This window comes from Paenalkalicoccus suaedae (genome assembly GCF_006965545.2).
Classification (GTDB): domain Bacteria; phylum Bacillota; class Bacilli; order Bacillales; family Salisediminibacteriaceae; genus Paenalkalicoccus; species Paenalkalicoccus suaedae.
In genome coordinates this window covers 2,638,985-2,696,655 of record NZ_CP041372.2, presented here as the reverse complement: position 1 = coordinate 2,696,655, position 57,671 = coordinate 2,638,985, and the positions used below count along the sequence as shown (strand labels likewise).

Here is a 57,671-nt window from a genome sequence, read left to right as displayed (position 1 = left end):
GATTTCTTTGCAACGTATTTAAATCATAAGAAAATTGAAGATTTTACGTGGACAAAGAATAAAATGAAGCGCCAGCTACGTCAGTTTGCTAAGCAACATAAGCACCTTAGCCGTAAAACATCTGATCAGCAGCTAGCTAAGTTAGGATAGGTAACGGTAAGGTGGATGCACGGTAACGGTAATTAAATAATGTAGAGAAGGTGCCAATGCGATCATATTGGTGCCTTTTTTTGTCGTGAGGAATGCGGGCGAGGGAAGGGGAAATGCACGCGGAGTGGAGCAGAATGCAGACAGCTAAGGTGGAAATGCACACGACGAGGTGGGAAATGCACGCGGTGCAAAAGAATGACACCCTGAAAGGTAACATGCACGCGCCATAAGACAACGTACACGACGCTCCACTATAAATAGCGTCTCTCCGACACCATCATCCTACAAAAAGCAGCGAGACAGCCACACGAATAATGACTTAGCCCTTTTTTCTGTCAAAAAAAGCTAGCATCATACTTGCGTCAGCGTTGAAAAGTGGTATCGTTGTAGAGAGGAAAGGGGTAATGGTGATGAAGCAGAAACTTTTATTTATTGGAGCTGGCCGAATGGCGGAAGCGATTATTGCGGGTATTGTGAAAACAAACCCTGAGGCGATTGGCTCTATCACAGTAGCGAACCAAACAAATCAAGACACCTTACATAGATTAGAAGAAACGTATGGCGTAGCAACAACAACAGTATGGATGAGCGAGGTCGAAAGTCATGATGCGATTATTCTCGCAACGCCTCCTCACACGCATGATGCGATCCTAAGAGACTTAGCTCGTGTGATTGATCACAAACTTGTTTTGACCGTTGCGGCGGGGATTGATCCAGCGTACATGGAGGAGCGTTTGCCTAGTGGGACTCCGACTGCATGGATTATGCCGAATACGGCAGCGCAGGTTGGGGAATCGATGTCTACTTATACATGCGGAGAGTATGTCACAGCCAAGCATCGCGAATTGATTCAAGCAATATTAGATGCTATCGGCTATTCCGAAGAGTTTCCTCCACAGCTCGTTCATGATCTAACGGCAATTACAGGGAGCGCTCCGGCCTTTTTGTATCATATTGCGGATGCGTTAGAAAAAGCGGCAGAGTCGTACGATATTTCGCAAGAACAGGCACGAGAGCTTGTCATTAAAATGATGAAAGGCTCCATTGCGATGCTAGAAGAAGGGCATGAGCCGAAGGATTTAATTGCGCAGGTGGCCTCACCTGGAGGTTCAACAGCGCAAGGGTTACTCGTTCTAAAAGAAAGACAGGTGCAAGAGGCATTTAAAGAGGCAGTTATAGCTACGAATAAGCATGCGAGAGGAGCGGAATAATGGTTACAAAGCTAAAGCTCTCAACAAATAGTCGGGATGAAATGGTGGATATAACGAAGCAAGTAGCAGAAGTGATTCGTGATCACGGTGTGCAAAATGGCGTGGTGCATGTTTACTGTGCGCATACAACAGCAGGAATTACGATTAATGAGAATGCCGATCCCGATGTGAAAACCGATATGTTACGAAGGTTTGATGAAGTGTACCCATGGGATCATCATCTCGATAAGCATGCGGAAGGCAATACAGCTGCGCATATGAAAGCCTCTACAGTAGGTTCTTCTCAAGCAGTTATTATTCATGAATCAGAAATGATTCTTGGCACGTGGCAAGGCATTTATTTTTGTGAATTTGATGGTCCAAGACAGCGCTCCGTTTTTGTTAAAATTATAGAATCTTAAGTAGGGGACAAGACTCATGTCAGAACAACAGCTTATTAGAGGGACGATGATTTTGAGTATGGGAATTTTTATTACAAAAATTCTTGGACTTATTTACGTGTTCCCATTTACAGCATTAGTCGGTCAGCAAGGACTGGCCTTATATACGTATGGGTACACGCCTTATACCGTGCTTTTAAGTGTGGCAACATTAGGCGTTCCTCTTGCCGTATCCAAATTTGTATCAAAATATAATGCGCTTGGAGACTATCACACTGGTCAACGTTTGCTTAAGTCGGGTCTAATTTTTATGTCGATAAGCGGGTTTATTGCATTCCTTCTTCTATTTTCCCTAGCAGAGCCGATAGCGAATCGTGTTTTAGACGCGGATGATTTAAGTGGGAATACAATCTCCGACGCTGTGTTTGTTATTCGTATGGTGAGTGCCGCTCTGATTGTCGTTCCTGTCATGGCGATTATTCGAGGCTACTTTCAAGGGCATAATTCGATGGGACCGACCGCAGTTTCACAAGTCATCGAGCAGGTCATTCGCATCGCATTTATTCTTCTCTTAACATGGATTATTTTGTATCAGTTTGAGGGCTCACTAGGCACAGCAGTTGGATTCGCCACATTCGGCGCATTTGTTGGAGCGATTGGCGGACTCGTCGTACTCTTATATTATTATAAGAAACGAATGCCGTCGCTGCAGGAGCAGGTAAAAGAGAGTGCGGTGGATCATAAGCTACCGCTATCCACGATGTATAAAGAGCTTATTCGGTACGCGCTACCTTTATCGTTTGTTGGTCTCGCGATTCCGCTTTATCAAATGGTCGATTTATTTACGTTCAACCATGCGATGATCACACGAGCAGGGTTTGAAGCAGTCGAGGCAGAGAGATATTTTGGTGCTTTCCAGCAGGCTTCTCATAAATTAATTATGATTCCTGTATCCATCGCAACAGCGATGTCCTTGACGATTTTACCAACAGTTACAAAAGCACATACGATGAATGATACAGATCGGTTGCAACGAACGGTCACGCAAACGTATCAGATTATTGTCTTTTTAACTGTGCCAGCGGCGATTGGTCTCATGCTTGTTGCGACTCCAGCTTATGCGGCGCTGTTTGGATTTGACGGGTTACAAATTGGGGCAGAGGTGCTTCGTGCATATGCTCCAGCGGCGATTCTTTTCTCCGTGTTTGCTGTTACAGCCTCCTTATTACAAGGAATCAATAAGCAGTATTATGCGATTTTAGCTTTAGTTGCAGGACTTGCGTTTAAACTGTTAACGAACAGTTTATTTATTGGCTGGTTTGGTCCGGAAGGTGCCATCTTAGCTACAACGATCGGCTATGCTGTCGCTGTATTCGTAAATGCTTATGCGATCGGCAAATTTACGAACTACAACTACAAGCAAATCGGTAAACGATTCGTCGTGGTCGCAGCATTTACCCTATTGATGGGCGCAGTTGTAGCATTTTTAACCTATGGATTAACAGAAACATTAACGTTAGATACGCGTATGAACGCGTTTATCGTCTTATTACTTGCTGTCGGAGCTGGAGGAATTGTGTATATGAATTTAGCAATTCGCTCAGGTCTTGCAGGAATTGTATTAGGGGAACGATTTGCGGTATTAAAAAAGCGTTAAAAAAAGGATGTCCGGAGTTGTTGCTCCAGACATCCTTTTTACGTTACTCGTGCTCTTGGTGCATCCATGATTCTGCCCATGATTGAATTTCGTCTAAGGCAGGCTTTAACGCGCGACCTTTGTCCGTTAACGCATATTCAATACGTACAGGTGTCTCAGGATAAACGCTGCGCTCTACAACGCCTACTTCTTCAAGCTGTTTTAGTCGTTCTACGAGCATTTTATCGCTCATACTTGGAATATTTGTTGAAATATCACGAAAGCGTACCGGGCCATTTAAAAGCACGCGAATAATTAAACCGTTCCATCGTTTACCTAATAGCTGAAATGCAGACTCAAACTTAGGGCACATTGCTAATTGTTCCATCTCTCTCACCCCTTTGATGACTTCCTGTAAATTAGTATAACACAGGTACGAACGATAAGTAAGTGTTCGGCTCAGAGAGTTCTTACCCCTTTTTCTTAAGAAAAGAGAGTAAGGAAGTTGCAGCATATTTACCTGCTCGGAGCGCCCCCTCCATATGATGTGCGAATTCCTTTGTTAATTCGCTACTAGCAAACACGGTCCGTGCATATGGCTCACGTAGCAGTTCATATGGGGCGATCATCGATCCATAACGGACAGCAGCTCCGTATCCGCCTCCGCACAGTGGATCGTTGACCCACGTGCTTACGTGTCTACGGGAATAAGTAAATGCACGTTCACCAACAGCTTCTTTAAGCCACTCTTCTGCTATTCTGACTACATCGTCTTCCTTTTTAGTTGCTAATTCTTCTGCGAGATCTGCGCCGATAAACATCGTGAGTCGATTATTTATCCCTCTAGCAGACGTATCCTGCACCGATATTCCTTGAGGAGTCGTGAAGGTTGCCTCCGCCATGTGAATAACCTCATCACGTCCTTTTAGCTCTTCCCAAAACGGGGTCTCGTATTCCCATGTGATTTTAATAATAGAGCCGTTAATATAGCTATCCAATGCTTGCTTGAAGTGTGACACTAAGTTGGATGAATACGTAAGCTTACTCGCTACTGCAGGAGGAACGGCTATGACAACGCCATCTGCCTGATATTCTTGCTTATCTGTCTGGACCGTTACCCCTTTTTCGTCTGAAAAAATGGAACGGGCGGGCTCAGAAAAATGAACAGTAGGAAGTTGCTTGAGTAAATGGCCGACTAAATGAGATAGAGGACCTGCTACCTGGTGCGTTGTGTCATCCTGCATAGAAGCAAACCGTTTATGGATCGATAAAAATCCTGCAGCACTAACAAGCTGAGGGTTCACATTTATTAATTCGCCGTACATACTAGAGATAAGTTGCTGTTCGTCCTTTGTAATATCTAAACGATTATACAGAGAGGAAAGGGGGATGTCTTCCTCTTTCCGTGTAATCACGATGTCATCTAGTTCATCTTCATGATCAAAGAGTTCGTCGCTTATAGGTGCTTGCTCGGGAGCTGCTATACTAATACCGTCAGGCTTGCTACCCGTTTGAACAATAGATAACCCTGCAGATGTTGCAAGCTTGACCATCTGCGTCATGTCGGTATTAATAAACTGTGCGCCTTCCTCTATATACGTGTCATCCTTCTCACTGATCCATGATTTCACTTTACCTCCAGCTTGAGGTGCAGCTTCTAACATGGTGAGGTGGCAGTTTGCGTTCTTTAATGCCGTTGCGGCAGATAATCCGGCTAGACCGGCGCCTATTACGATGATAGATTGTGTCATCTAGAGTTCCTCCTTTACATATCTACCTGTTTCATACCCGTTTTACGTCTATTTTCGACCACAAAAATCATCTAAAACATGAAAGCGCTCTTAACAAAATACATAATGAAATAGGGTTTAACCATCGAATGTCACTTTCTTTCAGAATCATGCTAGTGCTATAATATACGAGTATGACTGTAGGAGGTGAGCGCATTGGAAGCGGAAAAGAGAAAGCTGTACATAGATTGGTATTTAATTACGGTAATCGCCATATTAACAGCTTTTGGGCTTGTGATGGTGTATAGCGCTAGTTTTGTAGAAGGCTATCAGGATCATGATAATATGCGCTACTTTTTTAATAGACAGCTTCAATTTCTACTAATTGGCTCAGTCATGTTTACATTTTTAATGTTTTTCCCATATCGTCACTATCAAAAGCTAATAATACCTATTTTATTTTTATGCTTTGCTCTATTGATTGCAGTTTTAATTCCTGGAGTAGGTAATACCGTAAATGGAGCGACAAGATGGATTCAGATTGGGCCGTTTGGGTTACAAGCATCCGAATTCGTGAAGCTTGGAGCAATCATCTATTTATCGTATATTTATTCAAGAAAACAGGCGTACATAAATAGCTTTTTAGGAGGATTCATGCCACCGCTTATTATTGTAGGTGGATTCTTCTTCTTAATCATGATGCAGCCTGATTTAGGTACAGGAATGTCGATTGTACTAGTTGCTATTTTAATTGCGTTCTTTTCTGGCGCAAGATATCTACATCTCTTTGCGATTGGGTCTGTCGCAGCTGGTGTCATGTACTGGTATGCGAATTCCGAGCAGTATCGACTTGACCGTCTTATTGGTTTCCGTACACCGTTTGAGTTAGAGCAAACACAAGGCTTCCAGCTTGTGCAGTCGTATATCGCGATCGCTCACGGTGGCTTAACAGGTGCGGGACTTGGTAACAGTGTGCAAAAGCTATTTTATTTACCTGAGGCTCATACGGACTTTATCCTCGCCATTGTTAGTGAGGAACTGGGGTTTTTAGGTATCGTTTTTCTTTTCAGTGCGATTTTATTCTTAATCGGGCGAGGTGTCCTTATTGGCGCTAGGTGTAAGGATGCATTTGGAAGCCTGTTAGCATTTGGAATCGTATTTCAGCTAAGTATACAAATTATTTTAAACGCAGGTGCAGTGAGTGGCATGCTTCCTATCACTGGTATCCCATTTCCTTTCGTCAGCTATGGGGGGTCCTCCTTATTAGTTACAATGATGTCGATGGGAGTACTTGCAAACGTATCACGACGTACGGAAAAAGATCGTCAAGAAAAGCGTGGAATTCCGGAACAAGCGAAAGAAGAACCAGCGGTTTCAGCTTCGGCGCGCACATCTTATTCGTATAGTAAATAGAGTTTAAGAAGTAGGTGGAGGTATATGCAAGAGCGTAAAAGTCCAATCCAACAGCTGGACTTCACGTTATTATTCTTTTTATTTTGTTTAATGTGTATAAGTTTAGTTGCGATATATAGCGCTGCATCAACGGAACAGTATGCGGTGCCTGCAAGTCACTTCGTGCAACGACAAATTATTTGGTTTGTTATCGGGACAGTTCTCATGGTCTTTGCCATGATTATTGACTACGAGTTCTTTAAGAATTTTAGTATTCCTTTATATATTGGTAGTATGGTGTTACTATTAGCAGTTAGTTTTACTCCGTTGGGTATCGAACGAAACGGAGCGCAACGCTGGTTGGGAGTCGAAGACCTTATCGCCTTTCAACCCTCTGAATTCGTTAAAGTATTTTTAGTTATTATTCTCGCCCATCTTCTTTACACAATTATGAAGAAACCACGAGAAAAGTCATTTAAATCAGACGTAGTTGTCGTTGGTAAAATATTAGCCGTTGGATTACCACCATTTGCTCTTATTTTACAACAGCCTGACTTAGGTACAGCACTTGTCATTTTAGCCATGATTGCGATTATGATCTTAATGGCTGGAGTAACATTTAGAATGCTTGGTTTATTGGTGTCACTAGGTGCGGGATTCATTGCTGTTTTAGTATGGATGCACAATAATATGTTTGAAGTCTTTAATCGTATTATTCGAGACCACCAATTAAGCCGTATATACGCATGGCTTGATCCGAATGCCAATATTGGCGGAGAAGGCTACCAGCTCTATCACGCTATTCAAGGAATTGGAGCAGGAAGACTATATGGATCTGGTCTTGGAGAAGGTGTAAAAACAGCAAGTGGAACAATCCCTGAAATTCATACAGACTTTATCTTTACTGTTATAGGGGAAGAGTTTGGCTTTATAGGAGCAACCGTATTACTAATTGTTTACTTCCTCTTGCTTTATCGCATGATTATTATTGCATTTACGTGTAATAATTCTTTTGGTACGTTTATCGTAGCAGGTGTTGTTGGTCTTATCGTCTTCCAAGTTTTCCAAAACATCGGTATGACGATTGGTCTTGTCCCTATCACAGGTCTTGCGCTACCGTTTGTTAGCTATGGAGGTAGTGCACTGGTTACCAACATGCTCGCCATAGGGCTCGTGCTCAATGTGAATATACGGACGAAGCACTACATGTTTGGGGAGGAGGAGTAAGATGCGCGCAGATAAATTACTCTCCCACCTTGGATATGGAAGCCGTAAAGATGTGAAGCGTCTGTTAAAGGAAGGCGCGCTTGTCGCGAATGGCTTGACGGTGAAAGACGGCAAGGTGAAGGTCGATCCTGACAAGGACGAGCTCATGCTTTACGGAGAGCCAGTGGAGTATCGCGAATTCATTTACATCATGCTTCATAAACCTGCTGGGACAGTCTCAGCAACAGAAGACACGAGGGACCAAACAGTCATTGATTTACTCGGACCTGATGAAGTACTGTTTGAGCCATTCCCAGTTGGCAGGCTCGACAAAGATACTACAGGCCTCTTATTATTAACAAACGACGGTAAGCTCGGGCACCGCTTAACCTCACCAAAACACAAAGTCGATAAAGAGTACCGCGTTCACTCAAAGCTTCCTTTGACCGAAAACGATGTGGAGGTGCTTGAGAGCGGAGTGAAATTGGACGATGGGTATGAGACAAAGCCCGCTAAAGTTCGTTTTGAAGGGGAAAAGCGAGACGTGTTTTGGCTAACAATTCAAGAAGGAAAGTTTCATCAAGTTAAACGCATGCTTGAAGCAGTCGATAATAAAGTGACAGCTCTAAAAAGAGAGCGTCACGGTAGCCTACTTTTAGATGAAACGTTAAAGCCAGGGCAATATCGTGAGCTAACGGAAGAAGAGCTACAGCTACTCATGGATGCAGATTAATACGTATAATTGATCGAGCCACTCTTAAAGAGGGGCTCGAGTTTTTGAGAGAGGTGAGAGGAAGGCTATATAGGTGATCTTCGGCACGAAGTCCATAATTTTTAAATGGGGGAGATAAAATGTGAATGCGGAACATAAATCCAGAATGAGGCACATAACTAGGGTGATCCTCCACACGAAGTCCATATCTCTTAAATGCGGAACATAAACCCAACACGAGGCACATAACCTTATTAAAGTACTTCCATTAACCCTGCACTACATAGCAAACCTTATTAACCAACCATTAACTAGCGCGAAAACGTCAATCATTCTTATGATATGATGGCACTTCGCGCATAAGGCACGATTCGCAATCATCTTAAGCACTCCGCTCCAAGGCATTCCTTTTTTAAAAACAAACAAAAAAGATGATCCTGCATGAGGATCATCTTGCGTTATATGGGATTATGATACCTTTGTCTTTTTCTTCGTCGTTGTCCATACACCGCGTTCATGACTGATAACAAGATCGTTGTATTCAAGCACATTAAGATCTCGCTGAATCGTACGTTCGGTACAACCGAACTCCTCAACCAGCTCCTTGGTGGAGACACTACCATTCTTTTTGATGTAAAGGTAGATTGCTTTAATTCGAGTCAACATACGGTCGGTTGAAGGCTTCAAAAAACCACTCCTTATTGTTGTCGTCACCCTACATATTCTTTAAAAGGGCGATAAAACGAAATTCGCGAATGAGGTATTACGCTTTCCAGTCAATCTGCTTGCCCGCATATGGATGTGGGGCAGGCGAAGTCTCATTCATCTTATCAAGCATATGAATACTTGCGGCAGCTTGAGTTTGCAGGGAGCTTTGTAAAATACTAAGGCTCACGGTGTGCTGTAGCTGTTGCGTTTGTGCATTCATCATAGCACTGATCGTCAAGAGAACTCCCTCCTTTGCATCTATTCTACCCTAAAACATAATTAAGAGTAAAGTATTCTCTCTGTAAATTATTTTAATTCCCTGTAAAAATGCATGAATATGAAGTAAAAACCGAACATTAGAATAGCAAAAAGTACTAATTGTACTGGAAATAGGGGTAGAAAGACGTTTTTGCATCATTTACTCACTTGCGTAATAAGTATATTCCCTTTATTTCAAATAAATGAACATCATTATAGTGAACGTGTGTAAAATTTATAAATAGATTATAGCGCGAAATTAAAAATCCAGCGGCATCAATGCCACTGGATCTTAAAAGATTACCCTTCAAATTGAAATAAGTCAGTTGACAGGTAGCGTTCTCCTGTATCACAGGCGATACATACAACGACATCATCTTTTGTTAACCTTGATGCTACTTGCAGAGCAGCGTAGCAGGCGGCGCCGGAGGAAGGGCCAACTAAAATACCTTCTTCACGAGCGAGTCTACGTGTTACCTCATATGCATCCTCATCCGAGATTTGAAAAATTTCTCCATATACCTCTTCGTTTAAAATTGGTGGTACAAATCCTGGAGACGTACCAACAAGCTTATGGGGACCTGGTTTTCCACCTGATAAAACAGGTGAGCCTTTTGGCTCTACTACGTGCACTGTTAAATCTTTATATACCTTTTTGAGCTCTTCTCCTGTACCAGTAATCGTCCCTCCAGTGCCAGAAGTCGCGACAAACGCGGAAAGATCCTTCCCGATTTGCTTCATGCCATCGATGATTTCAAGAGCTGTTGAACCACGGTGTGCGTCAGGGTTAGCGTGGTTTTCGAACTGCATCGGAATGAATGCGTTAGGAATCTCTTTAGCAAGCTCCTTTGCGCGCTCAATTGCACCAGGCATTTTTTTGTCTCCAGGGGTTAATTCTACTTTAGCTCCGTAAGCTTTTAGCAGGTTAATACGCTCCTGAGACATCGTATCCGGCATCGTTAAGATGGCCTTATAGCCCTTAGCGGCAGCCGTCATGGCAAGTCCAATGCCAGTGTTGCCGGACGTCGGTTCAATGATAACGGAGTCCTTTGTTAAAAGACCGTCCTTCTCTGCTTGTTCAATCATATTCGATGCTGCGCGATCCTTTACACTTCCGCTCGGATTCATAAACTCTAGCTTTAAATATACCGTAGCGTGATTTGCTCCTGTTAGATGACGTAGCTTAACAAGAGGTGTATCACCTATTAGTTCATTCATATTCGTCACTACTTTAGCCACTGCGGTCATCCTCTCTTTATACACTTCTCTATTATCGCTTATAATTGTATCATAGCGATTTTAAGCGTTAAAGCAGGGAGGACTATTCAGATGCATCACTTTATCGGTATTTCAGCAACACCAGAGGTTGCGTCAGCGGGTGTTGCAGCAAGACTTGACATGATTCACCAGTATAATGTGTTACCGGACCCACGTGATATGCATATTACATTACTGTTTCTTGGTGGTTTTGAATTCGCAAAAGTGGAGGAGTTATGGGATAGAATCGCTACCATACCAAGTCCTAGCTTTCCCCTCACATTTTCTAAGCGAGCGAGCTTTGGACTTGCGACACGTCCTCGCGTGCTATTTTTAGCGCCAGAGCATTCCAACGCCCTCCTAGATCTCCAAGCTATGGTCAGAAAATCGGGTGATGACGTATCATTTGAAGGAGACAGAAGACCCTATCATCCGCATATGACAATTGCTAAAAAGTGGAGAGGAGTGGAAAGGACCGCTCCACTTGACGATATAAAGATTAAGCCCGTCACGATGACAGTTGCGGAGATCCATCTCTATGAGATCCGAATTGGAGAAGTGCCGAGATACGAGAGAATACAAACAAAGAGGCTAGAATAGGGGGACACACATGGCGCAACTATTGAAACTATCAGATTACGTGTCACGTTATGAAATAGATATGTATCGCTACCCAAGTCGCTACGTACGACTTAAAAAGGAGCGGTGGACGAGACTTAAACAAGATTTTGATGCAACCCGTAAAGGGCTTGATTCTCTCCCTTTATATCATCAATACGAGGAAGAGGACTCCTTATTTAAAAAGGCGATCAATCGCTTTAGGAAGAAAAAAACAGAGGATAATATTCCGCTCCCAACAAATGAAAATCTGAGACATAAAACGCTCGATGAGCTCAAGCTCTCGTTTAAAGAGGAGCTCTTTCAATTTCAGTTAAACTGGGCAAGCTCTACTGTCTCTGAAATTTCGCCAATTAAACGCGCCTACGAATTTGATACTTTACTGCAATTTTTAGTGAAAGAACTACCTGATACATTTTTTATCATGTACGAGCCGGTGCTGTACGCAAGAAAAGCGCCTGTTGAGATGGATATTTTGATCATCTCACCTACTGATATATGGCTCCTTGTCCCATTAAAAGGATCCAAAGACGCGATCTTTACGATCGAGTCCGACCGATATTGGACGAAGCAGGAGAATGGAGTAGTAGAAAAGTTTTTACACCCATCTATTCGGTTAAAGCGAATGAGGACAGTGCTAGAACAGATTTTAGAGGATGTCGACCATACGTTAACGATTCGTCAAGGTATCATCGCTAAAGACAGCTTTATTGATTTGCCCCAAGCTAGTCAACGCGTGCAACTCATCGATAAACGCACGATCCAACGTTTCCGCCAAACGCTCTTAAAAAATCAAAGTCCTATCAAAAACGCGCAGCTCAAAGTCTCCGATAAACTACTTATGCACAGCATGACAGTCTCCCAAAGTCGACTTCAGGAAGAAATAGGGGAAGATACGGTTGAAAATGAAGGAGACATTAGGTAATATAGGAAAGGTGCTAAAATTAGAGACGTATAAAAGAGGGGCGAATTGTAAGTGACAGAACGAGATACATTACACCTTTCTATTCGTCGAGTGTTTGACTGGAGAGGAAGTACAGGAATAGAAATTCAGCCACAGCAAACGGATTTACTCGTATATGCTGGAACGATTCGAGAAGCGCTGGCTGACCTAGAGCAACTAATGGACGAGCGTCAGCAAGACGCATTCATTCGCGCCTACAAGCAATATCATATTGAACCACCGATGTCTGTCGAAGAAAAATGGCATATAGACGAATCCTTGCAGACATGGGTAGCAGAAAATAAAGGGAGCTAACACTCTCTTTCTACAAACTAAAAAGCAGTAAACGCTGGATGAGTAGCGTTTACTGCTTTTTTTACTTTTAAGGAGAAAATCGAGTAGTGGAGTCAGGCATTCTTTTTGACCGTGTGCATTAAATTTGACCTTGTGCATTTCACGGTCCGCGGCGTGCATTTTCACCTTGTCCCTGTGCATTCTTTATCGCGTTGTCTGCAATTCACCCTGTTCTATGTGCATTAATTTTGACCGTCTGCATTACGTGGTCCGCGACGTGCATTTCCACTATGCTAGTGTGCAAATAAGGTCGCGCTGTCTGCAATTTACCTTCGATCGTGTGCATTAAATTTGACCGTGTGCATTCCGTGGTTCGCGACGTGCATTTCCACTATGCTAGTGTGCAAATAAGGTCGCGCTGTCTGCAATTTACCCTCGATCGTGTGCATTAAATTTGACCGTGTGCATTTCGCACTCCGCGACGTGCATTCCACTATGCTGGTGTGCAAAAAGGTCGCGACACGCGCCTCTTCAACCAAAACAAAAAAGCCCTCCCTTATAAAAGGAAAGGCTCACTAACTCTTATAAATACTCTCTTACTGCTGCGACTGGATCTTCCAGATCTCAGACGCATACTCGTGGATCGTACGATCACTTGAAAACTTACCAGAATACGCAATGTTCGTGACACTCATTCGCGACCACTGTCTCTGATAACGATAGCTTCTCTCAATTAATTCATGCGACTCAATATACGGATCAAAGTCCTTCAGCACAAAGTACGGATCATTATTCGTTAAGATATGATAGTAAATGTCTTTAAACTCAATCTCTTGAGAACCGAAACGACCGTGCTTTAACTGATCCAACACAAGTCTTATGCGGTCATCCGTGCGATATAAATCGTTGGCATTGTATCCACCGTATTTATAGTAATCCAACACCTCATCAGACGTGAGACCAAAGATAAAGATATTATCATTACCAACAAGATCTTTTATCTCGATGTTAGCTCCATCAAGCGTTCCTACAGTAAGGGCGCCGTTCATCATCATCTTCATATTACCTGTACCAGAAGCCTCTTTACTAGCTGTCGAGATTTGTTCCGATATTTCAGCAGCAGGAATAATCTTTTCCGCCAAACTAACGTTATAATTCTCGAGGAAAATCACTTTAATCTTATCGCCAATATCCTTATCGTAGTTAACGACAGAAGCAACGTGATGAATCAGCTTAATAACTTCCTTCGCCATATAGTAGCCAGGCGCCGCCTTAGCAGCAAAAATAAACGTTCGAGGCACGATATCTAATGAAGGATTCTCTTTAATCTCATTATAAAGATAAATGACGTGAAAGATATTAAGTAACTGGCGTTTATATTCATGCAGGCGTTTAATTTGTACATCAAAAATCGAATCTTCATTTACGATGACGCCAGTACGATCCTTAATCACCTTCGCAAGGTCCTGCTTATTCGCTCGCTTTACTTCCTCAATTTTATCAAGGAACGGCAGATCGTTCGAATATCTCATTAGACCAATTAATTTGTTAGGCTGTGAAATCCACTGGGGACCAATAGCGTCTGTAATAACAGACGATAGACGAGGATTCACCTGAAGGAGCCAGCGTCTATGCGTGATGCCGTTCGTTTTATTGTTAAACTTAGAAGGATAGAGTGAATAAAAATTCTTCATCTCCTGCTTCTTTAATATCTCTGTATGAAGCTTCGCTACTCCATTGACACTAAAGCTACCAACAATCGCGAGTCTCGCCATATGCACTTGATCTTCCGCAATGACAGCAAGCTCCGGAATCGTTTCGCGCAACTCTGGGTGATCAAACCAAATACCTTTACAGAAGCGCTCGTTAATCTCATCGATAATCATATAAATGCGTGGAAGAAGAGATTTAATCATATCCGTCGGCCATTTTTCTAACGCTTCACTCAGCGTCGTATGATTCGTGTACGCGATTGTGTTGCGCGTGATCTCCCATGCTTCATCCCAGCTGAATCCTTCTTGATCCATTAATATTCTCATGAGCTCAGGTACTGCTAAGCTTGGGTGCGTATCATTGATTTGGATCGCTACTTTTTTATGAAAATCGGAGAGAGGCGTCTCCATATATCGTTTGTATTTACGAACAATATTTTGGATTGTTGCAGAGACTAGGAAGTACTGTTGCTTTAATCGTAGCTCTTTCCCCTCATAATTAGAATCGTCTGGATATAAAAAGCCGGAAATTTGTTCAACAGAGCGCATATGGTCAAGGTGATGATAGTATTTATTTTCAGCATTTGGCTCATAGCTTTCATGCTGGGGAGGAAGCTCTGCACTCCAAAGTCTTAAGGAGTTTACCGTGTTATTTTGATAGCCGACAACGGGTACATCATAAGGAACTGCTACAACGACATCCGCACCTTCATAAGAGAATTCGAGCGTATCATCCTGCTTTTTATGCATATGAACGTGCCCACCAAACTGAACGTTAAGGGCATCATCACTTTTACGTATTTCCCACGGATACTCTTCTTTTAGCCAATAGTCAGGGAGCTCTACTTGGTTCCCGTGAATAATGCGTTGTTCAAATAGTCCATATCTATATCTAATTCCACTGCCATGACCAGGGTATTTTAACGATGCCATAGAGTCTAAGAAGCATGCAGCAAGTCTACCTAAACCACCGTTACCAAGGCCTGCATCATGCTCGTGTTTATAGACATCATCAGGCGAGCGTCCTAAGTCCTCTAAGAGTTCATTACATATAGTTAGCATGCCACAGTTTTGTAGGTTACTCTCAATTAATCGTCCAATAAGAAACTCCATCGAGAGATAATAAACCTGTCTTGTTTGGTTGTCCTTTAGTGCTTGATCAGTAGCAAGCCAGTTTGGCGTAATCTCGTCAGTAACAACGGCTGCAATGGCATAATAAAGATCTTGGTCGCTTGCGTTATCCATAGTTTTACGACGATTTCGCTGGAGCTTTTCTTCAACTAGCTTTTGGAAGCTTTCTTTTGTATGAGTAGACATCTTGTTTCCTCCCTTTAGATGAGTGACCGGTAAATATCAGCATAGGAGCTAGCGGAATCTTTCCAGCTAAACTGACTCTTATTAACGTTCTTTAAAAGTTGCTTCCATTGTTTACTATCATGATAAATCGATAGGGCATAGTGCATCGTATGAAGGAGCTCATGAGCATTATAGTTTGCAAAGCTAAATCCGTTACCTTCTCCCGTATCCTGATTGAATGGAGTAACAGTATCTTTTAGGCCACCAGTCTCTCTGACGATAGGGACAGTCTTATATTGAAGAGAGATGAGCTGTGATAAGCCACACGGTTCAAACTTAGATGGCATGAGGAAGAAATCGGCACTCGCATAAAGCTTTCTTGCCATTGCTTCACTAAATCGCAGGATCGTTGCCATTTTACGTGGGTATTTTCCGGCGAAATAGGAAAAGGAGTGCTCAAAAGCTTGGTCGCCTGTACCTAAAATGATCACTTGGACATCCTCTTGCAAAAAGTCCTCCATAATATGCTCAAGTAAATGGAATCCCTTTTGCTCAACTAGACGAGATATAGCAACGAATAGTGGTTTGTCCGCGTCAACATCAAGACCTAGTTCTTCTTGTAAAAGTGTTTTATTCTCCTGTTTTTTCTTGCGAGAAGTCTTAAACGGAACTTCAATATGAGGGTCCTTCATCGGATTATACTCATTTGTGTCAATTCCGTTGATGACACCAACAATATCCGCATCACGTTCATGTAAAATAGGGTGAAGGCCTTCGCTATAGTAAGGTTGCTTAATTTCTTCGGCATAGCTTGGACTTACTGTCGTGATTTTATCCGCATGAAATAAACCTGCCTTCATGCAATTGATCATCCCTTGCCATTCAAAGCCCGGGAAATGCTCAATAGGAATACTAATCAAATCACCAAATGCGGTGTGAGGCATATACCCTTGATATTGAATATTATGAATCGTAAAGACTGTCTGTAAATTAGGTGTTGGCGGAATTGTTTTTGCAAATGCAACCGCAAGACCTGTTTGCCAATCGTGACAGTGGAGGATGTCTACAGCCACTTCTAAATAAGGAAAGGCTTCTATAATAGCTCTACTAAAGAAAATAAAGCGTTCGCCATCATCATGGTAGCCGTATGTACCACCACGGGCAAAATAGTAGTCGTTCGCAATGAAATAATACGTAATTGCATCGTGCTCAAGCTTGAGCAAGTGAGCCTGCTGGTTTCTCCAACCGACAGGAACTTGGAAAGTGGCTACATGAGAAAGCTCTTTTTTATACTCCTCTGGAATAGCCTCGTAAAGCGGCAAAATCACCTGAACGTGAGCGTGATTGCCTGCCTTAAGTGCTTGAGGAAGTGACCCAATGACATCAGCTAGTCCACCTGTCTTAATAAAGGGGGTGCATTCAGAAGCCGCAAATAACACATTTTTCATCGTATCTTATCTCCTTTATCAGTAAAAAGTCTCTCAACATCAGAATGTCCCAAACCGTCAGTGGTGGGACATTCTTTGGGTGATGATCATTAGATTGTCTTTCTCTTCGCAACTACGTAAGGCATTTCCTTTGATCCCATTAACGTTTGTCCACTTGTGACAACGACATCCTTATCAAGGATGACATTTTCTAAATGAACGCCCTCTTCGATCGTACATCGTTGCATGATGATAGAATTTTTTATGGTAGCTCCATTTTTAACCTTAACGCCTCTAAATAGCAAGCTATTTTCTACATTCCCTTCTACAACGCATCCGTTTGCGAGTAAAGAGCCTGTGACTTCAGCGCTCTCGCGGTATTTCACTGGGGGCTCGTTGCTGATTTTTGTATGAACAAAGGAGTTTTGGAAAAAGAGACCCTTATAGGTAGTAGGCTTAAGTAGATTCATATTATGTCTAAAGAAGCTTTCTACAGAGTTAACAAAAATAGAGTATCCTTCGTACTTGAAGTATTGCACCTTTAAAGAATCTAAATTACTATTCACACCATTTAAGAAGAAATGATCCTTATGATAGGCGATACATTCGTCAATGAGCTTCATTAATACCTCTTTTTTAATAATGTATACGCCAGTAAACACATGCTGGTTTTGAAGATCATTCGTAAGCTTTTGAATCCAGCCATCCGAACTAGCCTCAATGCGTAGCTGAGAGGCGTGCTCAGGTAAGCACTCGTTTACGCCAACGGATATACACGTAACATCGGCATCTCTTTCAAGGTGATACGCAAAAGCCGCATCGTAATCTGTGTTTGCAATAAATTGACTACCAGAAATTAAGACGTGCTCTGCTTTTGAGCGGTGGAAATAATCACGGTTATTATGGAAATGCTTTAAGTCTCCGCGAGAAATATCAGTTGGATCATTCCAGTCTGGAGGGAGGATGAAGAGACCACCGTGTCTGCGTGCTAAATCCCAGTCTGCTCCTGTACCAAGATGGTCCATCAAAGAACGATATTTATTTGAGGTGAAAATAGCTACCTCTTCTATGGAGGTTTTTGTCATGTTAGATAGGGTGAAATCAATCAATCGGTAACGTCCGCCAAAAGGCGTTGCTGCTCCGCATCGGAAATATGTTAGTTCGTTTAAAAAGTCATGTTCATGCTCCAAGTTAATTAAGCCCATTAATTTTGCCATGATTGATTCCTCCTCTAGTTGTTTATCAGCTGTGAGACATAGTTTGCATCAATAACGATTGGTTCTTCCTCTTTTTCGCCATCGATGACTGTCCCGTCAGGAATAACTACGTGCTCCATAATAATCGCTCGCTTAATCGTACAGTTTTGTCCAACTTTCACTTCAGGATGCAAGATCGATTCCGTTACAAATGACTTGGAGCCAACTTCGATTCCTTCAAAGAGAATAGAATTTTTAATGTGGCCACTAATCCATGAGCCTGAGTTAATTAAGGAGTTTTCCACGATTGCTTGCTCATCAATAAATTGAGGAGGGTAGTTCGTATCCTGTGAATAGGTGCGCCATTCTTTATTATTTAACGAAACAGATAGATCTTCTTCTAAAAGGTCCATGTTTGCTTCCCAATAGCTTTGGATTGTTCCTACATCCTTCCAATAGCCTTGGAAGCGATACGCGTACATTCTCTTCCCATCATTTAGCATCGCAGGAATAATGTCTTTTCCGAAGTCGTGATCGCTGTTTTCGATCGTTGCATCGTTTACTAAGTAAGAGCGAAGGGCCTTCCAGTTAAAAATATAAATGCCCATGGATGCTAAATTACTTTTAGGGTTAGCGGGCTTCTCGTCAAATTCGTAAATCTCAAGATCGTCGTTTGTATTTAAAATCCCGAAACGAGATGCTTCTTCCCATGGCACTTCAATAACCGAGATCGTTGCATCTGAGTCATTTTCTTTGTGATGATCTAATAGGTCATCATAATCCATTTGATAAATATGGTCGCCTGAGATTACAAGAATATATTCTGGATCATACTGATCAATGTAATGGATGTTTTGGTAAATAGCATCGGCAGTTCCTGTATACCAAGACCCACCTTCTTTTGCCGTATAAGGGGAGAGGATTGCGACTCCGTCCTGCTGACGGTCTAAATCCCAAGGTTTACCGATCCCAATATGCTTGTTTAAGATAAGTGGAGAATACTGCGTCAACACCCCGACAGTATGGATTCCTGAATTCGAACAGTTTGATAGGGTAAAGTCAATAATGCGGTACTTCCCTCCAAATGGCACGGCTGGCTTTGCTAAGCTTTTTGTTAGTAGTCCTAAACGCTTTCCTTCTCCTCCAGCTAAGAGCATACCTACGATTTCCTTCTTCATGCTAATTCCTCCTCGTTGTTAGTCATTTCTTCTGGTCGCTTTTGTAGAACAGTTAGTGCAAAAGGTGGAACTTTTATTTTGATATGCTGATCAAGCCCATGCCATTTCTGGGGGAAACTAAAGTGTTCATCTGAATTAAGTTGATGAGACCCTCCGAACCTATCTGTATCAGAGTTAAAAATCTCCTGATACGTTCCTGGACTAGGAACTCCGACTTTATAATCGTAGTACACGTTTGGTGTGAAATTACAAAGAATAATGAGTGTATCTTGATCGGTTTCGCCCTTCCTCATGAAGGCCACAATACTTTGATCTTTATTATCTGGATCTATCCATTCAAAGCCTTTAGGATCATGATCATAAACATAAAGCGCGGGCGAATCTTTATAAAAATGATTTAGCTCTTTTACATAAGTCTTCATGGCATCGTGCAACGGATATTTAAGAAGGTGCCAGTCTAAATCTTCCTGATCCTTCCACTCTATATACTGCGCGAATTCACCACCCATAAAGAGAAGTTTCTTTCCTGGGTGTGCCATCATGTATCCATACAAGAGACGAAGCTGAGCAAATTGTTGCCATTGGTCTCCAGGCATCTTATTCACTAACGACTTCTTGCCGTGGACAACCTCGTCGTGCGATAGTGGCAAAACAAAATTCTCACTGTACGTATACATGTAGGAAAATGTTAAGAGGTGGTGATTCCATTTACGGTGAATTGGATCCATTTCCATGTATTTGAGCATGTCATTCATCCAACCCATATTCCATTTAAAGTTAAAACCTAGCCCGCCTACATAGGTGGGAGAAGTAATGAGTGGAACGTCGGAGCTATCTTCTGCCATCATTAAAATATGTTCGTCAAATGCAAATACCGCTTCATTTAACTTTTTTAAAAAGGCAATTGCTTCTAAGTTTTCTTCTTCACCATACGTATTTTTTATTTCAGGATCATCATCTAGGCGATCAAAATTTAAATAGATCATGCTCGCAACGGCATCCACGCGAATCCCATCAATGTGAAATTCTTTTAGCCAGAAGAGGGCATTTGAAATAAGAAAGCTTTGTACCTCTGGTCTACCAAAATCAAACGTCAATGTGCCCCATGACGGTTTATCCGCTTTTAATGGATCCTTGTACTCGAAGAGCGGCTCTCCATCAAATTGTCTAAGACCGTGTTCATCCTTGCAAAAATGCCCTGGCACCCAATCCATAATGACGCCAATATTTGCTTGATGACACTTATCGACGAAATAGCGAAACTCATCTGGTGTTCCATATCTACTTGTGACAGAATAGTAACCAGTAATTTGATATCCCCATGATAAATCAAAGGGGTGCTCAGACAATGGCATAAGTTCGATATGGGTATAACCTAAATTTTGTATGTATGGAAGAAGCACATCTGCCATTTCCGCATACGTATAGTAGGAGCCATCCTCTTTTTGCTTCCAGGTCCCAAAATGGAGCTCGTAGATGGAAATAGGAGATTCATAGGGAGTGTAATGTTGCCTGTTTGACTGCCATTCATTATCTCCCCACTCATATACAGAAGAATGTGGGGTTAATGACGCTGTCTTCGGACGAAGCTCTGATTGAAAGGCGTATGGGTCCGCTTTAAGACCATTCCATCCGCTTTCATGATAGAGGTGATACTTGTAAGGAGTTTGCGCCGGGATATCAGTGAAGAACCCGGTCCATAATCCTGCAGCATTTACTTTTTCAAGAGAGTGGGAGGAGCCGTTCCAATTATTAAAGTCGCCAGCAACTTCGACGTGTGTTGCATGTGGAGCCCAAACGGCAAATCGGTAGCCTCTTTTTGTTTGATCCTGCACAAAGTGGCAGCCGAGAAATTGATAGGAGTGAAAATGAGTTCCCTGATGAAAGAGGTATATGTCTTCTTCTAGGATGTCTACTGTCAAAGAAATCAGTCCTTTCAATTTAAGCATAGAAATCTTCTAATTCTATACATTCGATACAAAAGTAAAAATACCTTTCAGAATTGTGATAAAATTGTCTAATTTTCACCTTTTTTCTTAAACTCCAGTAAAATCGGCTTATAAGTAGTCGCTTAGAGACAAAGCGAGTAGGGAAAGATAGATGTAGAATAAAGAACTAGACTACAAACGAGATGAGGTAATTAGTATGAGCCAAACCAAAGTATGGTTAGATGACATTCAGTTTATTACAGTTGACGCAGCAGATATCCAACGACCTTTTACTCTCACAGTTAAATCTCCAACTACTAGCTATACTGCCGCCTATCAACAAATGGTGAATGGTGGATCCTGGCTCTATTTTATTGACATAGAAGTAGATGTATCACGGGACTTAACGGTAGAAATTAATGATATCTCTTATCCCGTTTACTTAAGAGGCGTTGTCAGATCAGATGCATTTGATAAAGCATTTAGAGCGGACGATTTAGAATATGGAGCGATCCCATCAGACAGCGCAACATTGTTCCGTGTTTGGAGTCCAGTGGCTTCTTCGATAAATGTGAAAATTGATGGTGCTCGGTATGCCATGAAAAAGCTAGATCGAGGCGTGTATGAGTTTACGCTTCATAAAAACGCTCACGGAGCATCATACGTTTACGAAGCAACTATATATGGAGAAGTGGAGCAAATCGTAGACCCTTATGCAAAAGCTGTTACGACAAACAGTCTGGCAGCTGTCGTATATGATTCCACACAAGTTCGATCTCATGCGTTCGATACATCAACTAGACCAAAGGTAAGACACCTGCAAAATAGTGTGATTTACGAGTTACACGTACGAGATGCCACTATTCATCCTGATAGTGGTGTGACGCATAAAGGGAAGTATTTAGGACTGACAGAGCGCCATACTAATACTTCGGACGGCTATTCTACGGGACTTAGCTACATAAAAGAGCTAGGCGTGACGCATGTACAGCTGCTTCCACTAAACGATTTTGGGCGAGTGGATGATCTGGCACCAGATGATATGTATAACTGGGGGTACGATCCGCTTTTTTTCTTAACACCTGAAGGAAGTTATTCGACAGACCCCACTGATCCGTTTAATCGAATAATCGAACTAAAAGAAATGATCGCAGCCTTTCATCAAGAACAACTATCCATTATTGTTGATGTGGTATTTAACCACGTGTTTATTATGGAGGAATCTCCGTTTGAACAGCTCGTTCCAGGCTATTATTTCCGCTATGATCATGAAGGTCAGGTTAGCAATGGCACTGGGGTTGGCAATGATTTCGCTTCAGAAAAACGGATGGGAAGAGCGTTCATTTTGCATGCGATCGATTATTGGCTTTCGCACTATCAAGTCGATGGCTTTCGATTTGATCTTATGGGAGCAACAGATATTGAGACGATGCAACAGATTATCTCACGGTGTGAGCAGGAGCCAGAACCAGTCATGCTACTTGGGGAAGGGTGGGAGCTTGCAACAGCCCTTCCGTATGAAGAAAAAACGACAAGCTATCAATCGGAAAAAGTGCCTGGTCTTCGATTCTTTAATGATGTGTTCAGAGACACCTTAAAAGGAAATACATTCGACTTTTATGAGTATGGCTATGTGAATGGCAAAGGACGATACATTGAGAGGATGGAGCAACTGTTTAAAGGATCAAGCGATGAGTCTCTAGCATTTCCTCCATTTGTTTCGCACGTAACTCAAACGATTAATTACGTAGAAGTGCACGATAATCATACGCTTTGGGATCGAATAGATTCTGCTAATCGAAATGAAGACCTATTGGATAAGCAAGAGATGCAAAAGCTTGCGACGGCGATCACGATATTAAGTCAGGGTGTCCCGTTTATTCATGCAGGACAAGAGTTCTTTCGCACGAAAGGCGGAGATGGGAATAGCTACATCTCTGGGGATGAAGTCAACGCATTGGATTGGGAGAGACGATCACGCTTTGAAAAGGACATTGCGTTTATTCGATCGCTTTTAGAAGTAAGAAAAAAATATGATGTGTTCCGCATGCATACAAAGGCGGAGATCAATCAGCGCTTTCATCCTCTGCAAACTCCTGCACCAGTTTTTGGATTCACGTTACTTGCAAGTAAGCAGGATTTTGTCGTATACGTAAACCCAACTAAAAGAAGGTATCAAATACAATTGCCTGCAACTGGAGACTGGTCCGTTCTAGCCTCAAATAAACGAAAAGAGACTAATATCGTAGGTGAATTCTTTGAATTGGATCAATATGAATGTTTCGTTGCAAAAAAATCTCGTCTATAGTTGAACAAAAGGCAAAACTTCTTTACAATGAGATAAGGTTTCGAAAGTACAATAGTCGACAAATTTAACAAAGTGATGATGCTGTAGCGCCTTTTTATTTATGACAGATAGATGTGGAAGTTTCTTTCTATCTATATAAGTAAAGGCGCTTTAGCTACTCACCGAATGCGTGTATAAAAAATGAGGGTGAATGTAGTGGAACATTTCATGGGAGAAGGCTGGCAGCTTCGTCCTGCCGGTGGTGCGACTGGAGAGGCGTATGTTGCTGAACAGGGACAACAAAAAATATTTATAAAGCGCAACTCTTCACCTTTCTTAGCGGTTCTCTCAGCGGAAGGAATTGTTCCGAAGCTACTCTGGACAAAGCGGTTAGAAAGTGGAGATGTCATCACAGCTCAGCAGTGGGTAAATGGACGCGAGCTAAAGGCTTTGGAAATGAGAGAGAGTAGAGTGGCGAAGCTATTAGCGAAAATCCATCAATCAGGAGAGCTATTGGACATGTTTAAGCGGATGGGTAATAACCCATTAGAGCCGCGTATGATTTTGGACGCTGTAGTACAAAAGACAGCATCGTTACATTTTCGTGACTCAAAAATGGATGCTGCGTTAGCGTTTTTACAAGCAGAGCTTCCGAGAGTGACAACAGGAGAATATGTTGTTTGTCATGCAGATGTACATCATAATAACTGGATTGAAGATGATAAAGGTAGTCTCTTCCTTATTGATTGGGATGGTGCAGAAGTAGCTGACCCTGCTCTAGATTTAGCACCATTATTGTATGATTATATTCCGAAGGAAGAATGGGACTCCTTCTTAGCATCCTATGGTCATAGACTTACTGATAGCTTACGAGAGCGAATTACATGGTATAGAGTTGTGCAGTGTGCAGATCACGTGCTTTGGTGTCATCAAAAGCAAGATAAGGAAGGCGCCTTTAAGTGGCTTCAGGTGCTAGGAGATTTAGTGAAAAAGAAAGATGAATCATCGATTTAAGTATAATGAGTTAAAAAACGAGCCGAGCTAGCAACTATGCTAAGCTTAGCCGTTTTTTTGTGCGTCATTTACAAGCGAATAAAGGGAGAGATAGAACGATGCGACTTAGAAACAAACCATGGGCGAAAGACTTTATTAACAGTCATCCTAAAATTGTCGAGCAGAATCCAAAAGCAATTAGAGGTGCATGGAAAGAACGTTTTGGAATCGATCAACCACTCTACGTAGAGGTTGGCACTGGTAAAGGACGCTTTGTCAATGAGCTTGCAAAGGCAGAGAATGCCAATATTATTGGCGTAGAAAAATACGAGAGCGTGATTATTTCGGCAGTAGAAACAGCAGTGAATGAACCTAAAGATAATCTCGTATTCTTACAACAGGATGTAACAGAACTAACGGAATTCTTCGCTCCAAACGAAATCGATCGCCTCTATATTAATTTTACGGATCCGTGGCCTAAAAACCGTCATGCAAAGCGAAGGCTTACACATGCAGGATTTTTGGCGAAATATGAAGAAGTATTGAAGGACGGAGCCGAGATTCATTTTAAGACAGATAATCAACAGCTTTTTGAATACTCGCTTGAATCCTTAACAGAGTACGGTTTTTATGTAAAAAATGTTAGCTTAGACTTACACAATAGTGGAATGAAGAACAATATTATGACAGAGTATGAGCAAAAATTTTCGTCAAATGGCATGCGTATTTATCGGTTGGAGGCTCGGCTTCACTCGAAAAAATAAAGGTGGGATCGTGCATGGCGCAAGAGCAGTGGAAAATTAGCGAAGATACAACGTTAACGTGGTTAAATGGTGGCGTGACGCATATGGACGGAGGTGCAATGTTTGGTGTTGTTCCACGTCCGCTTTGGTCAAAAAAATACCCTGCAAATGATGCAAACCAAATTGAACTGCGGACAGATCCTATTCTCATCCAAGTAGACGGGAAGAATATCTTGCTTGAAGCAGGGATTGGGAATGGTAGATTAAATGAGAAGCAACTTCGAAACTATGGAGTGACCGAGGAGGCTTCTTTGGAAGTGGGGCTAAAAGAGCTAGGATTGACTTTAGCAGACATTGATGATGTGCTCATGACCCATATGCACTTTGACCATGCGTCAGGTCTTACGACAGAGGTAGATGGAGAGAGAAAGCCGGCCTTTCCTAACGCGACGATTTGGGTGCAGGAAATTGAATGGGAAGAGATGCGTAATCCAAATATACGTTCTAAAAATACGTATTTTAAAGAGAACTGGGATGCTATTGCACACCAAGTAAAAACGTTTAATAGTGAGCATGAGATCGTACCAGGTGTTAAACAATTACATACGGGTGGGCATAGCGCAGGTCATAGCATCATTCACATTACACGTGGTGAGAGAGATATTTGGCACTTTGCGGACATTATGCCAACTCATGCGCATCAAAATGTTCTCTGGGTACTCGCGTACGACGACTATCCAATGGATTCTATTGAAAAAAAGCAGCAATTTGTGGCGCCAGCTATTCAGAATGAGGATTGGATTATGTTTTATCACGATTATAAGTATCGTGCGTTACGATTTAGTCAAGACGGAAAAGAAATAATTGATTCGCTTTTAAAAGAATAGAAAAACGGATGGAGGCTGATGCTTCCATCCGTTTTTATTAGTCTTGTTTTTTAAAGGTTAAAATAGTTCCAGTTTCTGCATCTACATAAAATTCATAGGCAGAGACTTGGCCATCCTCTTCGGCAAGTGTGATTCCACCGCGATACACATCATACATGAGGTGATCACTTTCGTGCTGTTCTGTGATCATATGTACCCACGAGCCTTCGACGGTACCTAATTCATTTGCTTTTTTCTTTACTAGCTTTAGCGCTTTTTCAGGCGATAGCTTTGACTCCGATTTATCTAACGTGCTTTTTGCGATCATGGTTACTGCTACACCGGCTCCTACGCCAGCAGCAAAACGCTTCCAACTCATACAAAACACCCTCTCTTCGTTCACATATTCTGTCTACAGTATAGCGAATTATGAGAAGAATGCCAATGATTGAGCAATACTTTTATTTGAGTGATAAATTTCGGTTTCCGAAAAAAGTGGCGAGTTATTAAAAAATTCGTTAAACTAGTAGGGAATGTAATTTAACAGAGGAGTGGAAGCAATGAATCAGGATACGTATTCGATGTTTGAAACATTAACAGGCTTGCCTGGTGCTCCCGGGTTTGAGCATCAAGTTAGACGATATGTCAAAGGTGAATTAGAGAAATATAGCGATGAGATCATTCAAGACCGTCTAGGCAGCGTGTTTGGCGTTAAAAAAGGTGATGGACCAAAAGTCATGGTAGCAGGTCACATGGACGAAGTTGGGTTTATGGTGACGCATATTGATGAAAAAGGTCTTATTCATTTCCAAACACTCGGTGGCTGGTGGTCTCAAGTGTTACTTGCGCAACGACTACATATCATTACAGATAATGGCCCAGTCTTGGGTGTTATAGGATCAATCCCTCCACATTTATTAGACGAAGCGAAGCGTAACAAGCCGATGGAGATTAAGAATATGTACGTGGACATTGGAGCGGACGATAAAGAGGATGCCATTCGTGCCGGTGTAAAGCCAGGTCAACAAATCGTTCCTATTTGCCCAATGGAAAAGATGGCGAACGAGAAAAAAATTATGGCAAAAGCATGGGATAACAGGTACGGTGTTGGACTTGCCATCGAGCTCTTAAAAGAGCTTCACGGTGAGACGCTACCAAATACGCTATATTCTGGTGCTACTGTACAAGAAGAAGTTGGGCTACGTGGAGCACAGACGGCAGCTAACTTAATTAAGCCAGATATTTTTTATGCGTTAGATGCAAGCCCAGCTAACGATGCTACGGGTGGTAAAGACGCATTCGGTAAGCTTGGACATGGAGCGTTATTGCGCATTTTAGACCGTACGATGGTGACACATAGAGGAATGCGTGAGTTTATCTTAGATACGGCTGAATCGAACAATATTCCTTATCAATTCTTTGTCTCACAAGGCGGAACGGACGCTGGTCGCGTGCATATGTCAAACAGTGGTGTTCCTTCAGCGGTAATCGGGATTTGCTCGAGATATATTCATACAGCAGCATCGATTATTCACGTGGATGATTACGCAGCGGCGAAAGAGCTAATAAAAACACTTGTTAAAAATACAGATAAAACGACGTTGGCGAGCATTCGCGATAACGTATAAGTTTTTTGAGGCTGGGGCTGGGACAAAGGTGATGGTGATTACCTTGTCCCGGTCTTTTTTTCGTGCAAGGAAATGGAGAAAAGGATGAGTTATCCGTTGGTGGTGTGCGGTTATCCGGGAACGGGGCACGGTAATCCGTTCATGGCGTGCAGTTATCCCAAAACGAAGCTCGGTTATCACAAAGTCACGTGTAGCAGTTCGTAGTCACCCGTATACCAGCTCTCTTAATATACGCTCAACATTTCATGCATAAAAAAGAACCGACATGTTGCATCGGTTCCTTAAATATGATGTAACATACTGTATATCTTAACCTCTTCACTTCGTTATTCTGTCGCAAAAATATAGGCCAGAGCTTCTAGAGCCTGATCCACATCAGTTACAGTAACTTGAGCTCGCTCAGAGATCTCTTTTAGAGGATGGTGCAACTCTTCTGGTCTTACTAAAATAAGTGGCTTATTGAGGGAGATGGCATTTCCTGCATCAAGCGCACTATTCCACTGCTTATACGATTCTCCAAATAATGCAATGACAACATCGGCTTTTTGCATGAGGACCCTAGTTCGCAAATTATTAAACTGAGATGCAACATCATCTTTTATTATCGCATTAGGTTGCTTGCCTAATATTTCTTCTCCAATATTATCGGAACGATCGTGGTTTTCCATTGGTCCAACAAAGGTTATTGGTAGATTTTTTTGGGATGCTTTGTCTTTCAGTTTTTTTCTCCAGTCATCGTGAATTTGTCCTGCTAAATAAACGGTTAGTTCCATTTTTAGTGCCTCCTATGACATAGTCCTTATTTTTTACCCGTTAATTGTAAGAAAAAAACATCAGTTTTTTATAAAATACGGACACAGGGCTAATTGTTTTATGATATGCTATTGTTTGACGAAGGGAGTGTTATTCGTGCTAAGACTATTTCCTTTGCTTTTAATCACGTTTTTTTTAGTCGGTTGTGACATGGGGAACGAGCAAGCCTTAAACGAAGTTGTACAGGCGCTAGAAGCAAATTTAGACGAAGAACCACAAACAACGACAACTAGACATCATCACCTTAACTTGTACTTGCCTGAAGACGCAACGGTGGAAGAAATAGATGAACAAACGTATATGCTTACAATGAGCGAGAACGTGTATATCTTATTTTTAGATTCACCAGTTGAGGATCAATTGATAAACGAAGACTTTAGTACGGACGAAGCTCCTGTTATTGCTGAACTTGGTTCTGCCGATCGAACAGGAAAGCTAGTCGTAAATCCTTTTGATAAAGAAACGTACGAGGTAGTCGTCAATATTGATACCGTCTCTTTGATGAGTGTGATGCATGCTACAGAGATGAAAGATGAAACGACGCTGATGCTTGATATTGTCAAATCTGTTCAAAAAAAATAGCCGTTACCCTTTTAATGTGGAAAAGGGGGGCGGCTATTTTGTATGTTGTTTGGAGAGAAGTGCGGGGGACAGTTGGGAATAGTAATTGCGTGTAGTCACGTGCTTGTAGCAAACGAAGAGCTGAGTGACGCACTGGATAGATGCTTTGATGCAAACCTTTATAGAGTGAAGCAAAGTCTTTATGAATAGGGAGTAAAGCTCTAAGCCAACTGGCCCTTGGGCAATTGAGAGTAAAGAATCTTTATCTTAGACAAAGTGAGTCAGATAAGCGATCTAATAAGCAGACATAAAAATCTTCTAGCAGTTTTGGGGAAGTATGCTATTATAGTCAGTGAAAGGGTTATCATTGTGAAATGTTGAGCAAATGAACTTCATCAAAATTCCGTTTGCTGATCTAACTTACTGCTTTGCTTCATACATACAACCAACTATCAGCAACTTCATTTTCTATCAAAACACAAAAAAACCCAATCACAATTCAATAGTGAAGGGAGTTCGTACATGAAAGCATTTTTAGATAAAAAAGGAATAACACCATCAGTCCAGAATTACATTATTCAGCCTCTAAGTTTTATGGCATTAGGTCTTTTTTCTTCCCTTATTATCGGACTGATCTTGCAAACGATTGGTAATTCATTTGAGCCTCTTGGATTTTTAACGTCCATTGGTCAAACTGCGATGAGCTTAGCTGGACCAGCTATTGGTGTAGCGATTGCCTACGGACTTAAAGCGCCACGCCTTGTCTTATTTGCCTGTGTGTTTAGCGGAGCGGTGGGCTATGAGCTGGCTGGGCCAGTTGGGAGCTTTTTAGCAGCACTCGTTTCGACCGAGATTGGTAAGGTCGTCTCGGAGGAAACAAAGGTGGACATCATTGTGACGCCTTTCACAACCATCTTAACAGGTGCAATGACTGCGTATACGGTAGGACCACCGATAGGCGCAGCATTAACAAGCTTTGGGAGCTTTATTATGTGGGCGACGGATCAGCAACCATTTTTGATGGGAATTTTAGTTGCCGTCTTAATGGGACTCGCGTTAACGGCTCCAATTTCTAGCGCGGGCATTGCAATTATTCTTCAATTAGAGGGGCTTGCGGCCGGAGCTGCGACTGTTGGATGTGCTGCGCAAATGATTGGATTTGCAAGTGCGAGCTTCAGAGAGAATAGGTGGTCGGGACTAATCGCCTTAGGTGTTGGAACCTCCATGCTTCAAATTGCAAACATCGTGAAGAATCCTCGTATCCTCATTCCTCCGACGTTAGCAGCTGTCATCATTGGACCGATTGCTACAACCGTCTTTGTGATGCAAAACAGTCCTGAAGGAGCTGGGATGGGCACGAGTGGATTTGTTGGACAAATTATGACGATTAACACAATGGGAGGCACAGTAGATGTGTGGTTCGCCATTATTCTGTTGCATTTCCTTGCTCCAGCCGTGCTTAGTTTGCTATTCTCAGAATACATGAGAAAAAAGGGATGGATCCGATACGGAGACATGACGATCGACAAATCTTAGGAGGAATAATCAGATGAAAAAAATTGAATCAATCGAACAGTTAGAAAAAATAAAGCAAGAGGAGAATGCGGTCTTCTTATTTACTGCAGGCTGGTGCCCGGACTGTACGTTTATTGAACCGTTTTTACCAGAGCTTGAAGAGAAGCATTCAGATAAAGCATTTTACTCCATAAACCGTGATGAATTCATTGAAGTATGTCAAGACATGGACATTTTCGGAATTCCTAGTTTTGTCGTATTTAAAGATGGCAAAGAAGTAGACCGATTTGTTTCAAAAGACAGAAAGACGAAAGAAGAAATTGATTCCTTTTTACTCCAAGCATGATCGTGATACACTAAAAGAATTGGAGGGAATGACATATGAAGTCTATTGAAATTAAACGTGAGCTTGAAAAGCATTTTACAGAAGAACATTTAGTTACATCATACGATCGCGATGCAGATACATTTCGTATTGTGGATACGCGTGTTGATAAAGGAATTACGGTGAGCCTTAGTAATTTATCCGATCGTTTTAAAGCGGATAAAGATGCCGCTCTTGAAGATACAGTAAGACAGCTTAAAGAAGGTATTCGTTTACTTACAGCTGTGATTGATTTGACTGGACAGGAAGAGCACATCTTCCCAATCCTTCGCACTCCTGGATTTGATAAGGAGACGAAGGACGGGAAGAAGCTTCTTTACACAGACCATACAGCTGAAACAACGATCTTTTACGCGGTTGATCACGGGCAGTCCTACTCGATGATTGATGAAGAAATGCTCGAGCGTTCAAGTAAGAGCAAAGAAGAGATTATAGAAGCTGCGACATTCAACGTACGAGCTTTGTCTACAGAGATGAAGCAGGATGAAGTAGCGGGCAATATCTTTTATTTCCTTCACAACGGAGATGGATATGATGCAAGCCGCATTTTAAATGATCGCTTAGTCAAGGAGATGGCGGATAAGGTGGAAGGAGAGCTTGCAGTAGCTGTACCTCACCACGACGTGTTAATATTCGCCGATATTCGAAATGAGGTTGGTTTTGACGTGTTAGGTCAGATGACCTTCCAATTTTTCTCCGAAGGTCGAGTGCCATTAACTGCACTTCCTCTTATGTATAAAGACGGAGAATTCGAGCCAGTATTTATTCTTGCTCAAAAGAAACCATCATCTAAACCAATTGACTGATGAAATTTTAGCTCAAGTTAAGTAGAATAGAAGCAGAGGAAAAAAAGGTGGCTGGAAGCCGGTAGATATACCACGGTTCTTCCCAGCGCCTTTTTTTTATTCGTAAATTTTAAATTAGGTGATGATAAAGATGAAAGAAAAGTCCGTGTTTTCTTATATACATAAAATGAAGGATTGGATGTTTAATCAAGAAGGAGAGGAGACGTATGAGGCTCCTCCTACAGCACGTAAGAAACCCAAGGAGCCCTACGTTGAGCAGGAAGTAAAGATGCAGCACTACTATCCGAAGAACACGTTGAGGGGTCAAGAGAAACCAGAACGCCAAGAGCGCTCTACTAGTAAGAAGGTAGAGAAGGCACGCCCAAAGAAGCATGCTGATACGTCGACGGAGCGACCTAAGTTCCAAGGACAGAATTTTAAAGTGCAGGAGATACCGAGGCAATTGTATCGCCCCGAGGATCGGAAGCTGGAACGAGCGCGGTTAGCAAGAGAAGTACAACAGGAATATACAGCGCCAAAAGATAACGAAGAAGAGAAGGTTGTACAAACATACCAGGTAAACGAGGAGCAAATTAGTGAGGAGTTGACCTCACATCAATCAGATGACCCCGTCATTGTAGATGTGGAAGAGGTGAAGGAGGATAACTATAAGCAAGAAGAACTGATGGAAGTAACTCCAGAACCTTTAAAAGCTACTCTTTTTGAAGAAGAGTCGGTAGAGAGGCTTGAGGACCGGTCGGAAAAGCAGCCACAGAATGTTGAGGATAAAGAAGAACGTTATTTAGCGGAGCCGACACACGAAGATGCTCCGGCAACACCATTCGTCGAAGAAGTACCAAAACAACATGTTAAAAGAGAGAAAGAGCAGGAGCAATCTCACTATGATAGAGGCTTAGTGTACAATCCAGCCGTTGTTTCTAACATGGAAAAGAAGAAGGGGCAGGTTCCGTTTAATGTCATGATGAAGCAAACGGATAAAAAGCATTATGAAAAACGGAAGCACGAGCAAGAAGCGAGCTACATGTACCCGGCAATTCAGCTCTTAGCTATTCCAGAGCGTCCGAATGATGATGATGCAGGCTGGGTAACGGAGATGGAGCAACAGCTAAATGAGACCTTCCAATACTTTAATGTGAAGGCGCGTGTCGTGCATAAGACGAAGGGCCCAAGTGTGACGCGCTTTGAAGTGCAGCCAGAGCCAGGCGTTAAAATTAATAAGATTGTACAACTAACGGATGATATTAAGCGTGCTCTTGCGGCGACGGAAATTCGATTAGAGGCGCCGATTCCAGGTAAAACAACCGTTGGAATAGAGGTGCCAAATAAGCAAGCAACGCCAGTGTCGCTAAGGTCGATTTTACATAGTGGGGCGTTCAAAAAGGCAGAATCTCCACTTACGGTCGCTTTAGGGATGGATATAGCTGGTCAACCAATTGTAACGGATTTAGCCTCCATGCCGCATGGCTTGATTGCAGGCACAACAGGCTCTGGTAAAAGTGTTGCTGTTAACTCAATGTTAACAAGTATATTATATAAGTCCTCTCCGAAAGAGGTAAGGCTGTTACTAATTGACCCGAAGATGGTGGAGCTCGCGCCATTTAACGCTGTCCCACACTTAGCGGCACCAGTTATTACGGATGCAAAAGAGGCGACGCTTGCACTAAAATGGGCAGTCGAAGAAATGGACCATCGCTATGAGCTATTTGCGAAGCGTGGAGCACGAGATTTAAATAGATACAATAAAAAGATGGAAGAGGACGGTTTAGCCAAGCTTCCAAAGCTCGTCATTGTTGTAGATGAGCTTGCTGATTTGATGATGGTAGCGGCACAAGAGGTGGAGGACGCGATTTGCCGAATTGCTCAAAAGGCGCGTGCGTGCGGTATTCACCTTTTAGTTGCAACACAGCGCCCATCTGTTGACGTCATTACTGGACTGATTAAAGCAAATATTCCTACGCGAATTGCTTTTTCCGTTTCATCCTCAGCTGATTCTAGAACGATCTTAGATAGCGGTGGTGCCGAGCGTCTTTTAGGGAAAGGCGACATGCTCTTTATGCATAATAGCAGTCCTAAGCCAGTACGCATTCAAGGCACCTATGTATCGGACGATGAAATAGATCGTGTTATTGATTATGTGAGTAAATCACCTCACCCAGGTTTTCTATTCGAAAAAGAGCAATTGACGGAGGCGGCTTTGACAAATGATGTTGACGAGCTTTTTGAGGAGGCTGTTGAATTTGTGAGAGAGCAACAGGTAGCATCTGCATCGCTCCTGCAACGAAACTTCCGTTTAGGGTATAATCGTGCGGCAAGATTGATTGATGATATGGAGGCGCGTGGTATCGTCTCCGGAGCACGTGGCAGTAAGCCGAGAGATGTTCTCTAAAGAATGGTTAAAAGAGTAAAGGAAGGGTAATAAGTAAAAAGACTACACAGTTCGTTTTATTTTGTATACAATATGTTAATAGCGACTGTTTAGTCTCTATAGAAGAATTAGATAAGGGCCCGTGATCGTGTACGAGAGGTACTAGAATATGATTGAACAAAACCTAGGAGGGATGTTCCATGCAACAGATTTCTTTGGGTTATTTGGTTCAACACGTATCTCCAGAACTAATGCATCTGTTAACTCAAGACGAGCGCTCTCAAAACGTCGTTTTACGTAACGGCATGACTAGCGTTAATCAAGAGGATGTAATGGAGATCATGGAAGCAGTTATACAAGAGCACTCTAAGAAAGCCCTTTATCACTAAAGTACAGGTCCAAAACAAGGAGATTCTACTAATGAAAGAAATTCAACTGAAGCTGCAAGGCGACATTAAGCGGCTAACGAATAAAACATTTAAATTTGATGAGCGAGTAGGCGAAGGCTGGTTTTCTGCCGTTTACTTTTTAAAGACGAAAAAAATAGCAGAAAACTTAAAGCCTGATAATATCGTCACGATGCAATTTTTCCAGAAAAATCATGCTGTGCTATGTGGCACGGACGAAGTGATTGCTCTGCTTGAGGAATTTGCGATCCGTCCAGAGGAGCTTGAAATTCACTCACTTGAAGATGGAGATAAAGTCGAACCTTTCGAGACAGTCTTGACGATTACTGGCCCTTATCAACATTTTGGCTTTTTAGAAGGTGTCATCGACGGTATTTTAGCTCGCCGCTCTTCTGTAGCAACAAACGTATATGAAGTTGTAAAAGCCGCAAAGTCGTCTGGTAAAGAGAAGCCCGTCATATTTATGGGCGATCGTGACGATCACTTTACGATGCAGGCTGGTGATGGATACGCTGCGTTTATTGGTGGTTCAAAAGCACAAGCTACTCATGCGATGAATGAGTGGTGGGGCAAGCAAGGAATGGGTACGATGCCTCATGCGCTTATCCAGCTATTCGAAGGTGATGTAGTCGAAGCTTCACGCGCTTATAAAGAAACGTTCCCTGAAGACGGTCTTATGGCGCTAGTTGATTACAACAACGATGTGATAACGGACTCCCTTAAGGTAGCTCGAGAGTTTGGTGAAGAGCTTGGTGGAGTGCGTATAGATACATCAAACAACATGATTGATGCTTATTTCACTCGTCATCCAGAAGTTTTAGGAACGTTTGATCCTAGAGGAGTTAATCCGGAGCTTCTTTTTGCTCTTCGTCGAGCATTAGATGAGGAAGGATTCAATCATGTAAAAATTGTTGCCTCAGGCGGATTTGATGCGGAACGTATTGCCAAATACGAAAAAATTGGTGCACCTGTCGATATGTACGGTGTAGGTAGCAGCTTACTCAAAATTCACATTGGTTTTACAGGTGATAATGTGATGCTTAACGGCAAACCGCAGGCGAAAGAAGGTCGGAAATATCGACCTAACCCAAGACTTCAAAAGATTGAATTTGTATCTGCTACGTAAGTTCGCAGATAGTCATACATGGATATACGCTAAATTTGGAGATGAATAATCGTTGTCTCCTACACGTTGCAAAAGACTGGGACACGCTATTTTTAGTGTAGTTCCAGTCTTTTGCCTATGTTTAAAGAAAGGAGAAAGAATGGTGAAACGGAAAGCCAATTTTTTAATCGACTTTGAACAAGTAAAACATGATCGGCAATCAGGCTTCGACACAGCAGCTCACAGGTTATATGAGTCTCTATTTGAATCCCTGCTTACAGAAGTCAATATGAGAGAAAAAGTTCGTGCGAAGCACCTCTTTAAACAGTTAGCGGATGTTGGCGAAGAAGTAAATCTTCATGGAGATTTGCAGAGACATTTTGAACATTGGTTATTATTCGACTATATTACGACTATAGGATCAAGGCCTTTTGACTTATATATTCGAAAGCATAAAGAAGTGTTTTCGAAGGAAGAATTAATGGTAGCTAGTTTTTTTATGTTGGCGCATTTAACTCCAATTCGGATCGTGCGAGGAGAATCCTCTGATGTGGAGTATTATGTAGCAACAGATGAGACAAAGCAGATAAAAAGAGCAAACCGATTTTATTGTGATGACAATTGGGAATCACACTCTCTGGTGTTTGTCAGATCAATTAAAATTGGATTTAACAATTATGTAATGGGCCCATCCCTTACAATCAACAGAGTACATGAACCAGCAGTGATGAGAATGCTAAAACAGCACGTGCGAGCTGGAGATAATCAACTACATCGATTCTTAAAAGAATCTGGTGTGACGATGCTACGCTATCAATTGGTGAATTAACGGAAATGGAACGGGACGTCCGTTATATAGATGTATGGCGATCTATTTGGTATACTAATGGAATGGAAACGTTGACGATTTAGGTTGACATACATATACTATGTCAATTAATGTGTAACATTAGAAGAAGAACGCGGAGGTTCTAAGCATGACAGATTATCATTTCATTGGAATAAAAGGATCTGGGATGAGCGCACTAGCGCAAATTCTTAGTGACATGAAACATGGTGTACAAGGCTCAGACGTAGAGAAAGTATTCTTTACGCAACTTCCTTTAGAAAAGCGTGGTATTCCTATCCACCCCTTTTTAGGAACAAATATTTCGGAGAATCAAACGCTCATTCACTCTCCTGCCTATAGTGTCGACAATAATGTCGAAATGCAAATGGCTCAAGAAAAAGAGATGACAGTTCATTCTTATCCTGATTTTTTAGGAGAATTTATTCAACAATTTACAAGTATTGCTGTCACAGGGTCGCATGGTAAAACAACGACAACTGGACTACTGTCACACGTATTAGGTGGAGCTAGACCAACCTCTTACTTAATTGGAGACGGTACTGGTAAAGGTCATCCGGAAAGTGACTTTTTTGTATTTGAAGCTTGTGAATATCGTCGTCACTTTTTAAATTACCACCCAGACTATGCGATTATGACAAACATTGATTTTGATCATCCGGACTATTTTAAAAATGTCGAGGATGTTTTTGACGCGTTTCAATCAATGGCTATGCAAGTAAAGAAAGCGATTGTTGCTTGTGGAGACGATGAGCACTTACAGCACATAGCTGCTAATGTGCCTGTCCTTTACTACGGATTATCAGAGCAAAATGATTTTTACGCAAAGGATATTCGTACAGATCATGAAGGCACGCACTTTGATGTGTATGTAAGAAGCGCTTTTTATGGCTCCTTCACGATCCCTGGTTACGGAAATCATCATATTTTAAATGCTCTCGGTGTCATTGCTATCTGTCACTATGAAGAAATAGAGTTAGATAAAATTCAAGCACAGCTTAAAACATTTGCAGGCGTAAAGCGTCGTTTTACCGAAAAGCAAGTAGGCGCTCAAATTTTAATCGATGATTATGCACATCATCCGACTGAAATCTCGGCTACGATTGAATCGGTAAAAAAGAAGTATGTAGGTAAAGAGGTCATTGCAGTCTTCCAACCGCATACATTCTCCCGTACAAAAACATTCTTAGATGCATTTGCGAAAAGCTTAGGAGAAGCAGATCACGTTTATTTATGTGATATTTTCTCTTCTGCTCGTGAAAAGAGTAGTCAGCTGACTATTGAAGACCTCCAAAGCAGAATCGATGGAGCGAAGCTGATCCGTGAGGACGCAACGTCTATCCTTCAAAGTCATGAAGATAGCGTTATTGTCTTTATGGGTGCTGGTGATGTACAAAAGTTCCAAAAGGCGTATGAAGCAACGTGCGCAGTATAAAAAAGCGAGAGGGATGATCATCCCTCTCGCTTTTTCTTATTTTAAGTTTTCTGGATTAAGCTGTTGCAAGTCTTCCGTAACAAAGCGGCCATTTTCACGAATCAACGTATCGTCAAAATAGATGTTTCCGCCACCGTATTCAGGGCGCTGAATGTTAACGATATCCCAGTGTATTGCGGAATCATTGCCATTGTACGCATTATCATAGGCTTGTCCCGGAGTAAAGTGGAAGCTTCCGTCGATCTTTTCGTCGAATAGAATATCCTTCATTGGGTGAAGAATATAAGGGTTAACGCCAATCGCAAATTCGCCAATATAGCGAGCACCTTCGTCTGTATCAAGAATTTCATTTAGCTTCTTCGTATCAGATGATGTCGCTTCAATAATTTTGCCGTCTTTAAACGTTAACGAAATATTTTCAAACGTCGTTCCTTGGTAAGGGGAAGCTGTGTTATACGTAATCGTTCCATTGATAGAATCGCGCACCGGCGCTGTGTATACTTCTCCGTCTGGGATATTTAACTTACCCGCACATTTGATTGCTGGGATATCTTTAATAGAAAAAGTAATGTCGGTACCAACACCTGTTAAACGTACTTTATCTGTCTGATTCATCCTATCAACAAGTGCATCCATAGCCTGATCCATTTTCGCGTAGTCAAGGTTACATACGTTAAAATAGAAGTCCTCGAAGGCTTCCGTACTCATCTTAGCTAGCTGCGCCATCGAATCAGTTGGGTATCTAAGCACGACCCACTTCGTTTTAGGTACGCGAATTTTGCGGTGAACTTCTGTACCTACTGTTTGTTGATGCAGTGCCATTTTATCTGATGGGACATCAGATAATTCATTAATGTTATCTCCTGCTCGAAGACCTATGTATGCATCCATCTGCTCCATGACATGCGCTTCAAAATTAGCAGTTGCCTCTTGTTGCTCTTTCGTCGCACCCATTAAGATTGAACGGTTTATATCGTGTTCTTTTAGGGAAACAAATGGAATAGCTCCTACATCGTAGGCTTCTTTAACAAGAGCTTTTACTAATTCTTTCTGGACACCAAAGTTTTCAATTAAGATTTTTTCACCAGGCTTCATCTCTGTTGAGTACCTGATCAGGTTACGTGCTAAAGTCGTAATTCTTGGGTCTCTCATGGCATATGCCTCCTCTAATCTTTGTACGACTTTATTTTACACGGACATGATTAATAAATCTACTTCGTGTATCTAAATAAAGTCTTTGAGAAGCACTTTGACAAACGATGGCGAATCCTGTTCAATAAGTATAGAGACTACAATTATCGAAACTAAAGGAGGAACAAATCATGGAATGGTTACTCTACGTAAGCATCTTTATCATCGCAATAGCATTTGTCATACTAGTTGTCTCCGTCATTCAAACGTTAACATCCGTTAAAAAGACATTAGGCAGCGTGTCTCAAACGGTAGACGATTTAAAAACGCAGGTAGATGGTATTACAAAAGAATCGCAAAACCTTGTACATAAAACGAATGCATTAGCGGAAGACCTTCAGCATAAATCTGAAGAGTTAAACTCCGTATTTTACGCTGCAAGAGAATTAGGTAACTCTTTTCAACATATGAATCAGTCAGTAAAGCGCGTATCAGACTCTGTCTCACGTAAGGCCGATGAGCAGTCTGAGAACGTTGCTAAGGCTGTTCAATGGGGAAATGTAGCCTTAGACCTTTGGACGAAGTGGAAGCTTAAGAAAGCGGCAACTGAGGCTCAAAAGCAAGCTACTGCAAAGGAGGAAGTGTAAATGAGTGATGGAGGAATCAACACAAAAGACTTTTTCGTCGGTATGTTAGTAGGTGGTGTTATTGGAGCATCTGCAACATTCTTATCTACACCTAAATCAGGTAAGGAGCTTCGCGAGGACATCTCGGAGCAGGCAAAAGTAGCAGTGGATAAAACATCCGATTGGACGAATCAAGCAGCATCCTCAGCAAAAGAAAGTACGACTAACATGCTAGACCGTATGAAACGCTTAACAAAGTCAATGCGCAAAGATATGAAGGAGTTAACAGACTCTGCTGATTATTTATTAGATGACCTTGATGACTGGGGCGAAGACATTGCAGCCTCTGTTAGACAGGAAGTTGAAGACTTACAGCGATCCGTTGAACAACTGGTCAAAGAAGTCACAGAGCGCGAGAAGCAAAAGAATAACTAGTAGGTGGGATATAAGATGAACAAATTAGAAAGCGTGGACCAGCTAAAGAATTTATATGAGCAGACTTCCACATATGTACTGTTCAAAAACAGCCTAACTTGCCCTGTAAGCCAAGAAGCTTACCGCGAGATGGAGAAATTCGTGCAGGCACACCCTGATGTACCTTTATACTATTTAAACGTACAGGAGCTACGAGAAGGTTCTAATGATGTTGCTGAAACATTCAACATTAAGCACGAATCTCCTCAAGCCTTTGTCATTGCAGACGGTAACGTAACATGGAACGCAAGCCATTGGAATGTGACAAAGAAAAACGTAGAAAAAGCATTAGCTGAATAAATAGAAAGAGGCTGAGACAAAAGCGAATTATTTGTCTCAGCCTCTTTTTGTGGGGAATGTTATGTGTTTAACCGGAACCGGTGATTTGATTAACGGAGTTTGGGCTGCAATTAATCGGGAACGAGTCTCGATTAACCGGATAGGAGCGTCGATTAACCGGAAGCGGGCTCCGATCAACCGGATAAGAGTGCCAATTAACCGGAAACGTGCTTCGATTAATCGAGTAAGAGCGCCAATTAACCGAAAACGTGCTTCGATTAACCGGATAAGAGCGCCAATCAACCGGAAAAAAGTCTCAATTAACCGAAAGCTATGCATGTAGACGTCCTTATCTACGTCAAAAAGGAGTAACCTCTATTTTAGATGGGTTACTCCTCCTATTACTCACAACCTTTTTTAACTAAGCTCTTTTTCTCTCTAAGAACGCAAAATAGTGAGTTACACTATCTATTATACGCCACTAGATCCATTCTTCGTCGCTTCTACCCAATCAAGTCTCAGCGAATCACCATGATGAATCGAAGCCGCAAAATTAGTAACCTCATTATTTTGCAAAATAACTGGCTTCTTATTGCTATCCGAAGGTCGTTCAATATCCACCTTGGAGAAAACATCCTGAAAAATAAATGGTTCAGGCTGACGCTTTTTTAGCTTAATTCGATCTCCGTGCTTCACCTTCGTTTGATAAGAGACAGCACGCTCGTCCAAGTAGCAGTCATACAGCTCTTTCCTCAGCACAACCTTCTGATCATTAAACGTCACCGTAATTTCTCTGTCTGCATCCTCTCCGAATGCTAAGATAGCATCTTTTAGAGTGAAATCGGCTTTCTTTGTATTTTCCTCTGAAATGGATAGGGCGTCTCCAGACTTAATAAGGGAAGTTCGGGTTGCCTGAACACCATTAATAGTAATAGTTGCATGTGTAGATAGTATAATTTCTCTATCCTGCACAAATACTTTTACTGATTTACTATCAAATAGCTCTGATAGGTCAGTGACATCTGCAAGTGTTCGGGGCTTCTCCACTTCAATCACATCTCTATCACGAAGCTCATGCTGACCACTTGTCTCATGACCATTCACTCGGATACGAACAGGAATAGACCGTTTACCACCATTAATTGTTAGCATGATCGGCTCTGGATGATCAGTCACGTCATTCACGGTTGCTTTCGCATCAGCACCTTGTGTCCCTTGTTTTACTTGAAGAATATCCCCGTTATGCAAAGGAGTATCTAAAGCAACCTCTTCACCGTTTAACATAATAACTGGCAGCTCTCCGAAATGTCCAGGGATGGTTACTTTACGACCATCTACTGTCACAATCATCGCAAGACCGGGTTTTCCAGAAAGAGAAGATACGTCTACGCCACTGGCTAAAAGTCCATCTGCTACAGTAAGTTGCTTCATATCAAATAAACGAACGGTTTGCTCATTTACTTTAATACTGACATATTCGATTGGGCTTTCCTTGGCGGCAATCGCAATACCGATCGGTGTCACAAGCTCCGGCGTCGGTTCATATTCATCCTCAAACGTTAAATCCTTAATCGCATCTATGCCTCGAATCGCAACACGCGCTTCAGGTAGTGAAAGCTTCGCAGCTACTTTTCCAGGTAATGAAGGCGTTAAGCTACCGCCTCCAACTAGCATCACCGCTTTAGGAGGACGTCCGTTTAGCAAAATAATCTCTTCGCTAATTTGACTTGCTAACCGCTCAATTGCAGCATCGATTTCGCCAACTACCGCACTCGTAACCAGCTCTTGCTCCATGCCTAAAATATCTGTAACCGTTACTTCTGCTTCGGTTGACAGCTTTCTTTTTATTACTTCTGCTTCTGCAAAATCTAATAGGAAGCTATCGCTTAAAGCTTCTGTAATCTCATCTCCTGCACTAGGAACCATGCCGTATGCCGTTACCGTTCCGGACTCCGTTATTGCAATATCTGATGTGCCGGCTCCTATGTCTACTAATGCGACGTTTAATCGTCTCATAGAAGAGGGGATTAGGACGTTGATTGCAGCGATAGGCTCAAGTGTTAAGGCCTCAAGCGTTAAATCTGCGCGCTCTAATGCGGCGAGTAGTGATTCTACCACCACTTTAGGCAGAAACGTGGCAATAACCTCTACGGAGGCAATCTCCCCACGTTGGTCTATCAAGCTTCCAATCACTTCATTGTCCAATTTATAATCAACTACAGAGTATCCAACGCAATAGTCAGTAGTTTGATGATCCTTTACTAATTTAAACTGTGCCTGTTGAACAGCTTGTAATTCTAGATGCAACAGAGCTTCACGATTAAAAATAGGATGGCCTTCTATGTTCATCTCCATAGTTGCTCGTTCCGTTTTTAATGCACGTCCAGCTGCGGCTACGCAAACCTTCGTTAATTTGCCATGCTTTGCTTCTAACTTTTCTTTTACTTGAATAATCGTATCCGCGACAGCAACAACATTATGTATTTGACCATCAAGCATCGAGCGGTCTTTATGTTCGATACTTAAAACATCATGAACATGGTAGCCGCTTTCCTTCTGTTCAAGCAATAAACCTACAACAGATCGTGTGCCAATATCTAAGCCAAAAATACGTTCAGATTCATGTGACATATAGGTACCTCCAATATTTTTTTCGAAATAAAAAAATAAGAAATGCCTTCAGGTAGGCATTGTAAGCGTATTTTTATCACTTTAACGCTTAAAAGCGTCTAACTAATAAAGAAAAGTTCGTGACATCTGATTCTTTATCCTATATAATAACATTAAATTCGAAGTCAACGATGACTTGTCAGCAAATGAGAGGAGTTTTTATTTATGGCTAATGAACAATTAGAGCAGTTGAGAAAGCAGTTAGATGGGGTAAATGATCAGCTAGTTGAGCTTATCGCTCAAAGAGGAAAGATTGCACAGGAGATTGGTAAAGTAAAAGCATCCCAAGGACTAAATCGTTTTGACCCAGTAAGAGAACGTAAAATGTTAGATGAGATTGCGGAGAAGAACGAGGGACCATTCGAAACTTCGACGCTTCAGCATATATTTAAAGAAATTTTTAAAGCAAGCTTAGAGTTACAAGAGGATGATCATAGTAAAGCGCTATTAGTGTCTCGTAAAAATCATCCACAGAATACAATTGTTGATATCAAAGGCGAACAAATTGGAGATGGTCAGCAACGACTGATCGTTGGTCCATGTTCCGTTGAAAGCTTTGAGCAAGTAGATGAAGTAGCGGCAGCTGTCAAAAAGCAAGGGCTAAAGCTTCTTCGCGGTGGTGCCTTCAAGCCACGTACTTCTCCTTACGACTTCCAAGGTCTTGGAGTAGAAGGACTAAAGATATTAAAAGAAGTAGCAGACAAGCATGACCTAGCTGTAATCAGTGAGATTGTAACACCTCATGATATTGAGACAGCTGTCGATTACCTAGATGTGATTCAAATTGGCGCACGTAACATGCAAAACTTTGAGCTATTAAAAGCTGCGGGTAGCGTAAACAAGCCAATTCTATTAAAGCGTGGCTTATCGGCTACGATTGCAGAATTCATTAATGCTGCTGAGTACATTCACTCACGTGGTAACGGACAAATTATTCTCTGTGAGCGAGGTATCCGAACGTACGAGACAGCGACTCGTAATACATTAGATATTTCTGCTGTGCCTATCTTAAAGCAAGAAACGCATCTACCTGTATTTGTAGACGTGACGCACTCTACAGGACGTCGTGATCTTCTTCTACCAACGGCTAAAGCAGCACTTGCTATTGGAGCAGATGGTGTGATGACAGAGGTTCACCCAGATCCAGCGGTTGCTCTATCTGACTCTGCACAGCAAATGGATATTCCGCAGTTCGAGGAGTTCCTAGCCAAGCTTGAAGAGTCTGGTTTATATAAGCCTGGTAAAGTCACAATCAAGTAATGAGGCTTGACACTTCTATCGATTAAGCAGTAAAGTTAGAAAAGTGTCTCATTAGAATAAGAGGGGTGGCACAACGGTCAATAAGACGTTTGGTCACCCTTTTTTGTTTGGGAAAATGGTTTATATTTATTTAGTTATGACGATACTTATTCACAATAGACAGAAAAAATATTGAGTTTTTCTGTCAAAATACTTTAGGTGCGGACGATACTTGTCGATATAATGTATAGTTTGCGCACCTCTATAAAGTGTCGTATCATAACAGTACATTATGAAAAAATGAAAACCAAAATATGTATACTGTTAGAGGAGGAGCAAGCATGAATGTCACTATTTATGATGTAGCGCGAGAAGCTGGAGTATCAATGGCAACTGTATCTCGAGTTGTAAACGGTAATCCAAATGTAAAGCCAACGACGAGAAAGCGAGTTTTAGAGGCAATTGAGCGTTTAGGGTATCGCCCTAATGCTGTTGCACGTGGACTTGCGAGTAAGAAGACAACGACTGTTGGTGTCATTATTCCGGATATTTCTAGCATTTTCTTTTCCGAATTGGCTCGTGGGATTGAAGATATCGCGACAATGTATAAGTACAACATCATCTTAAGTAACTCCGACCAAAATAAAGAAAAAGAAATTCACTTAATCAACACGCTTCTAGAGAAGCAGGTGGATGGTATTGTCTTTATGGGCGGAGAGATCACAAAAGAACATGAAGAAGCATTTAAAAAATCTCCAGTGCCGGTTGTATTATCCGCCACTCTAGATGAGAAGAAGGAATTCCCATCTGTCAATATTGATTACAAGCATGCAGCGAAGGATGCAGTGGATGCGCTCATTCGTCAGGGACATAAGCGGATTGCGATGCTATCCGGTACGCTAGAAGATCCGATTAATGGCTACGAGAAGTTTTCAGGCTATAAAGCTGCACTCCAAGAGGCATCTCTTGAAGTGGATGATAACTTAGTCGTAATTGGTGACTATACGTATGACTCTGGTCTGGAAGCAATGGAATCTTTATTAAAGCTTGAGGAAAAACCAACGGCAATTTTCGCATCGACGGATGAAATGGCTTTAGGCCTTATCCACGGCGCACAAGACGCTGGTTACTCGATCCCTCAAGATTTTGACATTATCGGGTTTGATAACACGCGTTTAGCGACAATGGTCCGTCCAACGTTAACTACTGTCGTTCAACCTATGTACGATATTGGTGCTGTATCCATGAGACTTTTAACGAAGTACATGAATAAAGAAGAAGTGACAGATCCCGCAGTTGTCCTTCCTCACCGTATTGAATATCGTCATTCCACTTCTTTCTCAGACTCAGAGTAATAGGTAATACTCCCAAAGCTTAGTTGGAGAACTACTGTGGTGGGGAGAGAGCGATGAAAAAAACAGACATTTTAACACCGATAGGAATCTTTTTGGGATTAACAGCAATATTTTTCGCTATTTTTTCTAGTTCAGCAGGAGAAGGTGGAATTGGAGACTTTATTCAAATTGCTTCCATTCTGATCGTTTTTGGGGGATTATTTGCCGCACTAATGATTAACTTTTCTTTAGATGAGCTGAAGCTATTGCCGAAGGTCCTATTAGAAGCCTTTCGCATGCGAAATCATAACTTACAGTCGCTCATTGATACGTTCGTCGATTTATCAACTAAGGCTCGTCGTGAAGGGCTATTAGCTCTAGAAGCGGGTCTTGAGGACGTAGAAGATCCTTTCATTGAAAAGGGAGTATTACTTGCGGTTGATGGAATTGAACCGGATATAATTAAAGACATTATGATGGCTGAAGTAGTAGCAATGGAGGAGCGTCACCGTAAAGGTCGCCTCATCCTTGAAAAGTCCGGCGATTATGCTCCTGCTTGGGGAATGATTGGTACGTTAGTAGGTCTTGTACTCATGCTACAAAACTTAAATGATCCATCGACTCTTGGTCCGAACATGGCCGTTGCGTTACTTACAACCCTATACGGATCACTTTTAGCTAACCTTGTATTTATTCCAATGGCGAATAAACTGCAAATAAGCACAGAAGAGGAAGTTTTCGTCAAGCAAATCATTATTGAAGGTGTTATTGGCGTTCAATCTGGGCAAAACCCTAAGATTCTTCAAGAGAAACTAAGTGCCTTTTTACCATCTAACTCAAAAGCAAAAGAGGAGGGCACAGAGGAGTCGGTAGAAAATGAATAGGCGCAGACAGCAATCAGAAGACAAAGGCGCTCCAAAATGGATGGTTACCTTTGCGGATATGATAACGCTCATTCTTGTGTTTTTCATTTTACTTTTCTCTATGTCTGTCGTCGATGCAACGAAATTCCGTGCGATAGCAGATTCTTTCCAAGATCGAGCCGTATTTGATTTCTTTCCTTCCGTTGTCCCGTTCGAAAATCCGGCTGAGGATCGAGAAGTAAGAGATAATCCGTTTGGAGAAGAGACTGATCCATTCCAAGAGTTTATGGAGATGGATGAGGCAGAGATGAATCAGCAGCTTGATGAGGTGCTTGAAGAGGTACAGGAATTCTTAGAAGAAAATGAATTAACCGAAGAAATTACTGCTTCAAGAGATGATAGAGGAGTCGTACTCGTTCTTCAAGAGCAAACGTTATTTGAATCAGCGAGCGCCGTATTAATTGAAGAAGCAGAGCCTTTTTTAGAAAAAGTAGGCACATTATTAAGCTCAATGCCTAACTTAGTGAAGGTGGAAGGTCACACGGACTCACGCCCAATCAATACGGCACAATTCCCTTCGAACTGGGAGCTGTCTGGAGCGAGAGCAAGTAGCGTTATACGTTACGTTGTCGATGACTTTGCTTTAGATCCGCGTCGCTTTATTGCGGTCGGCTATGGAGATACAAGACCAGTGGTCCCAAATACAACAGAAGACAACCTGCAACAAAATCGTCGTGTTGTGATAGTAATCTCGGATCCATCTTACGAAGAGGGCGATTTATTTTAATACATGGAGGCTGTCCGAATCTTGGGCAGCCTTTACTTTGTTTCTAAAAGGGAGGAAGTATTATGATCGGAATAATTGGGGCAATGGATGAAGAAATAGCTCATTTTAAAGGGAAGCTTGCTAACCAATCGGAAGAAACGATTGCAGGACTTACCTTTTTACAAGGGGAATGGCAGGGACGCAATGTCGTTATTACGAAATGTGGAGTAGGGAAAGTGAATGCCTCTATTGCCACACAAAAACTCATCGATCGTTATCATGTGAGTGAGATTTTATTTACTGGAGTAGCAGGTGCATGTAACCCGTCACTTAATATTGGCGATATGGTAATTTCGTCAGTCTGTCAACAGCACGATATTGATGCATCGCCGCTTGGTTTCCCAAAAGGTACTATACCAATGTTTGATGGGCCATCCATTTTTGAAGCAGATACGAAGCTTGTTGAGCGAGTTTCATCCATTGCATCTGGAGTGACTGATACGAACGTAATTGTGGGCAAAGTCGTAAGTGGTGATCAATTTATCGCTAGCCGAGAAACGGTGGAGGAGCTTCACAACGATTTCGGCGCTGACTGTGTAGAAATGGAAGGCGCTGCAGTTGCCCAAGTAGCATTTGTACACAACGTGCCCTTTGTCATCTTGCGATCTATTTCGGATAAGGCAAACGGTGACGCTCCAGCTGATTTTACGTCTTGGGTGACGGAATCCGCGAAGCGGGCAGCATTAATTGTGGATCATTATTTGCAAGCTGAATAGTTTGAATCGAGCAGGGGCTTAGGTGGCTTCTGCTTTTTTGGTTTGGGGGAAGGGCGCGTTATATAGGTAGAAGGAGAAATCGCGCAAGTTGAAGGGCGAACTGCGTAAGCTGAGGCGTTGATCGCGCGAAAGTAGGGGTCAACCGCGCGAAAATCAGCGCGGACTGCGCAAGCTGAAAAAAACCGCGCAAGTTGGAGGAGGAACTGCGTAAGTTGAAGCGCTGATCGCGCGAAAGTAGGGGTCAACCGCGTGAAAATCAGCGCGGACTGCGCAAGGCGAAAAAAACCGCGCAAGTTGAAGGGGGAATAGCGTAAGCTGAGGCGCTGATCGCGCGAAAGTAGGGGTCAACCGCGTGAAAATCAGCGCGGACTGCGCAAGGCGAAAAAAACCGCGCAAGTTGAAGGGGGAATAGCGTAAGCTGAAACCGCCGACCTTTCAAAAGCAAAAAAGGCAAACGAGTGAACCTAAGCTCACTCGCTCCCCCTAAATAAAAACGTGGCGCCCATTCCCAAGCCAACGCCTCACTCTACGTGCGATTCAGAAATCAACTTTAACGCCTGCTCGACTATTTTATTATTTTTCTCTTCTATTTCTTTCTTCCGAGGAACGGCAGGGTAAAGTCCAGGTGGATCGTCCCAACTTGTCGGGAGGGTAACTGGAGCATCCTTTTGCCATTGTTGTACCCATTCTTGTGGGATTGGCTGTTGTCTAATGTTCTGTTGATTTGTCATCTCAAGCCAGATTGTAGCCCATGCGCGTGGCACCACTCGCCAAATATCATAACCGCCACCGCCAACTGCAATCCATCTGCCCTCACAATACTCATGAGCAAGCTTATGCGCTAGCTTTGGGATCTCATGAAAGTAGTGAAGCGTGCCACATAAGTGAGTAAGTGGATCAAAATAATGAGAGTCAGCGCCGTTTTGCGTTAAAATAACATCTGGTTTAAACGCCTCAATGACTTTACGCAACACCTTCTCATATGCCTCTAGCATACTACTATCTTCTGAAAATGCTTCGAAGGGAACATTAAAGGATGTTCCATACCCTTTATTATGACCTCGCTCTGTCACACCGCCTGTTCCAGGGAATAAAAAACGACCGCTTTCGTGGAAGGACAATGTACAAACATCAGGATCTTCGTAAAAAGCCCACTGAACGCCGTCACCATGATGGGCATCTGTATCGACATATAGCACACGCGCATTGTATTTTTTCTTCATATATTCGATCGCAATGGAGCTATCGTTATACACACAAAAACCAGATGCCTTGCCTCTGAAGCCATGGTGTAGACCACCTCCTAAGTTAAGCGCATGTTGATAGCCATGCTCAAAGATTAAGTCACACGCTTGAAGCGTACCCCCTACGAGCCAAGACGCTGCATCATGCATCATAGGGAAAGTAGGAGTATCCTCAGTACCCAATCCATACTTTGTTTTAAATGCTGACTTTAACTGGCCTTCTTGTGCGCTCATGACGGCTGAGACAAAGTCCTCATCGTGAACGAGTAAAAGCTCCTCAAGTGTGGCTTTGCGTGCGGGAATGATTTGATCCTCTCTAAGCGCTCCGCTCTTTATTAATAAGTCCGTTGTAATCGATAAGCGCTGCTGGTTAAACGGATGATTATCATGGAATTTATACATTAGTTGTTCGGGAGAAAAGATGAATGCGCTGTGTGTCATAGATGATCAGCTCCTAACGTAGGTGGCCATAAAACGGTATACTGCTCCGTATTAAAGGTCTCAACAAGTTTATGAACGTGCATAGATTGGAGACGGATTACGACTCTTGTTCGTCCATATTTTTGACCTGGAATAGCAAAAATACTTTGAATATTAAATCCAAGATCTCGTGTAATTGCCGTTATTGAGGCAAGCTGACCAGGCTCATTCTCAACCTCTAATTCAATTCGAGAGCTAGGTTTATTTGCTCCAGTCAACGTAATAATGGTGTGTAAAAGGTCTGTGTCTGTCACAATCCCAACTAACTCCCCATTTTCTAAAACGGGAAGGCAGTGAATGTGATTATCTAGCATCCATGCTGCAGCGTCCTCAACAAAATCAGTCGGATGAGTGGTAATGACCGATGCAGACATCACGTCGCCGACAGTGCCTTCCATATGTACGATGTCGAGCTTCGAGAGAATCCCTATAAGAGAGTTTGTTTGATCAAGCACGGGTAAATGACGGATGCTTTGCTGTTCCATAGTGGCGAGAGCCTCGCGTACATCCGTATCCTTTGTAACGGTGTGCAGTACCTTTGTCATCATCTCTTTAATTTGCATAGTAATAAACCTCCTTCCTTAAATCATATAGCGACTCTTAAAACGGACTCGGTCAAATTCGTGGACAGAGTCAGGAGATACGCGAGCGCCGATTCTCGCCATTAAACAGTTAGCGGGATGCGAGCAAATCTCAGGGTCGTCCGTTGCAAACCATTCTAAACCGCCAGACTTCATGACCTTCTCCATGACACTGCGGTAATCCCAAATGGAGAGCCCGGTGCCACGAAGGTCCCAATGCCAATAATATTCGGTAGTAATAATAATATAGTCCTCAACGGCATCATCCATCATCGTTACTTTTAAGATGTGTTTTGCTAACTGATAACCTCTATAGCTTGAGGCAACCTCGATTGCGCCTAATTCAATTAAATTATCCTTTTTATACTCGCTCCAACGTTCCATTTCATCCGGATATAAGTAAACGGCATAGCCAATGATTTTGTCACCGTCACGAGCAACGATAAGTCTATTTTCAGGTAATTCAACAACATCAAGCAAAGCTTCATACTGTTTTTGAGGAGTTCTAAATGCTGTTAATTCCTCATCAAAGCTATACGTTTCCATGCTTTCACGTGATATGGGACCTTCTACAATAAACTCCTTGCCATCCTTTGCACGAATAGTAACAGAGTGAAATGTCTTATTATGCTTCATGAAATCCCCCCACCTTCTTCTAAGCGAACTACCATAACTATACCATATATTTTCCTCTTAAAGATGTTAAGGTGGGACGATTATTTGTGGTAGATAGAGCGTTAAGGGGGAGGGAGGCTTTTCTGCTAATTGGAAGGGAAAACGGGTTATTGAAGTGACTTTATAAATGATTGAAAGGGATGAGCGGATCATTAACAGGCTGCTTCTAGAGCATAAGTAAATCTTTGCAATGCTGGTTTGGTTTTTCTAAACGGTGCTTGTGTTGTGTGGAGTACGAAGTCCATAAAGGAGAAATAAGGCACATAATATGTTAATAGGGAACATAACTACGAAATGCGGAACATAACCTCATTCCAAAAGAGGACAAAGTCCATAACTTGCAAATAAGGCACATTAAAACTGGATGAGGAACATAACTTTCAAAGAAGGCACATAAAATTCAAATAGGGAACATAACCTCATGCCAAAAGAGAGCAAAGTCCATAACTTGCAAATAAAGCACATAAAATCCAAATTAGGAACATATCAAGGCCTGTGTTGAACATAAAAAAGGCTGGGACAGCATAATTGCTTTTGTCCCAGCCTTACTTTTCATTAATTGTTAGATGAGTTGTTCACATTAGAAACGTTGGAATTAGCATCTCCGCCGTCGGAGTTCCCGCCGCCGTTGCCACCACCAGGATTCCCGGAATTGCCACCACCAGGATTGCTGTTCCCGACGCCGTTACCGCCTCCAGGATTGCCAGAGTTGCCACCACCGGAATTACCTCCGCCAGGATTGCCATTTCCGCTGTTGCCACCAGTGTTAGCACCGCCGTCGGAGTCCCCGTCGCCAGGGTTGCTATCACCGCCATTATTACCTCCTCCGTTTGAGGAGCCGTCGCCAGACTCTGGTGCATCGTTATTATTGGTTGAGTCATCATTGTCTGATGAGCCAGAACCTCCAGAACCTCCGGATCCACCGCTACCAGAGTCCGGAGAAGAGAAGGACCCTACCATGACCGTATTACTTCTGCTTGATTCACGACCAGCAGAATCAACAGCTGTTACGTAGTATGATCCAGAGCCGCCAGAGTAACGTAAATCTTCGCCAGAGCGAATGCTGTCTACAACAGAATAGCTTCCGCCAGAGCTTTGTGAACGATACACGCGATATCCGACAATATCATTGTCAGGGTGCGCGCCCCAGACTACGTTGCCACTACCCGTGTTAACGGAAGCAAGTGCTCCTGGAGTACGTCCGTTATTTGGCGCCTCTCTATCAGGAATGATATTGTCCCATCCGTCAGGGATAATGTCTGACATGTCACCGCCTGCAAAGTCAAAGTACTCTTCGTCAACAGAGACCCCTGAACGAGTAAACTCACTTGGAGTCAACTCTAATGCACGATACGATTCCCCGTTAATCGTGACATATTGAACTCTTTCTAAGCTGTCATCTACTTGAGTAGGGACAAATTCAGCGTTAAATAAGTCAGTCGTTACAAGACCTGCCTCGCGACATAGGTCAGATGGTAATAAACCAGAAATACCACAGATTGTTTGACTGACAATACCTTCAGGCTGTGTGAAGGATTCTTCAGGATCCATAAATTCTGGATCAATCTCATGAGCAGCATTAGCTAAGGAAGCCCAGAGCTGTTGAATTCGAGCGCCGTAGCTTTGACCATTGAATTCATTAGATAAACGAACGCTCTCGTCACCATAACCTACCCAAATACCCATTGTGAAGTTAGGGTTTGTTCCTACAAACCAATAGTCAATTAATGAGTTAGATGTACCAGTCTTACCAGCTAAGTCAGTTGAGAAGTTTAACATACTTGGCAGTCTTGATGCTGTACCAGATCCAGCCAATACATCTCTCATCATATCGAGCATTAAATAACTAGTTTGTGGAGAAATAACTTCTGTTTGAGCGTTCTCGTGTTCGAATAATACTTCTCCACTAGAATTTTCTATTTTAGAAATCATATACGTTTCTCGTCGATTTCCTCCGTTAGCAAACGTGGAGAAAGCTGCTGTATTAACTTCCACACTTGTGCCAACTGTACCTAATGGAGTTGACTCGTTCAAGTAGCCTGATAAATAAGGACCAAATCCGAATCTCACCATTTTTTGATAAGTAGCTTCTTCACCTATAGAAGGATAAAACGTCCTTACTGCAGGAGTGTTGAAAGAGCGTTGTAACGCTTCACGAAGAGTTACAATGCCGGCATAACGGTTGTTGAAATTGTAAACTGGATTACCATTCGTTTCATAGTCATAAGGGAAATCCGGTGTTATAGATCCAGGTTGCAATCTCCCCTGATCCATTAAAATAGAATACGTGATCGGCTTCATAGTCGAACCTGTATTTCTTCTCGTACCTGAGCCGAGCATTGGCTTGTAAAATGCGTGGTTTTGTTGCTCGTAAGAATAATCGCGTCCACCAATAAAGCTAATAATGGCACCAGTGCGGTTATCCATCAGCATCGATCCAACCTGCTCAAGGTCGAATACAGGAACTTCTTCGCCGTCCTCGTTTGTCACAGATCCAGCGCTTCTATCATCGAATGTAAAAGCTTCTACGGCTGCTTCTTGAGCCTCATAAATGTCTCGATCAATCGTTGTATGGATGCGATATCCATCTCTCGAAATCGATCTAGATGCTTCTTCCCAATAGCGTTGGAAGTACAGCTGTCTTGATTCCGTATCTTCAATCTCATCGAGGTTGACATCGTCACGTTCCATAAAGATATCAACTAAAATTTCCATCGCACGAAGACGAGCTTCATCTACGACATAAGGGTAGTCTTGAATACTGCTTGATTCAGGCTCCGTTAAGTTTGCCCGAATATCGTAACGTAAAGCATTTTCGTATTCGGATTCTGTAATATACCCACGTGAAAGCATACGACTTAATACGGTCTCCATTCGATTTAAACCGGAGTCTAAATCCTCTTTTACATCTCCATTACCATCGAATGGTGTGTAGGCAAAAGGACTTTGGGGTAGACCTGCAATAAATGCTGCTTGTGGAATGTTTAACTCACTCACATCCACACCGAAAATACCTTGTGCCGCTGCTTGCACGCCAGCTATTTGACGACCAGAGGCGTTTCTACCGAAAGGAACGATGTTTAGATATGCCTCTAAAATCTGATCCTTTTCGAGGTGTTGTTCAATTCGCATGGCAAGCAAAATCTCCACGGCCTTACGGTCATGGGTAACTTCGTTCGTTAAAATCTGGTTTTTGATTAATTGTTGGGTGAGTGTACTACCACCCGTTTGCGTGCTAGCATTAGAGAAGTCTTGGTATACCGCACGGAATAAAGCTTTTGGTACAATGCCATCGTGCTCGTAAAAATATTCATCCTCTGTTGCAATAACACCATGAATCAAATGCTCAGAGATTTCATCTAAGCTAACTTCCCGACGTTCAATCGGATTCGGTAAGTCGCCTAAATAATCATCACCTGCAAAATATAATTCTGTCGATTCTTCGTAGTCATAAATTTCTCGCTCAATATCTTCAAATGAGCGAATTGGCTCATCTTCAACGAGCGAGGCAAAATACCCGCCTGCTGCGCCACCAACAAAGGCAAGCATAATGACACCAAGTGTGAAGAATAATAAGAATAAGTTCCAAAAAACAGCAGACGTTACGCGAACGCTCTTCGTAACGAGCTTCGCTTCACGACGTTGAAAGAAAGAAAATCGAGATGGGTTGCTCATAGTTTAACCTCCTAAAAGTCCTCCATATTATAGCACAATTACCCTCCTTACATATAGGTGTCTAGTAGTAATTATCATAAGGTTCGACAAGAATGTGACCAATTCCACACACACGATATTGACATCGAGCCGATACTTGTGTATAAATGACTATGGATATATGATGTGCAATGAAAAGGAAGCAGTAGCTGTGGTCCTCCTACTCAAGAGAGCTGGTGGTGCTGAGAACCAGTGTAGTGGCCAACGTGAATTACGTCCTTTGAGCATTTCTATGGAAACATAGAACGTCAGTAGCGCGATAAGCTATATCGAGTGAAGAGCAATGTCTCTTAACTAGGGTGGTACCGCGATAATTCGTCCCTTGTCTATCTATAGGCAAGGGGCTTTTTTGTGCAATAAACTATTTTAATGAGGTGAAGAAATGACATTATTAGAAGATCTACAGTTTAGAGGGTTAGTAAATCAGAGTACAGACGAAAAAGGATTGGCAGAATTACTTGAATCAGAATCAGTGAAGTTGTACTGTGGATTCGATCCATCTGGAGATAGCCTCCACATCGGTCACCTATTAACGATCATTATGCTACGTCGTTTTCAGCTAGCTGGTCATAAGCCAGTAGCATTAGTAGGTGGGGCGACAGGGCTCATCGGTGATCCGAGTGGAAAAAAAGCGGAGCGCACCCTAAACGAGCGCGAAGTCGTGCAACACTTCAGTGATAAGATCCGCGGTCAATTAGAGCGTCATCTCGATTTTACTGGCGAAAATAAAGCAACGCTTGTTAATAACTATGACTGGATTGGGCAACTGTCTGTCATCGACTTTTTACGCGATGTAGGAAAGCATTTTGGTGTTAACTACATGCTTGCGAAGGATTCTGTCGAGTCACGTATTAAAGACGGTATTTCCTTTACCGAGTTCAGCTACCAAATTCTACAATCGTTCGATTTTTATCACCTTAATAAGGAAGCGGGCGTCAAGTTACAAATCGGCGGTAGTGACCAGTGGGGCAATATCACAGCAGGACTTGAACTAATTCGTCGCATGAACGGACAAGAAGAAGGAGAAAAACCAAAAGCATTTGGCTTCACGATTCCACTAGTAACCAAGTCAGACGGAACGAAGTTTGGTAAGACCGAAGGAAATGCTATTTGGCTTGACGAAGAAAAAACATCTCCGTATGAGTTTTATCAATTCCTATTAAATACAGAGGATAGTGACGTTGTTAAATTCCTAAAGTACTTTACTTTCTTAAATGAGAAAGAAATTAGTGAGCTTGAGGTAGAAGTGGCAGAGCGAGCGCATGAACGAGCAGCTCAAAAGCGTTTAGCAGAAGAGCTTACAACGTTCGTACATGGAGCAGAGGCGCTTCAATCCGCTCAAAATATCTCCGCTGCATTGTTCGGTAAAGGTGATTTAAAGGAGCTTACTGGGAAAGAAATTAAAGAAGGATTTAAGGAGGTGCCTTCTTATGATGTTCATGAGGAAGAGATTCTATTAGTGGACCTACTAGTGGCGGCGGGGATATCGCCTTCGAAGCGTCAAGCTAGAGAGGATATCACGAACGGAGCTGTATACGTGAATGGAGATCGTCATCAGGATCTAGAAAAAATGGTCGCTGCTGAGGATAAGTTAGATGGTCAATTCACGATTGTTCGACGTGGTAAAAAGAAGTTCTTCTTAATTAATTGGGCACAAGCATAAGCGAATTATGTTCATGTAAAAAGGCATTCTCCATAGAAATTGGAGGTGCCTTTTTTCATGTACACATACAGGTTAACTGTCACTACCAATCGAATGAAGCAAATTCCTATTTTAAGGGAACTTTTCATGAGATAATTCGTATATGTTACTAAGTAAAAAGGAAAGGAGACGTATACATATGAACTATGCATTAAAAGTAATAGGAATGATCGCTGTTTTATACGGGATATCATTTGGCATTTCCTATTTCTTCGATTTTCTATTGGCAAACGTCGTTTTCATTGCAAGTATAGTTGGTGGCTTCATCGCATGGGGTGGAGGAGCATCATCACTCGGGGAAGCGGCTACATCTCAAGCTTCGAATGGAGCGTACGTTGGCAAGAAGCAGGGGAATAATAACGTACCATTTATCACACCCTTCTTTGTAGGGGCTATTCTTACTCTACTATCATCCTTTTTCTTATACTTCTAGACACAAAAAAACGCTAGCCATTTGGCTAGCGTTTTTAGTAACAAGCTATTAACGAGAGTACCACTCAACGATTAACTGCTCATTGATTTCAGCTGGAAGCTCAGAACGCTCTGGGTAACGTACGAACGTACCTTCACGCTTGTCTTCGTTGAACTCAAGGAATCCAGGAACGAAGTCGTTTACTTCTAGAGCATCTTTAACAGCGTCTAGGTTTAGAGACTTCTCACGAAGTGCAATTGTTTGACCAGGCTTCACGCGGAAAGATGGGATGTCTACGCGAGATCCTTCTACAGTTACGTGACCGTGGTTAACTAGCTGGCGTGCTGCACGACGAGTGCGAGCAAGACCTAAGCGGTAAACGAGGTTATCTAGACGAGACTCAAGAAGAATCATGAAGTTCTCACCGTGGATACCGTCTGCTTTACCAGCGATTTCGAATAATTTGTGGAACTGACGCTCATTCATTCCGTACATGTGACGAAGCTTTTGCTTCTCCTGTAGCTGAAGACCGTATTCCGTTACTTTTTTACGTGAGTTAGGACCGTGTTGACCAGGTCCGTAAGGGCGCTTTTGTAGCTCTTTCCCAGTGCCGCTTAGAGAAATTCCAAGACGACGAGAGAGCTTCCAAGATGGGCCAGTATATCGAGCCATAATTGACTCCTCCTTATAATGATAGATTAGTGAAATAAAACCGTA

At 42.3% G+C, this 57,671-nt stretch carries 53 protein-coding genes and 1 other annotated feature (1 of these 54 cut by a window edge); of the genes, 34 read left to right on the top strand and 19 right to left on the bottom strand.

The annotated features are described in order from the left end of the window. The 4 genes from FLK61_RS14490 to FLK61_RS14475 form a co-directional block, all read left to right on the top strand. On the top strand, window positions 1–150 hold the 3' end of the coding sequence (locus tag FLK61_RS14490) for a hypothetical protein (protein ID WP_176010105.1). Its footprint begins 540 nt before the window's first position; 150 of the gene's 690 nt are visible here — the last part of the coding sequence; the start codon falls outside the window, past its left edge; its stop codon occupies window positions 148–150. A gap of 404 nt (window positions 151–554) precedes the next feature. Continuing rightward, window positions 555–1,361 (top strand): pyrroline-5-carboxylate reductase, encoded by an 807-nt coding sequence (gene proC, locus FLK61_RS14485; RefSeq protein ID WP_176010104.1) that lies wholly within the window; start codon window positions 555–557, stop codon window positions 1,359–1,361. Continuing rightward, complete coding sequence (locus FLK61_RS14480; RefSeq protein WP_176010103.1) at window positions 1,361–1,762, top strand: secondary thiamine-phosphate synthase enzyme YjbQ; 402 nt, start codon at window positions 1,361–1,363, stop codon at window positions 1,760–1,762. The genes proC and FLK61_RS14480 overlap by 1 nt, the downstream gene beginning before the upstream one ends. Before the next feature lie 16 nt (window positions 1,763–1,778). After that, window positions 1,779–3,398, top strand: coding sequence for a putative polysaccharide biosynthesis protein (locus tag FLK61_RS14475; RefSeq protein WP_176010102.1), 1,620 nt, complete (start codon window positions 1,779–1,781; stop codon window positions 3,396–3,398). Between the two features lie 43 nt (window positions 3,399–3,441). Here FLK61_RS14475 and FLK61_RS14470 read toward each other — a convergent pair whose 3' ends face one another. Beyond that, the gene (locus FLK61_RS14470; RefSeq protein ID WP_176010101.1) at window positions 3,442–3,765 is read right to left on the bottom strand and encodes a winged helix-turn-helix transcriptional regulator; all 324 of its coding nucleotides are present in this window, start codon (window positions 3,763–3,765) and stop codon (window positions 3,442–3,444) included. A gap of 82 nt (window positions 3,766–3,847) precedes the next feature. Further along, the gene (locus FLK61_RS14465; protein ID WP_176010100.1) at window positions 3,848–5,128 is read right to left on the bottom strand and encodes a flavin monoamine oxidase family protein; all 1,281 of its coding nucleotides are present in this window, start codon (window positions 5,126–5,128) and stop codon (window positions 3,848–3,850) included. Between the two features lie 195 nt (window positions 5,129–5,323). Between FLK61_RS14465 and ftsW the strand changes: the two genes are divergently transcribed. Genes ftsW through FLK61_RS14450 form a run of 3 tightly spaced genes read left to right on the top strand, consistent with a single transcriptional unit; the run spans window position 5,324 to window position 8,438 of the window. Then, a complete protein-coding gene (gene ftsW, locus FLK61_RS14460; RefSeq protein WP_176010099.1) occupies window positions 5,324–6,520 on the top strand; it encodes a putative lipid II flippase FtsW in 1,197 nt (398 codons plus the stop codon). Window positions 6,521–6,544: 24 nt separating this feature from the next. Then, the gene (gene rodA, locus FLK61_RS14455) at window positions 6,545–7,726 is read left to right on the top strand and encodes a rod shape-determining protein RodA (protein ID WP_176010098.1); all 1,182 of its coding nucleotides are present in this window, start codon (window positions 6,545–6,547) and stop codon (window positions 7,724–7,726) included. A 1-nt stretch (window position 7,727) separates the two neighbouring features. Continuing rightward, window positions 7,728–8,438, top strand: coding sequence for a pseudouridine synthase (locus tag FLK61_RS14450; RefSeq protein ID WP_176010097.1), 711 nt, complete (start codon window positions 7,728–7,730; stop codon window positions 8,436–8,438). A 447-nt stretch (window positions 8,439–8,885) separates the two neighbouring features. Here FLK61_RS14450 and FLK61_RS14445 read toward each other — a convergent pair whose 3' ends face one another. The 3 genes from FLK61_RS14445 to cysK form a co-directional block, all read right to left on the bottom strand. After that, on the bottom strand, window positions 8,886–9,104 hold the full coding sequence (locus FLK61_RS14445; protein ID WP_176010096.1) for a DeoR family transcriptional regulator: 219 nt from the start codon (window positions 9,102–9,104) through the stop codon (window positions 8,886–8,888). A gap of 76 nt (window positions 9,105–9,180) precedes the next feature. Beyond that, the gene (locus FLK61_RS14440) at window positions 9,181–9,363 is read right to left on the bottom strand and encodes a putative motility protein (protein WP_176010095.1); all 183 of its coding nucleotides are present in this window, start codon (window positions 9,361–9,363) and stop codon (window positions 9,181–9,183) included. A gap of 320 nt (window positions 9,364–9,683) precedes the next feature. Further along, a complete protein-coding gene (gene cysK, locus FLK61_RS14435) occupies window positions 9,684–10,601 on the bottom strand; it encodes a cysteine synthase A (RefSeq protein ID WP_249777741.1) in 918 nt (305 codons plus the stop codon). Window positions 10,602–10,712: 111 nt separating this feature from the next. On the opposite strand from cysK, the gene thpR reads away from it, so the two are divergent. The 3 genes from thpR to FLK61_RS14420 are packed head-to-tail and all read left to right on the top strand — an operon-like array spanning window position 10,713 to window position 12,516. Next, window positions 10,713–11,240 (top strand): RNA 2',3'-cyclic phosphodiesterase, encoded by a 528-nt coding sequence (gene thpR / locus FLK61_RS14430; RefSeq protein WP_176010093.1) that lies wholly within the window; start codon window positions 10,713–10,715, stop codon window positions 11,238–11,240. A gap of 10 nt (window positions 11,241–11,250) precedes the next feature. Beyond that, window positions 11,251–12,183: a hypothetical protein gene (locus FLK61_RS14425; RefSeq protein WP_176010092.1), complete on the top strand. Its 933-nt coding sequence runs from the start codon at window positions 11,251–11,253 to the stop codon at window positions 12,181–12,183. Between the two features lie 51 nt (window positions 12,184–12,234). Continuing rightward, window positions 12,235–12,516 carry a hypothetical protein gene (locus FLK61_RS14420; protein WP_176010091.1) on the top strand — a complete coding sequence of 94 codons (282 nt, stop codon included), beginning with the start codon at window positions 12,235–12,237 and terminating at the stop codon, window positions 12,514–12,516. A 575-nt stretch (window positions 12,517–13,091) separates the two neighbouring features. Here the strand turns inward: FLK61_RS14420 and FLK61_RS14415 are convergent. The 5 genes from FLK61_RS14415 to glgB all read right to left on the bottom strand — a co-directional run bounded on the left by FLK61_RS14415 (window position 13,092) and on the right by glgB (window position 21,226). Further along, entirely contained in the window at window positions 13,092–15,524 is a 2,433-nt protein-coding gene (locus FLK61_RS14415; RefSeq protein WP_176010090.1) for a glycogen/starch/alpha-glucan phosphorylase, read from the bottom strand. 14 nt (window positions 15,525–15,538) lie between these two features. Next, window positions 15,539–16,951 carry a glycogen synthase GlgA gene (glgA, locus tag FLK61_RS14410; protein ID WP_176010089.1) on the bottom strand — a complete coding sequence of 471 codons (1,413 nt, stop codon included), beginning with the start codon at window positions 16,949–16,951 and terminating at the stop codon, window positions 15,539–15,541. An 89-nt stretch (window positions 16,952–17,040) separates the two neighbouring features. Beyond that, window positions 17,041–18,147 (bottom strand): glucose-1-phosphate adenylyltransferase subunit GlgD, encoded by a 1,107-nt coding sequence (gene glgD / locus FLK61_RS14405; RefSeq protein WP_176010088.1) that lies wholly within the window; start codon window positions 18,145–18,147, stop codon window positions 17,041–17,043. A gap of 14 nt (window positions 18,148–18,161) precedes the next feature. Further along, window positions 18,162–19,304, bottom strand: coding sequence for a glucose-1-phosphate adenylyltransferase (locus FLK61_RS14400; protein WP_283811857.1), 1,143 nt, complete (start codon window positions 19,302–19,304; stop codon window positions 18,162–18,164). Beyond that, window positions 19,301–21,226 carry a 1,4-alpha-glucan branching protein GlgB gene (gene glgB / locus FLK61_RS14395; RefSeq protein WP_249777603.1) on the bottom strand — a complete coding sequence of 642 codons (1,926 nt, stop codon included), beginning with the start codon at window positions 21,224–21,226 and terminating at the stop codon, window positions 19,301–19,303. Before glgB ends, FLK61_RS14400 begins: the two co-directional genes overlap by 4 nt. A 223-nt stretch (window positions 21,227–21,449) precedes the next feature. Here glgB and pulA point away from each other — a divergent pair, with 223 nt between their 5' ends. The 4 genes from pulA to FLK61_RS14375 all read left to right on the top strand — a co-directional run bounded on the left by pulA (window position 21,450) and on the right by FLK61_RS14375 (window position 26,142). After that, window positions 21,450–23,540 carry a type I pullulanase gene (gene pulA, locus FLK61_RS14390; protein WP_176010086.1) on the top strand — a complete coding sequence of 697 codons (2,091 nt, stop codon included), beginning with the start codon at window positions 21,450–21,452 and terminating at the stop codon, window positions 23,538–23,540. Window positions 23,541–23,735: 195 nt separating this feature from the next. Next, a complete protein-coding gene (locus FLK61_RS14385) occupies window positions 23,736–24,533 on the top strand; it encodes a phosphotransferase family protein (protein WP_249777602.1) in 798 nt (265 codons plus the stop codon). Between the two features lie 98 nt (window positions 24,534–24,631). Continuing rightward, window positions 24,632–25,276, top strand: a complete 645-nt coding sequence (trmB, locus tag FLK61_RS14380) for a tRNA (guanosine(46)-N7)-methyltransferase TrmB (protein ID WP_176010084.1) — start codon at window positions 24,632–24,634, stop codon at window positions 25,274–25,276. Window positions 25,277–25,290: 14 nt separating this feature from the next. Then, window positions 25,291–26,142 (top strand): YtnP family quorum-quenching lactonase, encoded by an 852-nt coding sequence (locus FLK61_RS14375; protein WP_176010083.1) that lies wholly within the window; start codon window positions 25,291–25,293, stop codon window positions 26,140–26,142. A gap of 37 nt (window positions 26,143–26,179) precedes the next feature. Here FLK61_RS14375 and FLK61_RS14370 read toward each other — a convergent pair whose 3' ends face one another. Next, window positions 26,180–26,500 (bottom strand): PepSY domain-containing protein, encoded by a 321-nt coding sequence (locus tag FLK61_RS14370; RefSeq protein WP_176010082.1) that lies wholly within the window; start codon window positions 26,498–26,500, stop codon window positions 26,180–26,182. Between the two features lie 181 nt (window positions 26,501–26,681). On the opposite strand from FLK61_RS14370, the gene FLK61_RS14365 reads away from it, so the two are divergent. Continuing rightward, on the top strand, window positions 26,682–27,749 hold the full coding sequence (locus tag FLK61_RS14365; protein ID WP_176010081.1) for a M42 family metallopeptidase: 1,068 nt from the start codon (window positions 26,682–26,684) through the stop codon (window positions 27,747–27,749). 326 nt (window positions 27,750–28,075) lie between these two features. Here the strand turns inward: FLK61_RS14365 and FLK61_RS14360 are convergent, their stop codons facing one another. Next, window positions 28,076–28,522, bottom strand: a complete 447-nt coding sequence (locus tag FLK61_RS14360; protein ID WP_176010080.1) for a YtoQ family protein — start codon at window positions 28,520–28,522, stop codon at window positions 28,076–28,078. 136 nt (window positions 28,523–28,658) lie between these two features. On the opposite strand from FLK61_RS14360, the gene FLK61_RS14355 reads away from it, so the two are divergent. From FLK61_RS14355 to murC, 9 genes are all read left to right on the top strand, one after another. Further along, window positions 28,659–29,144, top strand: coding sequence for a hypothetical protein (locus tag FLK61_RS14355; RefSeq protein ID WP_176010079.1), 486 nt, complete (start codon window positions 28,659–28,661; stop codon window positions 29,142–29,144). 501 nt (window positions 29,145–29,645) lie between these two features. Next, on the top strand, window positions 29,646–30,659 hold the full coding sequence (locus FLK61_RS14350) for a PTS sugar transporter subunit IIC (RefSeq protein ID WP_176010078.1): 1,014 nt from the start codon (window positions 29,646–29,648) through the stop codon (window positions 30,657–30,659). A 13-nt stretch (window positions 30,660–30,672) separates the two neighbouring features. Further along, window positions 30,673–30,984 carry a thioredoxin family protein gene (locus tag FLK61_RS14345; RefSeq protein WP_176010077.1) on the top strand — a complete coding sequence of 104 codons (312 nt, stop codon included), beginning with the start codon at window positions 30,673–30,675 and terminating at the stop codon, window positions 30,982–30,984. A gap of 35 nt (window positions 30,985–31,019) precedes the next feature. After that, a complete protein-coding gene (locus FLK61_RS14340) occupies window positions 31,020–31,829 on the top strand; it encodes a DUF1444 family protein (protein WP_176010076.1) in 810 nt (269 codons plus the stop codon). A gap of 130 nt (window positions 31,830–31,959) precedes the next feature. After that, the gene (locus tag FLK61_RS20245) at window positions 31,960–34,215 is read left to right on the top strand and encodes a DNA translocase FtsK (protein WP_283811856.1); all 2,256 of its coding nucleotides are present in this window, start codon (window positions 31,960–31,962) and stop codon (window positions 34,213–34,215) included. Window positions 34,216–34,394: 179 nt separating this feature from the next. Beyond that, a complete protein-coding gene (locus FLK61_RS14330) occupies window positions 34,395–34,583 on the top strand; it encodes a hypothetical protein (protein ID WP_176010074.1) in 189 nt (62 codons plus the stop codon). 31 nt (window positions 34,584–34,614) lie between these two features. Next, window positions 34,615–35,727: a nicotinate phosphoribosyltransferase gene (locus tag FLK61_RS14325; RefSeq protein WP_176010073.1), complete on the top strand. Its 1,113-nt coding sequence runs from the start codon at window positions 34,615–34,617 to the stop codon at window positions 35,725–35,727. A gap of 139 nt (window positions 35,728–35,866) precedes the next feature. Continuing rightward, window positions 35,867–36,535, top strand: a complete 669-nt coding sequence (locus tag FLK61_RS14320; protein ID WP_176010072.1) for a hypothetical protein — start codon at window positions 35,867–35,869, stop codon at window positions 36,533–36,535. Window positions 36,536–36,683: 148 nt separating this feature from the next. After that, window positions 36,684–37,988 (top strand): UDP-N-acetylmuramate--L-alanine ligase, encoded by a 1,305-nt coding sequence (gene murC, locus FLK61_RS14315; RefSeq protein ID WP_176010071.1) that lies wholly within the window; start codon window positions 36,684–36,686, stop codon window positions 37,986–37,988. A gap of 36 nt (window positions 37,989–38,024) precedes the next feature. On the opposite strand, the gene FLK61_RS14310 is transcribed toward murC, so the two are convergent. After that, entirely contained in the window at window positions 38,025–39,140 is a 1,116-nt protein-coding gene (locus tag FLK61_RS14310; protein WP_176010070.1) for an aminopeptidase, read from the bottom strand. A gap of 170 nt (window positions 39,141–39,310) precedes the next feature. Between FLK61_RS14310 and FLK61_RS14305 the strand changes: the two genes are divergently transcribed. Genes FLK61_RS14305 through ytxJ form a run of 3 tightly spaced genes read left to right on the top strand, consistent with a single transcriptional unit; the run spans window position 39,311 to window position 40,519 of the window. Beyond that, entirely contained in the window at window positions 39,311–39,766 is a 456-nt protein-coding gene (locus FLK61_RS14305) for a DUF948 domain-containing protein (protein WP_176010069.1), read from the top strand. After that, complete coding sequence (locus tag FLK61_RS14300; protein ID WP_176010068.1) at window positions 39,767–40,180, top strand: YtxH domain-containing protein; 414 nt, start codon at window positions 39,767–39,769, stop codon at window positions 40,178–40,180. It begins immediately after the preceding gene. 15 nt (window positions 40,181–40,195) lie between these two features. Next, window positions 40,196–40,519 carry a bacillithiol system redox-active protein YtxJ gene (ytxJ, locus tag FLK61_RS14295; RefSeq protein WP_176010067.1) on the top strand — a complete coding sequence of 108 codons (324 nt, stop codon included), beginning with the start codon at window positions 40,196–40,198 and terminating at the stop codon, window positions 40,517–40,519. A gap of 450 nt (window positions 40,520–40,969) precedes the next feature. On the opposite strand, the gene pilM is transcribed toward ytxJ, so the two are convergent. Next, window positions 40,970–43,129, bottom strand: coding sequence for a pilus assembly protein PilM (gene pilM, locus FLK61_RS14290; RefSeq protein ID WP_176010066.1), 2,160 nt, complete (start codon window positions 43,127–43,129; stop codon window positions 40,970–40,972). Between the two features lie 204 nt (window positions 43,130–43,333). On the opposite strand from pilM, the gene FLK61_RS14285 reads away from it, so the two are divergent. The 5 genes from FLK61_RS14285 (at window position 43,334) to FLK61_RS14265 (ending at window position 48,146) form a co-directional block, all read left to right on the top strand. Next, window positions 43,334–44,428, top strand: coding sequence for a bifunctional 3-deoxy-7-phosphoheptulonate synthase/chorismate mutase (locus FLK61_RS14285; protein ID WP_176010065.1), 1,095 nt, complete (start codon window positions 43,334–43,336; stop codon window positions 44,426–44,428). 320 nt (window positions 44,429–44,748) lie between these two features. After that, window positions 44,749–45,762, top strand: a complete 1,014-nt coding sequence (ccpA, locus tag FLK61_RS14280) for a catabolite control protein A (RefSeq protein ID WP_176010064.1) — start codon at window positions 44,749–44,751, stop codon at window positions 45,760–45,762. A gap of 53 nt (window positions 45,763–45,815) precedes the next feature. Further along, a complete protein-coding gene (gene motP / locus FLK61_RS14275; RefSeq protein ID WP_176010063.1) occupies window positions 45,816–46,625 on the top strand; it encodes a flagellar motor protein MotP in 810 nt (269 codons plus the stop codon). Further along, window positions 46,618–47,391, top strand: coding sequence for a flagellar motor protein MotS (gene motS, locus FLK61_RS14270; protein WP_176010062.1), 774 nt, complete (start codon window positions 46,618–46,620; stop codon window positions 47,389–47,391). Before motP ends, motS begins: the two co-directional genes overlap by 8 nt. Window positions 47,392–47,453: 62 nt before the next feature. Further along, complete coding sequence (locus FLK61_RS14265) at window positions 47,454–48,146, top strand: 5'-methylthioadenosine/adenosylhomocysteine nucleosidase (protein ID WP_176010061.1); 693 nt, start codon at window positions 47,454–47,456, stop codon at window positions 48,144–48,146. 521 nt (window positions 48,147–48,667) lie between these two features. Here FLK61_RS14265 and FLK61_RS14260 read toward each other — a convergent pair. The 4 genes from FLK61_RS14260 to FLK61_RS14245 all read right to left on the bottom strand — a co-directional run bounded on the left by FLK61_RS14260 (window position 48,668) and on the right by FLK61_RS14245 (window position 54,801). Next, window positions 48,668–49,831, bottom strand: a complete 1,164-nt coding sequence (locus tag FLK61_RS14260; protein WP_176010060.1) for an acetoin utilization protein AcuC — start codon at window positions 49,829–49,831, stop codon at window positions 48,668–48,670. Further along, window positions 49,828–50,433, bottom strand: coding sequence for a CBS and ACT domain-containing protein (locus FLK61_RS14255; RefSeq protein WP_176010059.1), 606 nt, complete (start codon window positions 50,431–50,433; stop codon window positions 49,828–49,830). Before FLK61_RS14255 ends, FLK61_RS14260 begins: the two co-directional genes overlap by 4 nt. An 18-nt stretch (window positions 50,434–50,451) precedes the next feature. Beyond that, complete coding sequence (locus FLK61_RS14250) at window positions 50,452–51,087, bottom strand: GNAT family N-acetyltransferase (protein WP_176010058.1); 636 nt, start codon at window positions 51,085–51,087, stop codon at window positions 50,452–50,454. 594 nt (window positions 51,088–51,681) lie between these two features. Beyond that, entirely contained in the window at window positions 51,682–54,801 is a 3,120-nt protein-coding gene (locus FLK61_RS14245; RefSeq protein ID WP_217706292.1) for a transglycosylase domain-containing protein, read from the bottom strand. A gap of 161 nt (window positions 54,802–54,962) precedes the next feature. After that, window positions 54,963–55,166: a binding site (T-box leader), on the top strand. Window positions 55,167–55,222: 56 nt separating this feature from the next. Here FLK61_RS14245 and tyrS point away from each other — a divergent pair. Beyond that, on the top strand, window positions 55,223–56,503 hold the full coding sequence (gene tyrS, locus FLK61_RS14240; RefSeq protein ID WP_176010057.1) for a tyrosine--tRNA ligase: 1,281 nt from the start codon (window positions 55,223–55,225) through the stop codon (window positions 56,501–56,503). Window positions 56,504–56,681: 178 nt separating this feature from the next. Beyond that, window positions 56,682–56,975, top strand: coding sequence for a hypothetical protein (locus FLK61_RS14235; protein WP_176010056.1), 294 nt, complete (start codon window positions 56,682–56,684; stop codon window positions 56,973–56,975). A 48-nt stretch (window positions 56,976–57,023) separates the two neighbouring features. Here the strand turns inward: FLK61_RS14235 and rpsD are convergent, their stop codons facing one another. Beyond that, window positions 57,024–57,626, bottom strand: coding sequence for a 30S ribosomal protein S4 (gene rpsD / locus FLK61_RS14230; RefSeq protein ID WP_176010055.1), 603 nt, complete (start codon window positions 57,624–57,626; stop codon window positions 57,024–57,026). Window positions 57,627–57,671 lie beyond the last annotated feature (45 nt).

Bases quoted from the DNA above. Each gene is read 5' to 3' on its own strand.
- ccpA (WP_176010064.1), top strand. From the start codon at position 44,749: ATGAATGTCACTATTTATGATGTAGCGCGAGAAGCTGGAGTATCAATG.
- murC (WP_176010071.1), top strand. From the start codon at position 36,684: ATGACAGATTATCATTTCATTGGAATAAAAGGATCTGGGATGAGCGCA.
- glgD (WP_176010088.1), bottom strand. From the start codon at position 18,147: ATGGCAAAATTAATGGGCTTAATTAACTTGGAGCATGAACATGACTTT.
- FLK61_RS14325 (WP_176010073.1), top strand. From the start codon at position 34,615: ATGAAAGAAATTCAACTGAAGCTGCAAGGCGACATTAAGCGGCTAACG.
- FLK61_RS14285 (WP_176010065.1), top strand. From the start codon at position 43,334: ATGGCTAATGAACAATTAGAGCAGTTGAGAAAGCAGTTAGATGGGGTA.
- rodA (WP_176010098.1), top strand. From the start codon at position 6,545: ATGCAAGAGCGTAAAAGTCCAATCCAACAGCTGGACTTCACGTTATTA.
- FLK61_RS14350 (WP_176010078.1), top strand. From the start codon at position 29,646: ATGAAAGCATTTTTAGATAAAAAAGGAATAACACCATCAGTCCAGAAT.
- FLK61_RS14235 (WP_176010056.1), top strand. From the start codon at position 56,682: ATGAACTATGCATTAAAAGTAATAGGAATGATCGCTGTTTTATACGGG.
- FLK61_RS20245 (WP_283811856.1), top strand. From the start codon at position 31,960: ATGAAAGAAAAGTCCGTGTTTTCTTATATACATAAAATGAAGGATTGG.
- FLK61_RS14260 (WP_176010060.1), bottom strand. From the start codon at position 49,831: ATGACACACAGCGCATTCATCTTTTCTCCCGAACAACTAATGTATAAA.
- FLK61_RS14255 (WP_176010059.1), bottom strand. From the start codon at position 50,433: ATGCAAATTAAAGAGATGATGACAAAGGTACTGCACACCGTTACAAAG.
- FLK61_RS14375 (WP_176010083.1), top strand. From the start codon at position 25,291: ATGGCGCAAGAGCAGTGGAAAATTAGCGAAGATACAACGTTAACGTGG.
- motP (WP_176010063.1), top strand. From the start codon at position 45,816: ATGAAAAAAACAGACATTTTAACACCGATAGGAATCTTTTTGGGATTA.
- FLK61_RS14425 (WP_176010092.1), top strand. From the start codon at position 11,251: ATGGCGCAACTATTGAAACTATCAGATTACGTGTCACGTTATGAAATA.
- FLK61_RS14365 (WP_176010081.1), top strand. From the start codon at position 26,682: ATGAATCAGGATACGTATTCGATGTTTGAAACATTAACAGGCTTGCCT.
- FLK61_RS14310 (WP_176010070.1), bottom strand. From the start codon at position 39,140: ATGAGAGACCCAAGAATTACGACTTTAGCACGTAACCTGATCAGGTAC.
- glgA (WP_176010089.1), bottom strand. From the start codon at position 16,951: ATGAAAAATGTGTTATTTGCGGCTTCTGAATGCACCCCCTTTATTAAG.
- FLK61_RS14450 (WP_176010097.1), top strand. From the start codon at position 7,728: ATGCGCGCAGATAAATTACTCTCCCACCTTGGATATGGAAGCCGTAAA.
- ytxJ (WP_176010067.1), top strand. From the start codon at position 40,196: ATGAACAAATTAGAAAGCGTGGACCAGCTAAAGAATTTATATGAGCAG.
- FLK61_RS14245 (WP_217706292.1), bottom strand. From the start codon at position 54,801: ATGAGCAACCCATCTCGATTTTCTTTCTTTCAACGTCGTGAAGCGAAG.
- FLK61_RS14475 (WP_176010102.1), top strand. From the start codon at position 1,779: ATGTCAGAACAACAGCTTATTAGAGGGACGATGATTTTGAGTATGGGA.
- FLK61_RS14465 (WP_176010100.1), bottom strand. From the start codon at position 5,128: ATGACACAATCTATCATCGTAATAGGCGCCGGTCTAGCCGGATTATCT.
- FLK61_RS14320 (WP_176010072.1), top strand. From the start codon at position 35,867: ATGGTGAAACGGAAAGCCAATTTTTTAATCGACTTTGAACAAGTAAAA.
- FLK61_RS14400 (WP_283811857.1), bottom strand. From the start codon at position 19,304: ATGAAGAAGGAAATCGTAGGTATGCTCTTAGCTGGAGGAGAAGGAAAG.
- FLK61_RS14370 (WP_176010082.1), bottom strand. From the start codon at position 26,500: ATGAGTTGGAAGCGTTTTGCTGCTGGCGTAGGAGCCGGTGTAGCAGTA.
- FLK61_RS14340 (WP_176010076.1), top strand. From the start codon at position 31,020: ATGAAGTCTATTGAAATTAAACGTGAGCTTGAAAAGCATTTTACAGAA.
- FLK61_RS14415 (WP_176010090.1), bottom strand. From the start codon at position 15,524: ATGTCTACTCATACAAAAGAAAGCTTCCAAAAGCTAGTTGAAGAAAAG.
- FLK61_RS14305 (WP_176010069.1), top strand. From the start codon at position 39,311: ATGGAATGGTTACTCTACGTAAGCATCTTTATCATCGCAATAGCATTT.
- cysK (WP_249777741.1), bottom strand. From the start codon at position 10,601: ATGAATGAACTAATAGGTGATACACCTCTTGTTAAGCTACGTCATCTA.
- FLK61_RS14300 (WP_176010068.1), top strand. From the start codon at position 39,767: ATGAGTGATGGAGGAATCAACACAAAAGACTTTTTCGTCGGTATGTTA.
- rpsD (WP_176010055.1), bottom strand. From the start codon at position 57,626: ATGGCTCGATATACTGGCCCATCTTGGAAGCTCTCTCGTCGTCTTGGA.
- proC (WP_176010104.1), top strand. From the start codon at position 555: ATGGTGATGAAGCAGAAACTTTTATTTATTGGAGCTGGCCGAATGGCG.
- FLK61_RS14480 (WP_176010103.1), top strand. From the start codon at position 1,361: ATGGTTACAAAGCTAAAGCTCTCAACAAATAGTCGGGATGAAATGGTG.
- FLK61_RS14250 (WP_176010058.1), bottom strand. From the start codon at position 51,087: ATGAAGCATAATAAGACATTTCACTCTGTTACTATTCGTGCAAAGGAT.
- pulA (WP_176010086.1), top strand. From the start codon at position 21,450: ATGAGCCAAACCAAAGTATGGTTAGATGACATTCAGTTTATTACAGTT.
- FLK61_RS14265 (WP_176010061.1), top strand. From the start codon at position 47,454: ATGATCGGAATAATTGGGGCAATGGATGAAGAAATAGCTCATTTTAAA.
- FLK61_RS14345 (WP_176010077.1), top strand. From the start codon at position 30,673: ATGAAAAAAATTGAATCAATCGAACAGTTAGAAAAAATAAAGCAAGAG.
- FLK61_RS14360 (WP_176010080.1), bottom strand. From the start codon at position 28,522: ATGGAACTAACCGTTTATTTAGCAGGACAAATTCACGATGACTGGAGA.
- trmB (WP_176010084.1), top strand. From the start codon at position 24,632: ATGCGACTTAGAAACAAACCATGGGCGAAAGACTTTATTAACAGTCAT.
- thpR (WP_176010093.1), top strand. From the start codon at position 10,713: ATGCATCACTTTATCGGTATTTCAGCAACACCAGAGGTTGCGTCAGCG.
- tyrS (WP_176010057.1), top strand. From the start codon at position 55,223: ATGACATTATTAGAAGATCTACAGTTTAGAGGGTTAGTAAATCAGAGT.
- motS (WP_176010062.1), top strand. From the start codon at position 46,618: ATGAATAGGCGCAGACAGCAATCAGAAGACAAAGGCGCTCCAAAATGG.
- FLK61_RS14470 (WP_176010101.1), bottom strand. From the start codon at position 3,765: ATGGAACAATTAGCAATGTGCCCTAAGTTTGAGTCTGCATTTCAGCTA.
- FLK61_RS14330 (WP_176010074.1), top strand. From the start codon at position 34,395: ATGCAACAGATTTCTTTGGGTTATTTGGTTCAACACGTATCTCCAGAA.
- pilM (WP_176010066.1), bottom strand. From the start codon at position 43,129: ATGTCACATGAATCTGAACGTATTTTTGGCTTAGATATTGGCACACGA.